The sequence below is a fragment of the Streptomyces sp. PA03-3a genome (assembly GCF_033792735.1).
Classification (GTDB): Bacteria; Actinomycetota; Actinomycetes; order Streptomycetales; family Streptomycetaceae; genus Actinacidiphila.
In genome coordinates this window covers 57,672-115,342 of record NZ_JARAVM010000017.1, presented here as the reverse complement: position 1 = coordinate 115,342, position 57,671 = coordinate 57,672, and the positions used below count along the sequence as shown (strand labels likewise).

39 protein-coding genes and 2 pseudogenes (2 of these 41 cut by a window edge) are annotated in these 57,671 nt (G+C 70.6%); 25 read left to right on the top strand and 16 right to left on the bottom strand.

Annotation, left to right across the window (positions count from 1 at the left end; translation table 11 throughout):
* On the top strand, nucleotides 1-1,777 hold the 3' end of the coding sequence (fxsT, locus tag PV342_RS21510) for an FxSxx-COOH system tetratricopeptide repeat protein (RefSeq protein ID WP_500318412.1). The gene continues 2,675 nt to the left of window position 1, outside the view; only the last 1,777 of its 4,452 coding nucleotides appear in the window; its start codon lies off the left edge, out of view; it ends in the stop codon at nucleotides 1,775-1,777.
* Here the strand turns inward: fxsT and PV342_RS21505 are convergent.
* The 3 genes from PV342_RS21505 to PV342_RS21495 form a co-directional block, all read right to left on the bottom strand.
* Nucleotides 1,737-3,350 (bottom strand): aKG-HExxH-type peptide beta-hydroxylase, encoded by a 1,614-nt coding sequence (locus tag PV342_RS21505; protein ID WP_500318411.1) that lies wholly within the window; start codon nucleotides 3,348-3,350, stop codon nucleotides 1,737-1,739. The two genes, fxsT and PV342_RS21505, sit on opposite strands and share 41 nt — an antisense overlap.
* Nucleotides 3,351-3,632: 282 nt before the next feature.
* The gene (locus PV342_RS21500; RefSeq protein ID WP_018558004.1) at nucleotides 3,633-3,824 is read right to left on the bottom strand and encodes a hypothetical protein; all 192 of its coding nucleotides are present in this window, start codon (nucleotides 3,822-3,824) and stop codon (nucleotides 3,633-3,635) included.
* Between the two features lie 168 nt (nucleotides 3,825-3,992).
* Nucleotides 3,993-4,841, bottom strand: a complete 849-nt coding sequence (locus PV342_RS21495) for an endonuclease/exonuclease/phosphatase family protein (RefSeq protein WP_500318410.1) — start codon at nucleotides 4,839-4,841, stop codon at nucleotides 3,993-3,995.
* A gap of 220 nt (nucleotides 4,842-5,061) precedes the next feature.
* Between PV342_RS21495 and PV342_RS21490 the strand changes: the two genes are divergently transcribed.
* A complete protein-coding gene (locus PV342_RS21490; RefSeq protein WP_500318409.1) occupies nucleotides 5,062-6,150 on the top strand; it encodes a DNA polymerase III subunit beta family protein in 1,089 nt (362 codons plus the stop codon).
* A gap of 306 nt (nucleotides 6,151-6,456) precedes the next feature.
* Here PV342_RS21490 and PV342_RS21485 read toward each other — a convergent pair whose 3' ends face one another.
* Nucleotides 6,457-6,951, bottom strand: coding sequence for an Imm1 family immunity protein (locus PV342_RS21485; protein WP_500318408.1), 495 nt, complete (start codon nucleotides 6,949-6,951; stop codon nucleotides 6,457-6,459).
* Nucleotides 6,948-10,874: a polymorphic toxin-type HINT domain-containing protein gene (locus tag PV342_RS21480; RefSeq protein WP_500318407.1), complete on the bottom strand. Its 3,927-nt coding sequence runs from the start codon at nucleotides 10,872-10,874 to the stop codon at nucleotides 6,948-6,950. The genes PV342_RS21485 and PV342_RS21480 overlap by 4 nt, the downstream gene beginning before the upstream one ends.
* Before the next feature lie 649 nt (nucleotides 10,875-11,523).
* Between PV342_RS21480 and PV342_RS21475 the strand changes: the two genes are divergently transcribed.
* The 6 genes from PV342_RS21475 to zwf all read left to right on the top strand — a co-directional run bounded on the left by PV342_RS21475 (nucleotide 11,524) and on the right by zwf (nucleotide 20,025).
* Nucleotides 11,524-12,033, top strand: coding sequence for a hypothetical protein (locus tag PV342_RS21475; protein WP_500318406.1), 510 nt, complete (start codon nucleotides 11,524-11,526; stop codon nucleotides 12,031-12,033).
* 95 nt (nucleotides 12,034-12,128) lie between these two features.
* The gene (locus PV342_RS21470; RefSeq protein ID WP_500318405.1) at nucleotides 12,129-14,345 is read left to right on the top strand and encodes a S1 family peptidase; all 2,217 of its coding nucleotides are present in this window, start codon (nucleotides 12,129-12,131) and stop codon (nucleotides 14,343-14,345) included.
* Between the two features lie 122 nt (nucleotides 14,346-14,467).
* Entirely contained in the window at nucleotides 14,468-16,324 is a 1,857-nt protein-coding gene (locus PV342_RS21465) for an FG-GAP-like repeat-containing protein (RefSeq protein WP_500318404.1), read from the top strand.
* A gap of 291 nt (nucleotides 16,325-16,615) precedes the next feature.
* Complete coding sequence (locus PV342_RS21460; RefSeq protein ID WP_500318403.1) at nucleotides 16,616-17,263, top strand: hypothetical protein; 648 nt, start codon at nucleotides 16,616-16,618, stop codon at nucleotides 17,261-17,263.
* A 265-nt stretch (nucleotides 17,264-17,528) separates the two neighbouring features.
* Nucleotides 17,529-18,560, top strand: a complete 1,032-nt coding sequence (gene gnd, locus PV342_RS21455; protein WP_500318402.1) for a phosphogluconate dehydrogenase (NAD(+)-dependent, decarboxylating) — start codon at nucleotides 17,529-17,531, stop codon at nucleotides 18,558-18,560.
* A 7-nt stretch (nucleotides 18,561-18,567) separates the two neighbouring features.
* Nucleotides 18,568-20,025: a glucose-6-phosphate dehydrogenase gene (gene zwf / locus PV342_RS21450; RefSeq protein WP_500318401.1), complete on the top strand. Its 1,458-nt coding sequence runs from the start codon at nucleotides 18,568-18,570 to the stop codon at nucleotides 20,023-20,025.
* A 94-nt stretch (nucleotides 20,026-20,119) separates the two neighbouring features.
* Here zwf and PV342_RS21445 read toward each other — a convergent pair whose 3' ends face one another.
* Both PV342_RS21445 and PV342_RS21440 read right to left on the bottom strand, forming a co-directional pair.
* The gene (locus PV342_RS21445) at nucleotides 20,120-21,811 is read right to left on the bottom strand and encodes a hypothetical protein (protein WP_500318400.1); all 1,692 of its coding nucleotides are present in this window, start codon (nucleotides 21,809-21,811) and stop codon (nucleotides 20,120-20,122) included.
* Nucleotides 21,808-22,533 carry an ABC transporter ATP-binding protein gene (locus PV342_RS21440; RefSeq protein WP_500318399.1) on the bottom strand — a complete coding sequence of 242 codons (726 nt, stop codon included), beginning with the start codon at nucleotides 22,531-22,533 and terminating at the stop codon, nucleotides 21,808-21,810. Before PV342_RS21440 ends, PV342_RS21445 begins: the two co-directional genes overlap by 4 nt.
* 586 nt (nucleotides 22,534-23,119) lie before the next feature.
* Here PV342_RS21440 and PV342_RS21435 point away from each other — a divergent pair.
* The gene (locus PV342_RS21435; RefSeq protein ID WP_400807213.1) at nucleotides 23,120-23,386 is read left to right on the top strand and encodes a hypothetical protein; all 267 of its coding nucleotides are present in this window, start codon (nucleotides 23,120-23,122) and stop codon (nucleotides 23,384-23,386) included.
* Here PV342_RS21435 and PV342_RS21430 read toward each other — a convergent pair.
* On the bottom strand, nucleotides 23,346-24,401 hold the full coding sequence (locus PV342_RS21430) for an NADP-dependent oxidoreductase (protein ID WP_500318398.1): 1,056 nt from the start codon (nucleotides 24,399-24,401) through the stop codon (nucleotides 23,346-23,348). The genes PV342_RS21435 and PV342_RS21430 overlap by 41 nt on opposite strands.
* A gap of 100 nt (nucleotides 24,402-24,501) precedes the next feature.
* On the opposite strand from PV342_RS21430, the gene PV342_RS21425 reads away from it, so the two are divergent.
* The gene (locus PV342_RS21425) at nucleotides 24,502-25,419 is read left to right on the top strand and encodes a LysR family transcriptional regulator (protein WP_500318397.1); all 918 of its coding nucleotides are present in this window, start codon (nucleotides 24,502-24,504) and stop codon (nucleotides 25,417-25,419) included.
* A 173-nt stretch (nucleotides 25,420-25,592) separates the two neighbouring features.
* Nucleotides 25,593-25,817: pseudogene (locus PV342_RS21420) on the top strand (Ca2+-dependent phosphoinositide-specific phospholipase C); the annotation flags it as partial.
* A gap of 111 nt (nucleotides 25,818-25,928) precedes the next feature.
* On the opposite strand, the gene PV342_RS21415 reads toward PV342_RS21420, so the two are convergent.
* The 4 genes from PV342_RS21415 to PV342_RS21400 form a co-directional block, all read right to left on the bottom strand.
* Nucleotides 25,929-27,137 carry a TIGR02679 family protein gene (locus PV342_RS21415; protein ID WP_500318396.1) on the bottom strand — a complete coding sequence of 403 codons (1,209 nt, stop codon included), beginning with the start codon at nucleotides 27,135-27,137 and terminating at the stop codon, nucleotides 25,929-25,931.
* An 80-nt stretch (nucleotides 27,138-27,217) separates the two neighbouring features.
* Entirely contained in the window at nucleotides 27,218-31,363 is a 4,146-nt protein-coding gene (locus PV342_RS21410; RefSeq protein ID WP_500318395.1) for a TIGR02680 family protein, read from the bottom strand.
* Nucleotides 31,360-32,616, bottom strand: coding sequence for a TIGR02678 family protein (locus tag PV342_RS21405; protein ID WP_500318394.1), 1,257 nt, complete (start codon nucleotides 32,614-32,616; stop codon nucleotides 31,360-31,362). Before PV342_RS21405 ends, PV342_RS21410 begins: the two co-directional genes overlap by 4 nt.
* Complete coding sequence (locus PV342_RS21400) at nucleotides 32,613-34,169, bottom strand: TIGR02677 family protein (protein ID WP_500318393.1); 1,557 nt, start codon at nucleotides 34,167-34,169, stop codon at nucleotides 32,613-32,615. The genes PV342_RS21405 and PV342_RS21400 overlap by 4 nt, the downstream gene beginning before the upstream one ends.
* A 200-nt stretch (nucleotides 34,170-34,369) precedes the next feature.
* Here PV342_RS21400 and PV342_RS21395 point away from each other — a divergent pair, with 200 nt between their 5' ends.
* Complete coding sequence (locus tag PV342_RS21395) at nucleotides 34,370-34,924, top strand: hypothetical protein (protein WP_500318392.1); 555 nt, start codon at nucleotides 34,370-34,372, stop codon at nucleotides 34,922-34,924.
* A 216-nt stretch (nucleotides 34,925-35,140) separates the two neighbouring features.
* On the opposite strand, the gene PV342_RS21390 is transcribed toward PV342_RS21395, so the two are convergent.
* On the bottom strand, nucleotides 35,141-39,427 hold the full coding sequence (locus tag PV342_RS21390; protein WP_500318391.1) for an nSTAND1 domain-containing NTPase: 4,287 nt from the start codon (nucleotides 39,425-39,427) through the stop codon (nucleotides 35,141-35,143).
* Between the two features lie 54 nt (nucleotides 39,428-39,481).
* Complete coding sequence (locus PV342_RS21385; protein ID WP_400807192.1) at nucleotides 39,482-39,883, bottom strand: CU044_2847 family protein; 402 nt, start codon at nucleotides 39,881-39,883, stop codon at nucleotides 39,482-39,484.
* Nucleotides 39,884-40,219: 336 nt separating this feature from the next.
* Between PV342_RS21385 and PV342_RS21380 the strand changes: the two genes are divergently transcribed.
* Nucleotides 40,220-42,436: a carbohydrate-binding protein gene (locus PV342_RS21380; protein ID WP_500318390.1), complete on the top strand. Its 2,217-nt coding sequence runs from the start codon at nucleotides 40,220-40,222 to the stop codon at nucleotides 42,434-42,436.
* A 305-nt stretch (nucleotides 42,437-42,741) separates the two neighbouring features.
* On the opposite strand, the gene PV342_RS21375 is transcribed toward PV342_RS21380, so the two are convergent.
* Nucleotides 42,742-43,068, bottom strand: a complete 327-nt coding sequence (locus PV342_RS21375; protein ID WP_406271182.1) for a hypothetical protein — start codon at nucleotides 43,066-43,068, stop codon at nucleotides 42,742-42,744.
* A gap of 687 nt (nucleotides 43,069-43,755) precedes the next feature.
* Here PV342_RS21375 and PV342_RS21370 point away from each other — a divergent pair.
* The gene (locus tag PV342_RS21370) at nucleotides 43,756-44,049 is read left to right on the top strand and encodes a hypothetical protein (RefSeq protein WP_500318389.1); all 294 of its coding nucleotides are present in this window, start codon (nucleotides 43,756-43,758) and stop codon (nucleotides 44,047-44,049) included.
* Nucleotides 44,050-44,186: 137 nt separating this feature from the next.
* Here PV342_RS21370 and PV342_RS21365 read toward each other — a convergent pair.
* Nucleotides 44,187-44,623, bottom strand: a pseudogene (locus tag PV342_RS21365) (helix-turn-helix domain-containing protein); the annotation flags it as partial.
* Nucleotides 44,624-46,446: 1,823 nt separating this feature from the next.
* On the opposite strand from PV342_RS21365, the gene PV342_RS21360 reads away from it, so the two are divergent.
* From PV342_RS21360 to PV342_RS21310, 11 genes are all read left to right on the top strand, one after another.
* Nucleotides 46,447-47,469, top strand: coding sequence for a lytic transglycosylase domain-containing protein (locus tag PV342_RS21360; protein WP_500318388.1), 1,023 nt, complete (start codon nucleotides 46,447-46,449; stop codon nucleotides 47,467-47,469).
* Between the two features lie 95 nt (nucleotides 47,470-47,564).
* Nucleotides 47,565-48,662, top strand: coding sequence for an RNA polymerase sigma factor (locus PV342_RS21355; RefSeq protein ID WP_500318387.1), 1,098 nt, complete (start codon nucleotides 47,565-47,567; stop codon nucleotides 48,660-48,662).
* Between the two features lie 110 nt (nucleotides 48,663-48,772).
* On the top strand, nucleotides 48,773-49,702 hold the full coding sequence (locus PV342_RS21350) for an ABC transporter ATP-binding protein (protein ID WP_500318386.1): 930 nt from the start codon (nucleotides 48,773-48,775) through the stop codon (nucleotides 49,700-49,702).
* Complete coding sequence (locus tag PV342_RS21345; protein WP_500318385.1) at nucleotides 49,699-50,469, top strand: MlaE family ABC transporter permease; 771 nt, start codon at nucleotides 49,699-49,701, stop codon at nucleotides 50,467-50,469. Before PV342_RS21350 ends, PV342_RS21345 begins: the two co-directional genes overlap by 4 nt.
* Before the next feature lie 3 nt (nucleotides 50,470-50,472).
* The gene (locus PV342_RS21340; protein ID WP_386993463.1) at nucleotides 50,473-51,297 is read left to right on the top strand and encodes an MlaE family ABC transporter permease; all 825 of its coding nucleotides are present in this window, start codon (nucleotides 50,473-50,475) and stop codon (nucleotides 51,295-51,297) included.
* Nucleotides 51,298-51,308: 11 nt separating this feature from the next.
* Nucleotides 51,309-52,565, top strand: coding sequence for an MCE family protein (locus tag PV342_RS21335; protein WP_500318449.1), 1,257 nt, complete (start codon nucleotides 51,309-51,311; stop codon nucleotides 52,563-52,565).
* The gene (locus PV342_RS21330; RefSeq protein WP_500318384.1) at nucleotides 52,562-53,602 is read left to right on the top strand and encodes an MCE family protein; all 1,041 of its coding nucleotides are present in this window, start codon (nucleotides 52,562-52,564) and stop codon (nucleotides 53,600-53,602) included. The genes PV342_RS21335 and PV342_RS21330 overlap by 4 nt, the downstream gene beginning before the upstream one ends.
* Nucleotides 53,599-54,765, top strand: coding sequence for an MCE family protein (locus PV342_RS21325; RefSeq protein ID WP_500318383.1), 1,167 nt, complete (start codon nucleotides 53,599-53,601; stop codon nucleotides 54,763-54,765). The genes PV342_RS21330 and PV342_RS21325 overlap by 4 nt, the downstream gene beginning before the upstream one ends.
* A complete protein-coding gene (locus PV342_RS21320) occupies nucleotides 54,762-55,871 on the top strand; it encodes an MCE family protein (protein ID WP_500318382.1) in 1,110 nt (369 codons plus the stop codon). The genes PV342_RS21325 and PV342_RS21320 overlap by 4 nt, the downstream gene beginning before the upstream one ends.
* A complete protein-coding gene (locus PV342_RS21315; protein ID WP_500318381.1) occupies nucleotides 55,868-57,160 on the top strand; it encodes an MCE family protein in 1,293 nt (430 codons plus the stop codon). Before PV342_RS21320 ends, PV342_RS21315 begins: the two co-directional genes overlap by 4 nt.
* Nucleotides 57,157-57,671 carry the beginning of an MCE family protein gene (locus PV342_RS21310; protein WP_500318380.1) on the top strand. Its footprint extends 760 nt past the window's final position, so 515 of the gene's 1,275 nt are visible here — the first part of the coding sequence; it begins with the start codon at nucleotides 57,157-57,159; its stop codon lies beyond the right edge, outside the window. The genes PV342_RS21315 and PV342_RS21310 overlap by 4 nt, the downstream gene beginning before the upstream one ends.

Genomic DNA, 57,671 nt, shown 5'->3' with positions numbered 1-57,671 from the left:
CGATCTGCCGGTCGCAGCGGCGTGGAACGTCTCCTTGGACCGCCTGCGCGAAGACCATCCGGCCGCTTTGCAATTGCTGCAGATCTGTGCCTTCTTCGCGCCGGAGCCCATCTCCCGGGGGTTCTTCGAGGCGGTACGGGGCGTCACCGCCCCTCCGGCGTTGCGTGCCGCTCTTGACGATCCCATCAAGCTCTCCCAGGCGGTGCGGGAAATCGGCCGGTACGCGCTCGCCCGGATCGACCACCGCAATTCGACCATTCAGGTTCACCGCCTGGTGCAGCGCGTCCTCGTCGAGCAGATGAATCCCCAAGAACGCGCTGAGATGCGCCACTACGCACACGAAATCCTCGCCAACGCCGATCCGAGGAATCCCGGACTCCCCGAGGCATGGTCACGCTACTCCGCCCTGCTGCCACATGTGCGGGCCACCAGGATGGTCGAGTGCGAGGACGGCTGGGCCCGTCAGCTCGTCCTGAACGAAGCGCGATTCCTCCAGGAACGCAGTGACTACGTCGAAGCGCTCAACGTCGCCGACGAGGCCGCGGCGATCTGGCGCCGCACCTTGGGCGAGGACCACGAGCATGTGATCGCCGTGGACCAGGTCCGCGCCCTCGCGCTGCGCTGGCAGAACCGCTACGCCGAGGCCTACGGCCTCCAGGCCGAACTGGTCGAGCGCTGCCGACGCGTGCTGGGCGAGCGCAACGAGACGACCCAGCGCGCCCTGAGCGTGCTCGCGATCCTGCTCCGCCTGCGCGGCGACTTCTACCGTGCCAGGGAGCTGGACCAGCAGGCTTACGACACCACGCACCGCGAGTTGGGCGCCGACGATCCCGGCACCCTGCAGTCGGCCCACAACTACGCGGTCAGCCTCCGTCTCGCCGGTGACTTCGCCGAGGCGTACCGGCTGGACGAGGACACCTACGAACGACGGGTCGAAGTCCTCGGGGACGATCACCTCGCGACCCTCAGCAGCAGGTACCAAATGGCACTGGACCTGCAGGAACTCGGCCGCGGGGACGAAGCGCGGACCCTGTTGTCCAACCTCAGGGACCTGGCGCTCGCACGGCTGGGTCCGGAGCACGACATGACCATCCGCGCCACCCGGGAGCTGTCGGTCACCCTGCGCAAACTGGGTGACCACCAGGCCGCCCTGGAGCTCTCCGGCATGGCGCTGAAGGTGCTCCGCGAAAAGGCCGGGGAGGACTCGCTGGAAACCGTGCGCGCGTCGCTGAACCATGCGACCGACCTGCGTCAGACGGGCAGTCTCGACAAGGCGGCGGAGCTCGGCCGGGCCGCCATGGAGAGGTGCCAGGCACTGCTCGGCGACGAGCACCCGCACACCTACGCCACCGCCACCAATCTCGCGGTCAGCCTCCGGTTGCTCGGCCAGGTCTCGGAGGCGCACGAGTTGGACCACGAGGCCGTGGACGGCCTCAGCGGGGTCCTGAGCCCGGACCACCCTCGTACGCTCCTGGCCAGGACCAATCTGGCCAGCGACCACTTCGCGGTCGGCGAGTTCGAGGAGGCGCGCACCATGGACACCGAGCTGCTGGCCCTCAGCACCCAGTCACGCGGCGCGAGCCACCCCGCGACCCTGGCCATCATGGTGAACCTGTCCTACGACCTCGACAGTCTCGGTGAGTCCCAGGAGGCCGAGGAGTTGCACGACCGCGCTGTGGCCCTGTTCCGCACCGTTCACGGGCCGGAGCACCAGGCCACGGTCGACGCGGAGAACTTCAAACGGGCCAACTGCGACATCGACCTGCTCGGCGTCTGACCGTCCGGTCGGCCGGACGGGCGCCGAGCCAGTCGGCGAGTCCCTCCGGCCCCGGAGGCATCACTTCGCGGCGCAGCAGAGCGGAGTGGAGCGCCAGAACGAGTTCGGGGCGCTCCACCAGCAGGGTGTCGTCGTGCTCCGCTGCCAGGCCGATGCCGATCCAGGCCGCGGCGGCGGGTTCGGCTTCGCGGTAGCCGGCCATCGCCTCGTCGCGGTCCTCCGCCACCAAGGCCGCGTCGGCGGCCGAGGCCCGCGGGATGCCCTGCGGATTGTGGGCGCCCGCCTCGAGTTCCGCGCGGACCTTCGAGAAGGCGTTGCGGTCGGCGAGACGCAGGCGGGCGAGCCATGTCCGCGCCCCGCCGCGTGCCCCGGGCGGCCGCACGGTCGTGATACGGGCCGCCGGCAGTTCCGTGGGCGGTGGCCGGCCGTCCAGCCAGCGCTGCGCCAGCGCGTCGGCGGCGGTCTCCGCCACCGCCAGGTTCGCCGCCCGCCACGTGGCCCGTGTGTCACGGCAGCACAAGTCCGCCAGTCGGGCGGCAGGCCCCCGCACCGGTTCGTGCCACCATGCGGCTGCCCGTTCCGTCAGCGCGGTGACGATTCTTCCGCCCGTCTCGGTCAGACCGACGGCGCTGCGCAGAGCGACGAGTGCCATCCTCAACTGCCACCGGTGAAGGGCGAACTCGAAGTCCGCCCGCGGGTCGCCGTCCCGTCGGCGCTCCCGCCAGAACGCCGTCATTCCGGCGAACGCGTGGGCGCCGAAGAGCAGTCCCCGCAGGGGGCGCGGGTCCTCCCGCCACGGGGCGAAGTACAGCGGCTCGGGCCCCTCTCGTGCCGGGACGAACAGAGGGGTGAGATCCCCGAGGGCCGTCAGCAACTGATGGCGTGCCTCATGGATGAGCGTGGCGGCCATGGAGGACGTGTCGGAACTGAACGACATGGTGATGGCGCCGTAGGCATCCGGGACGGACGCGCTGACGATGTGCAGTCCGCTCGCGGTCTCCACGGGGACGACGGAACGTACGGTCCCGGCCACCACCCTGTAGGCCGTGGTGTCGGTGAACCGCAGGAGGTCGTATGTACGGCGGAATTGGGAACGCCATTCCTCGACCTCCGGGGCGGAGAAGTCCGTGGCGTCCCGCAGCGACCGGAAGTCCCGGTAGGGGGAGAGATGGTCCAGCACGGCCGCTCGTGACGTTCCCGGCACCGCGTGCCCGACCTCCGGCAGGGGCGACCATCCCTCGGCCCGCGCCGTGAGGTCCTCGGGCATCCGCACGGATCCGCCGTCCCCGTAGACCACCGTTCCGTCGTGCCCGCTCTCCACCCCCACCACCGTCCAGTCCCCCCGCCCCACGGCGCCGGTCACCCCGAGGGACGGCAGCCACAGCCGCCCCCCTCGGGCGGGAACCCGCAGCGAGCACCGGGCACCGGCGCGGACGGCCGCGGCCGCGGCGAGGGAACCCAGCATCGTCGCGCCGGCCCATGACGGAGCGTCCGAAGGGGCGGCCACGGCGCCGTGCGCGAGCTGCCTCAGCAGCCGGAAGGCCCAGGCACCCACCGCGGGGTCCTCGAGCACGGCCTCCACCGCGCCCGGATCGCGTCGCTGTACGGCCCCGAGCACGACCCACGCGGCAGCGGGACGGGTCGGAGGAGCCCCGTGCGGCCATCCGCCGTCAACGTGCCCGGCGAGCTGGAGAATCGCCTGCAGCGCCAGGAGGAGCCGGCTTCGTTGAGCCGATCGCAGCAGGGCGAGATCCGCCTCGCCCAAGTCGCCGTTGGCGACTCCGACGAGCGTCTGCTGGTGAATCCGATAGGCCTCAGGTGTGATCAAAAGTCGCGGACGGACACAAAGGGACCGTCATCGGGCGCCGCCACACATGGCCGCCATGCTGCCCTCGCACAGTGGAGCAGCGGTACGGGCCAACTGTCCCTGCAGGACCGCGAGTGCGCTGGAGAGGCCGCGCACGTCGTCGAACTCGTCCAAGGATATGCCCGACAGGTCGATGAGCGCTGACTGCAGGCCCTCGGCACTTCCCTCCGTGTACGTCATGCCCCCATGGTGACCGAAGGCTGTCCTCTGGGGAAGACCCACTCCCCGGCGCCCGGGGTACGGCCCGCCCTCCCGGCCGGACGGCGAAGGCCCCCGCATCACCAGGGAGGCCTTCAACCGTTCGGTCTCACCGCCCAGCAGGGGGAACCGCTGGGCCCCGGCGCGTGATCAGGGGGTGACCAGGACCTTGCTGACCAGCGGCAGGTGGTCGGAGGCCGTCGGGTCGGCCTGCACCACGCGGGTGACCAGCGGCTTGACGTCGCCGGTGGTGTAGATGGCGTCGATGCGCTCGGTCGGGGCCTCGGCGGGGTAGGTCGCGCCGTCGCCACGGCCGTGCGCCGAACGGGCCCACGCGTCGGTGTAACGGGACTGCAGCGGCTGCGACTCGGGGGCGGTCGGCAGGGCGTTGAAGTCGCCGACGAGGACGGCCGGCTCCTTGTCGCCGATCAGGTCGACGATCTGCGGGGTCTGCTGGAGGCGGTCGGTCTGCGAACTGGCCGCCAGGTGCGTGCAGTAGAACTGCACAGCCTTGCCGCGCACGTTCAAGGTGGCGTGCAGCAGACCGCGCTGCTCCTGGCCGGGCGACTTGTAGAGCCAGGTGTTGTCCGACGCGGTGATCGGGTAGCGGGACAGAATGGCGGTGCCGTACTGGATCCGGTGGTCGCTGCCGGCCGGGGGCGCGTTGTCGATGTTGGCGCCGAAGACGACGTGGTAGCCGAGCAGCTTCGCGAGGTCGGCGGCCTGGTCGGCCCAGTCGCTGCGCGCGGAGTAGTGGTTGTCGACCTCCTGCAGGCCGACCACGTCGGCGCCGCTGCGGCGGACGACGTCCGCGATCCGCGGGACGTCGAGCACGTCGTCGGTGCCCTGGGCGTGGTGGATGTTGAACGTCATCACGTCCAGCACGCGGGCGCCACGGCCGTCGGCGGCGGGAGCCTTGCCCGTGGTGGCGGCGGCGGTGCCGGTGGTGGCGGCGAGGGCGAAGACGACGGCGAGGGCGGACAGGGTCCGGCGCAGCATGGTAAAGGTCCTCCAGGACGGCGACATGAACGATCACGATCGTGGTCGGGGCTCCTGGCGGACGCGTGACGGGCAGATGAAGACCGGGTCCCGTCCCCCGGTGCCGGTTGTCACGCCCCGTTCAACCCTCCGACCTGCGAGTCTGGTTGGGGTCCGGCCGGGAAGGCGAGTTGACCCTCGACCTGGTGGAGGGGGCAGAGTCCCAGGCGTGGAGAACGACATGCGCAGTATCGGTGAGCTGGCCCGGGACAGCGGACTGGGCGTGAGCGCACTGCGGTTCTACGACACCGCCGGGGTGCTCGTCCCGGCCCGGGTGGACCCGTCGAGCGGCTACCGCTGGTACGGCCCCGAGCAGTTGGAGGAGGCCCGGCTGCTGGCGCGGCTGCGCCGCACCGGTATGCCTCTGGCGGACGTCCGCCTGGTGCTGGCGGCCTGGTCCGGTGAGGACACCGGTCTCGTCCGCAAGCTGCTCGAGGCGCAACTGCGCCGTCTGGAGCGGGGGCTGTCCGAGGCACGCGCCGAGTTCTCCGCGATCCGTGCACTACTCGACCGCAAGGAGAACCTCATGTCCGCACCCGCCACCGGCGCCGTCCGCGTGACCGCTTCCGCCCCGGCTCTGGCCGCCGCGCTGGACGCGGTCCGTTTCGCCGCGGGGACCGATCCCGAGCTGCCGCTGCTCGGCGGCGTCCTGTTCGACATCGAGGGTGGGACGCTGCATGCCGTCGCCACCGACCGGTACCGGATGGCGGTGGCGCGGACCGATGTCACCGGGCACGAAGGGCCGCGCAGGCAGGTCGTCGTGCCGTCCCCGCTCGCCGACGCGATGCGGGCGCTGCTGGCCGACGCCCCGGCGTCCGTCGAGCTCACGGTGGACGGTGACCGCGTCGCCCTGGCGGCAGGCGACCGTCAGACGGCCGGTCGTTGCCCCGATCACGACTACCCCGACTACCGGCGCCTCGTGCGGCTGCCGGAGGGACGCCGCGTTTTCGTCGAGGTCCCGGCCTTGCGTGCGGCGTTGGAGACCGGCCCCGTCCGCGCCGGCGAAGCGCGGGAGCAGGACGGGATGTCCCCCGACATCAGCGTGCTCGCGGTGGCGGCCGACGGCACGGTGGGCGTGCGTGGGGACGGAGACGAGGGCCCGGACGACGTCGCGGTCAACCGCGAGTACCTGCTCCAGGCGCTCGCCGCTGGGGGCCGGGACCGGCTGGTGCTGGAGTTCGGCGTCCCTACGGCCCCCCTGGCGGTCCGCCGCCCGGACGACTCCGACGGCACGTTCTCGCTCCTGATGCCGGTGCGCCTGGACGCGTGACCGCTATCGCGAAACGGGTGCGCTCGCGGGCCGGTAGAAAACGTCACAGCAATGATGCCGAGTCGAGCCTCGATACCGACGTTGAAGCCGGCCAGTAATGCATCGCGTGCGGCAGGTCCAGAGCGGAGAACAGGTAACGAACGAGGCTCCCCGGCAGATATATTGAGACGTCAGACAACTTACTCAACCGCCGAGGAGCCTCGCCCCTGTTGCGCACAAGTCCTGGACCAGTCGGTGGTCACTCGATCAGTGAACCTCTGAAGAGGCTCAATGGTCGGGCCCCGACAGTCTAGGACGGATGAATCCCTACGAATTCAGTGGCTGGCCGTTCGCCGTACTCGGTTCCCAGCCTACGACTGTCGGCCGCTTTCCGTGATTGACGCAAAACTCTGTAAGCGCAGCTTCGATCACGTCCACGGTCACAACATTCCGCCGTTCGTACCACAAGGGGTATCCGGGATCTGCGGTAACGCGCGGATCAAACGAGGGTGGATTCTCGTTGTGTGACACCCAATAAAATTGGTCAGGAGCATCCGGATCCTCCTCGCCCCACCAAATCATCCCGCCGTAACCAGTCTGTCGATTGACCCCAAGCATGAGCGAATTTTCGGCCACGGCCGGGATTTCCGCACCTGCGGGGAGGTTAAATACGTGGAACGCTGCCACACTCCCAGCATCGAACCCCACAGCCACTTCGCGCTCAGATTCCAGCTCGTTCAATGCTCGGGAAATGGCGATCTCCACATCCCGGGGTTCAGAGACTCGACCCATCACGCCATTGATCCAAAATTCGACGATCATACCTTACCCGGCCCCTTGCCGTGGAACACTTCGGCCTCTCGCGCACCCGGGTACCACACCGTAAGCGTGGAATCGACGGGCAGGACGGCTTCTACCAGAACGCTGCAGCTGTCTCGTCCCGTGCACACGCCCTTGTTGTTGTTGATGACGATAGTCGCGTGCTGAACGTCCCCCATCAGCATTTTATAGGCAAGTTTCGTCTCGGCATGCGTGTCCCCCCAGAAGTCGGTTTGCCTGGGGTGACCATATCCTATCTTTTTCAGATAGGCCCGGACGCCTGCCGCGTCTGCATCATTCTGGCTGACAACGCGGTCGGGTAGACCGGGTATCGATCCTCCCTTGGAATCCCGGACTGCCCCAGTGGTGATCCACTCACCTCTGAGTTCGTCGAAGAGCGTCTTCACCCATACGGGGCATGACTCAGCATTGTGGACGAGGACGTCCTTGGTGCCGGTGGAGACGTAGTAGGTGTGGAGGTCGTCGACGGTGAGGTTGTAGGCGTCCTGGAGTCCCTGCCAGTCGCGGGTGCGTGCGACAACGGCCGTGGTGCCGTGCGGGGTGCGCAGGGTATCGCCGGCCTCGAGGTCGCCAGCGTACTTCCAGGTCCGGTCCCCCTCGGACCAGAAGGGATGGTGGCTGGTCGAGGTGAGCGTGGACCCGTCAGCGAGGGTGACGTCGGTGAAGTTGCGGTCGTCGGGGGTGTGGATGGTGTTCTTGACGCGCCGCGGACCAGTTACGCCGGTAATGGGGTCGGTGGCTACGACGAGGTCGCCCGTATTGACCTGCTCGATGGGGCTGCCTGCGCCATCGGCCATGAGGACCTTGGTGCCCGCTGGGAAACTGTCCGCCGCTTTGGTCAGACAGAAGGCAGTCAAACGGATAGCCCGCCCGGCTCGGAGTGCTTCGATTCCCTTGCCCAGCTTGGCAGCGTATTTCAGCTTGCCCCAGGGAACGACGCCGGCGACGGCCATCGTGCAGTCCAGCGCGGTGGGCTTGTCGATGCACCGCTGGATGTCGGCGATACCCGACAGTTCCAAACCGATCTTTACCCAGGTGTGGGGGTCCTTCGCCAGCGTATAGGCCTTGTCGATGGCCCCTTCGTCACAGATGGTCGTGTTGAACGGAAAGAACGTCTTATCGATCCCCTGCAGGTAATCGAAGCAGAACCAGTCGGGGTCGTCCGCTTCACGTTCTTCCTGCGCTTGCTGAAGGGCCTCCTCTTTCTCCTGCTCGGCGAGGTCGCGCGTTGCTGTCCAGGCTTGTTTGGCCTCCGCTTCTGCCTCGGCGGCACTCTTGCCGGCGGCGATGGCCGACGCGCGGGCCTTGCTGGCGGCCTTCTCGGCCTTCTGCGCTGACGAGCGGGCGTAGGAGGCGGAGAATTCGGCGTCGGCGGCGGAGTTCTCGGCAGCGGTGGCATCTTGTGCGGCCGCGTTTGCTGCGCTCCGCGCTGTAGCTGCTGATGCGGCCGCATTGGCGGCACTCTGGGTGGCGGCGTCCGCTGATGCCTTGGCATCGTCCGCGTACTGCTTGGCCTGATCGGCGGACTTCTTCGCCTCGGCGGAAGCGGCCGCTGCTTCCTCGGCGGCATTCTGCGCCGTCAGGGAGGCTTCGGCGGCGTACCAGGCGTTCTCTCGTGCCCGGGCGGCGACCAGGGAGCCTTCGGCAAGGAGCCGTTGGACTTGGTGGACGTGGGTGGTGGTGAGGTCGTCCTTGCGCTGGGCCGTGTACTGGCCGGTGCTGACGAACTCGTGGATCAGCTCCGGCGGGCCGGCAAGGGCGATTTTCGCGGCGGCCTGGAGTTCGGCGCCGCCGGTCTCAGCGAGGTGGGCGGTGATGACCCGTTCGTCGGAAAGTCGCTCGCCGTACTGGCCAATTTGCAGGAACTTCGCGAGGGTCGTGCCGTTTCCGTCAGCCAGTGCCGCTTTGGCGGCGTCGCTGACGCCGGGGCCGCCGGTTTCGGCGAGGCGGGCGATGTCGACCCGCATGTCGTCGCGTCCGGCCTGGTATTGGTCGGAGGTGTAGAAGGCCTGGATCTGTTCCGGGGTGCCAGTGCGCAAGGCTTCGGCGGCCGCAGTACGGACGGAGGCGTAGGGGCTCTGGTCGCTCAGGTCGACGACACGCTCGTGGACGTCGTTGTCGTTGGCTTCCTTCCAGCGGGTGCGCAGGTAGTCCAGGACGTCCTGGTCGGTGCCCGAAAGCGCTCGGGCGGCGGCTTCCTGGTGCCACGGGCCGAGCAGTTTCATCGCCTGCATGGCGAGTTGGCGGCCCTTGGCAGCGGTTGCCTGGATGTCGACGTCGGGGCGTCCGGCCTCCTCGGCAAGCGCTGTTGCGGTGTCGTTGAGGGACAGCGCCTCGACCTGGATGGTTGCGGAGGCCGAGACCAATGCCTCGGAGGTGGTCTTCATCGAGCGGGCACGCTCGATGGCCGCGTCCGTGCGGGTCGTCAGGTCGGCCGCTTCGGTTTCCCGGGCCAGGTCGAAAGCGTCCTTGGCCTTGTTCACCGCTGCGGTTGCGCTGTCGGCTGCTGCCTTGGCAGCATCGGCGTTCTTCTTGGCCACGGCGGCATAGGTCGCCGCATCCCCGGCGTGTTCGGCGGCCTCATCCGCGTAGTCTGCCGCCTTGTTGGCGTGTCCGGCAGCCGATCGTGCGGCGTCGCGGGCTCCGTAGGCGGCCGTGGCCGCACGGCGGGCCAAGTCGGCGGAGCGATCGGCGGCGGCGTCCGCGGCATTGGCATGCCGTCGTGCTTCGGCGGCTGCCACGCGGGCTTCGTTGGAGTGCACGCCGGCCGCATCCGCAGAGGCGTTGGCCTCGTCGGCGGCGTCGGCTGCCGCTCGCGCGTTGCTGGAAGCGCCCTTGGCGGCGTCGGAGGCAATTGCCGCAGCAGCAGAAGCAAGGCCCGCGTTCTCGGCTGCAACAGCCGAGGTCTCGGCGGCGTCCGCCGCAGCACGTGCCTGGCTGGCGGCCTCGTTCGCAGCGTTGGCGTCGGCCTTGTCATGGGCGGCGGCAATGGCTGCCTTGTAGGCCCTGTTGGCTGCTTCAGAGGCCGCAGCAGCCGCCGAAGCGGTTTGTGCGGCGGCCACTGCGGCCCGTCGTGCGGCACGGTTGGCGGCGTTGGCCGCCCCGATGGCCTCCTGCGCCGCGTCGGCCGCTCCACGGGCGGCGTCTGCGGCCTGCTTGGCCTTGATCGCAGCCTTTTTGGAATCGTCCTTGGCAGCCTCGGTCTCCGCGGCCGCCTTCTGCGCGGCTTCCTTGGCCAGCTTGGACGCCTCGACCGCCTTCTTCGACGACTCCTCAGCCGCCTTCCGGGAGTCCTCGGCCTGCGTGCCGGCCAACTTGGCCTGTTCGATCAGCTGAGCGATCGTGGAGTGCTCCTGGTCGCGGTCACGAGCGATGAACTGCCCGAGCTCCAGGAACTCGACCATCTCCTCGGGCGAGCCACGAAGTGCGACCCGGGCCGCGGTCTTCACGTTGGGACCGCCGACCGTGGCCAATCGGGCGACCTCGACACGGTTGTCGTCCTGACCCGCGGCATACTGGCCCGTCGTCAGGAACAGTTCACGGTCCTCGAAGGTGCCCTGCAGGGCGTCCTTGCCCGCCGCCTGCACACCTGCCCCGCCCAGAGTGATGAGGCGCGCGATCTCGACCTTGCGGTCCTCGTCCAGCGGCTCCTCATAGCCGTAGAGGAGGAAGGTCTCCAGATCGGCGGGCGACTCCAGCATCGCCTCTTTGGCGGCGAGTCGCATGCCAGGACCGCCGGTCATGACCAGTCGTGCGGTCTCGACACGGTTGTCGTCGTACTGGATGGACTCCGCTGCGTCGAGGAACTTGCGGATCTCCTCGTCACCGCCGAGCAGCGCCTGCTCGGCGGCCTCCTTAAGGCCTGCTCCGCCGGTCTCCCAGTAGCCGACGATCTCGGCCCGCACGTTCGCGGGCAGCGTTCCCGGCTCCGCCGCCGCGGCGGCGGGGGTTCCGAGAAGGCCCGACAGAAGACCCGCGGAGAGCAGTATTCGTAAAGCCTGCCTAGGGCCCGAGAATCTCAGCGCCCCTGAACCGACGGTTCGGAATGACATACGCCGCCCCACTCGACAACTCCCCTTTTTACTTGAAGAAATGTCCAGCAGGATTGTGCGCGATGTGTATACGGGTCCGCAGATCGACTCATCCACCCATTTCCAGAGTTACCAGAAATGACGACTTGTACATTCACGCACCGCTGGAGCCGCTTGATCGTACACCGAACTTGACTGCACTGTAGGAGAGTTGGCGAGTGTCCTGTTGCGTACACGTCAGGTAGATTAATGGCTTCGCGAGTGGATCATCACCTCCGTTCCCGCTGATCCGCCCATAGGGCGCTATGCCCCGTTCGAAGCAGAACACGGAATTTTGCGCAGATACGAACCGGCACTTGGGCGAGCAGCACCCGCACCCCAAGTGAACAAAGCGTGAGTAAGATCTGGATAAGCTGCGCCTGATGAATTACGCTGCAACTACTCCCGCCACGCCCTTGACTGCGATTCATTTTGGGAAAAGTTCCGCACATTCCTGTCCAGTTTATTTACCGAAGGGCCTTCCATGCTGATAACCCGTGCGCGCAAGATACTGCTGGGCGCCGTGGGCTCGGTACTCCTGACATCAGTGACGACCCTCGGTGTGGCTTACGCCGACAACGGCGACACGGCAGCGCCCGCCACTGCGGCTGACGGTGGACCGTCCTATGCCGTCGAGGACTTCAACTATCCGGGCGCGGCCAAGGTCCAGGAGGAGACGGGCGCCCTCCTCAAGCGTGGCGACGGCCATATGGTGATGACGTCCTGCGACGGCGGCGAGGACATCTCGATTATGAGCCGGGCCGGGCAGAAGGACTTCTGCTTCGACGTCACGACCAAGCCCGCCTTCCTCGCTCTCGAGATCCCGCAGGCCTACGGCATCTGGACTTCGGCCGATCCCGTGAAGACCACCATCCGCGAGGACGACGGCACCACCACCGTCATCAACGCACCCGCCAACGACTTCACCGGATACGGCGAATCCGGCGCCTCCGGCGAGCCGACGACGCTCATCGAACTGCGTGTGACCGCCTGACGGGTCCGACTCCCACCGCACCGTTCGCCCTCAGCCGCCTGGCGTCCCTCACTTGACAGCGCCAGACGCGGCGTTCACCTCTTCGGAGTTCCCCCATGCCCATAACCCGTCCTCGTGTGGCCTTGACGAGCGCTCTGCTCTCGGCCACCGCGGTCACAGGCGCCCTCACCTCCGCGCCGGCCCACGCTGTCACCGGAACCCCCGCCGCAGCCGGCAGCTACGCCTTCACCGCTCGCATCGACATCGACAACGGCGCACGGGCCTGCTCCGGTGCGCTGGTCGACGCCGACTGGATCGTCACCGCCGGCTCGTGCTTCGTGAACGACCCCGCGAGCGGGACCACGCCGCCGGCCGGCAAGCCGGCCAAGCCCGTCACCGCCACCATCGGTCGCACCGACCTGACCACCACCTCCGGCGAGGTCCGAGGCATCGTCGAGCTGGTACCCCGAAACGACCGCGACCTCGTGCTGGCCCGGCTCAGCCGTCCCGTCACCTCCGTCGCACCGGTCAAGATCTCCTCGACCGCACCGACTGTCGGCGAGCAGCTCACCGTCACCGGTTACGGACGCACCAAGACGGAATGGGCGCCGCTCAAACTGCACAGCGGAACCTTCGGTGCGGGAGCCACCCAGACCACGACCACGCAGATGACCGGGCAGAGTGAATCCGCGGTCTGCGCCGGAGACACCGGCGGTCCTGCCCTGCGGCCTTCCGGTGGCACGTACGAGCTGGTCTCGGTCAACAGCCGCTCCTGGCAGGGAGGCTGCTTCGGTCAGGACACCGCCGAGACCCGCACGGACGCGGAGAACTCCCGCGTGGACGATCTCGGTGACTGGGTGCAGACCATCGTCAGCAGGGCGAGGGTCTCGGACTTCAACTGCGACGGCATCGAGGACATCGCCGTCGCCGACCCCAAGGCGACCGTGGGCGGTGACGCCGGCGCAGGCCTGATACGCATCGTCTACGGAGGTGGAAAGGGCACAGCGGAGATCAACCAGGATCTCGACTGGGTGCCCGGAGGAGCCGAAGCCGACGACTGGTTCGGCGAGTCCATGGACGCTGTCGACTACAACCAGGACGGCTGCACCGACATCGTCGTCGGCACCCCTTCCGAGGACCTCGCCACCGCCGCCGACGCAGGCATGGCCGACATCCTCTACGGCGCCCCCAGCGGCGTCGGAACGGGCACGCTCAAGTTCACCCACTTCGAGCAGGGCCAGGGCACCGGCGTACTCGGCGCCTCCACCCCTGAGTCCGGCGACCGACTCGGCCAGGCCGTCGCCGCCGGCACCACTGCCGCGGGCGAGCCCTTCGCCGTCATCGGCATACCCGGTGAGTCCCTCGGCACCATCGCCAAGGCGGGTGACGCGCTGTACGTACACGGCAGCGGCATGGCCGTTGTCGGCATCAGCCAGGACAGCACGGGCGTGCCTGGCACGGCGGAGGCGAACGACGGGTTCGGCAGCGCCGTCGAGGCCGACGGCAACCACATCGCCATCGCCGCGTCCAACGACGCCATCGGCACCAAGGCGGGCGCCGGCACCGTCATCGTCTTCGACCACAAGCTGAACGCCGAAGGCAAGCCCACACCGCTGTTCGGTCTCGACCAGGACCTCGACACCGTCGCAGGCGCCGCCGAGGCCGGCGACCAGTTCGGCGCGTCCCTGGCCATGATCTCCTACCGGCCGACCAGTTCCTCGACGGCCACAGACTCCATCCTGGCCGTGGGTTCGCCGGGAGAGGACCTGGACATCGACGGCGCAGCCAAGGCCGACGCGGGCAACGTCATCACCTTCCGTGTGACCGCGGCCGGTACCTACAGCCAGATCACCGAGATCGACTCCGGTACGGCCACCGACGATGTGATCGGCACCTCCGAAGCCGGCGACCGCTTCGGCCAGGCGCTGGCGGCTGTGAACACCGCACCCCGCGCGGTCGGCTCGGCCGCCACGCTGAGGCTTGCCGTCGGTATCACCGGCGAAGCCATCGGCACCACCGCGAAGGCCGGTGCGATCACCACTTTCGCCCTGCTCGGCTCCCCCGGGGCCAACGACCACTGGATCGAGTCCGGTGACGCCTCCGGGATTCCGGGAGCCCCGGCCGCCAACGCACAGCTGGGCGCGAGCCTCCACTTCACCGCGACCAACCTCTACGTCGGCATGCCCTACGGCCCCAGCACCTACGGGGCCGTGCACTCACTGCCCATGAGCAACGTGACAGCGGGCGGCGTTGACGGCACCGTCACCACCTTCCAGCCGGGCAGCAACGGCCTCCCCGCAGTGGGCGGCCGCTTCGGATACAACGTCCGCTGATCGCAGCACGGACAGCCCCCCGCCCGTCCCTCGACGAAGATCACATCGAGGGGCGGGCGGGAAGCCTCCAAGCAGCTCCCAGCCCAAGCGTTGCGCTCGATCTGCCACCAAGGAACTCACACATGCCACAGGCCCAACCCGTGCGTCTCGGCGCACTGGCCACATCCCTGATCGCGGGATCTCTCGTACTGACCGTTGTGCCCGCTACCGCTGCGAACGGCACTGCGGTCGCCTCCGGTGACACCACCTACGCCTACACCGCGCAGCTCATCATCGGCGACCATGATCGCGGCTGCTCCGGTGTCCTGGTCGACCCCCAGTGGGTCGTGACGGCCGGGTCCTGTTTCGTGGACGATCCCGCGTCCGGCTCCGTACCCGCGGCGGGTCTGCCCGCCAAGTCCACCAAGGTCACCGTCGGCCGCACAGACCTCACGACCGCAGCGGGTCTGGTCACCACGGTCACCGAGCTCGTCCCGTACCAGGGGCGCGATCTGGTCATGGCACGCCTCGCGCAGCCGGCCACGGGGATCACCCCGGTCGCCCTCTCCATTGCGCCGCCTGCCGTGGGTGAGACGCTCAAGGCGGTGGGTTTCGGCCGGACCAAGACGGAGTGGTCTCCGCTCAAGCAACACACTGGCACTTTCGTCGTCGATGCCGTCGACAGCGGCAGTCTCGCGGTCACCGGCCAGAACGGCGACGCCATGTGCGCGGGCGACACAGGTGGCCCCCTCGTCATCGAAAGAAGCGGCAAGGCCGAACTCGTCGCTGTCAACAGCAGGTCGTGGCAGGGGGGCTGCTGGGGGACGGAGGGCACCGAGACGAGGACCGGCGCGGTCAGCACACGGATCGATGACCTGAGCGCGTGGATCCAGCAGGTTCGGTCCATGCCGCAACAGGCGCAGGTCACGGCCGGTGACTTCGATGGTGATGGCAAGACCGACGTGGCGGCACTGTACGACTACGGCAAGGACGCGCAGGGCCGCGGTCAGAGCAGCCTGTGGGTCTTCGACAGTGACGGCACGGCGTACCGTAGCCCGCGCGTGGTATGGGACAGCGGGGCGATCAGCTGGACCTGGACTTCAAGCAAGCTCACTTCGGGCGATTACAACGGGGACGGCAAGGACGATGTCGGCGTCCTCTACAACAACGGCCAGGCCGGCGGGAAGAACCTGAGCAAGCTGTGGACGTTCATCAGCAACGGCGACACCTTCCAGACACCCAAGGTCGCATGGGAAAGCGGGGCCAGCAGCTGGAGCTGGGACGCCAGCAAGCCGGTCTCCGGAGACTTCACAGGTGACGGCAAAGACGACGTCGGCGTCCTCTACAACTACGGTCTGATCGACGGCAAGAACCAAAGCAAGCTGTGGACGTTCACCAGCAACGGCGACACCTTCCAGACACCCAAGGTCGCATGGGAAAGCGGCGCCACCAGCTGGAGCTGGGACGCCAGCAAGCCCATCTCCGGAGACTTCACAGGTGACGGCAAGGACGACGTCGGCATCCTCTACAACTACGGTCAGACCGGCGGCGACTACCGCAGCAAGCTGTGGACGTTCACCAGCAACGGCGACACCTTCCAGACGCCGAAGGTCGTCTGGGACGGCACGCCCTGGAGCTGGGACGCCAGCAAGCCTGTGACCGGCGACTACAACGGCGACGGCAAAACCGACATAGGCATCCTCTACAACTACGGTCTGATCAACGGCAAATACAACAGCAAGCTGTGGACGTTCACCAGCAACGGCGACACCCTCCAGACACCCAGGACCGCCTGGGACAGCGGCGCCACCAGCTGGAACTGGAATGCCAGCCAGCCCGTCTCCGGCGACGCCAACGGTGACGACAAGGACGACTTGGCCGTTTGGTATGACTACGGCACCACCGCCGACGGCCGCACCCGCCAGGGTCTCTGGAACTTCACCAGCACTGGCACCACCATGACGACCCCCCACCGAGACTGGGACAGCGCCCTGCAGTAGCGACGGCGTGAGCCCGCGAAGCCCTCTGCCAGACGCCCCCGGCGTCTCGCAGAGGGCTTCTGCGGCTTCCGCAGGGCGCCGGCGGATCGTGTCTCCTTGGACCCGCAGGGTCCGTCACCCGAACCCGATATGTGGGCGCGCGGTGTGCGCGTATGCGGAATCGCAATCGTTGATGCGGCTTCCTGTGCAACCCGTCGGGGCCGCGGCGTAGTAGTGAGTGGCGAGCGAGTCACCGCCGCCGTCGGCCGAGGCCGCACGCATGAAATTCATCAACCAGCAGGGAGCGTCACGTTGTCCGGATCCAAAGATGTGTCCATAGCCGCTGCGTTGCTGGGCGGTCTCCTGTTGCTGACGGGGTGCACCGGTTCCTCCGGCTCCGACTCCGCCGCTGTCACGTCCACTTCGCCTTCGGCGGAGGCGTCCGCCTCGGCGAGTGGCTCCGCCTCGGCGAGTGGCTCCGCCTCGGCTAGCGCCTCCGCCTCCGCGTCGGCGAGCACCTCCACCTCGGCGGCGCCGTCGTCCCGCTCCACCACCCCCAAGGCCACCGCCGCCACCCGGCAGGCGCCGGCCTCCGTCCCCGGCTGCCGCAACCTGGCCGCCGGCGGGGAGGCCAAGGCCGCGGTGACGCGGGCGTACCAGCGCGGTTTCCCGCGCTTCGTGCACATCGCGCCGGCGCCGGGGCGGTTCTTCTACGGCCAGTGCGGCACGGTCCGCTATGCCGCCGCCCAGTTCCAGCCCACCGGGGGCGCGACCGAGGGCGAGCTGGTGGGCCTGCAGGACGAGGGCAGTGCCATGAAGTACTTCCGCGCCTCCTCCGGGAGCGACTGGAGTTACGTCGCCACCGACGGCTTCCCCGCGAGCGAGGGCGGTTGCCGCGCCATCACGCAGATCCCCCGGGCCCTGGCCACGGCGTGGCGGAACTGCCGCGTCGCGGGCTGAGGTAGGCCGCCGAGCGGGGCGGCACAACGGTTGCGTCACCGGGACGGCGCAGTGCGGCAGGGGCTCTCCCGCCGCGGCGCCGCCCCTGCCGCGAAGGGGAATCACAGGTCAGGGCGCCCTCGTCCGTCGCGCCCCGGTCGACGGACGATATTCCTCTCATCGCACCAAATGTCGTGAATATGTAGATTTCCAAGGAGTCGCCCTGAGGCGTGGGACAACAGGACTCCGGCCCGCCGGAGTCCGCCGAGGAACGGGGTAACCGACGATGGCCACTGACTCACCCGTGCAACTCGGCATGATCGGCCTCGGCCGCATGGGCGCCAATCTCGTGCGCCGGCTGATGCGCGACGGCCATCCGTGCGTCGTCCACGACCTCAACCGGGACGCCATGCTGGAACTGGAGAAGGAGGGCGCGACGGCCGCCGCCTCCCTCCAGGACTTCGTGCAGAAGCTGGCACCGCCCCGGAACGTGTGGCTGATGGTCCCGGCGGGGGCGGTGCAGTCGACGCTCGACGAGCTGACCGCGCTGCTGCAGCCCGACGACACCGTCATCGACGGCGGCAACTCCTACTACCGCGACGACATGGCCCGCGCCCGGCAGCTCGCCCCGCAGGGGATCCACTACGTCGACTGCGGCACGTCCGGCGGTGTCTGGGGGCTCGACCGCGGCTACTGCCTGATGATCGGCGGCGAGGACGAGCCCGTGGCGCGGCTGGACCCGATCTTCCGCACCATCGCGCCCGGCCGCGGGGACGCCGAGCCCACGCCCGGCAGGACCCGGACGGACGGGACGGCGCCGGAGGGCTATCTCCACTGCGGGCCGAGCGGCGCCGGCCACTTCGTGAAGATGGTCCACAACGGGGTGGAGTACGGGATGATGGCGGCCATCGCCGAGGGCCTCAGCATCATCCGGCACGCGGACGCGGGGCTCGGCCGCAGGGACGTCGACGCCGAGACGGCGCCGCTGCGCGAGCCCGAGGCGTACCAGTACGAGATCGACGTGGCCGAGGTCGCCGAGGTCTGGCGGCGCGGCTCCGTGATCGGCTCCTGGCTGGTCGACCTCGTCGCCGACGCGCTGGCCCGCTCACCGCAGCTCGACCAGTTCACCGGCCGGGTCTCGGACTCCGGCGAGGGCCGCTGGACCATCCAGGCGGCGATCGACGAGAGCGTGCCCGCCCCCGTCATCAGCGCCTCGCTGGCCGAACGGTACGCGTCGCGCGGACTGGGCGAGTTCGGCGACAAGGTGCTGTCCGCGATGCGCGGCGAGTTCGGCGGCCACGCCGAGAAGACCGGGTGAGGCCGCCATGTCCCAGGCTTCCTCCTCCCCCACTCACGGCCCGGTCCCCGAGGACCACGTCGTGGTGCTGTTCGGCGCGACCGGCGACCTCGCCCGGCGCAAGCTGCTGCCGGGGTTGTTCCACCTCGCCAAGGCGGGGCTGCTCCCGGCCCGCTACCGCATCGTCGGCTCGGCGCCCGCCCAGAGCGCGCTGAGCGACGAGGAGTTCCGCAAGCACGCGCGGGACGCGGTCGCGGAGTTCGGCCGGTCGAAGCCCCAGGGCCGGGCGTGGGAGGAGTTCGAGGCCGCGCTGTCGTTCGGCGCGTGCGACGCCGGCGCCGCCGGCCCGCTGATCGCGGCCGTACAGGAGGGCGAGCGGGCCGTCGGAGGCAAGCCGCGGCGGCTGTTCCACCTGGCGGTGCCGCCGAGCGCCTTCACGTCCGTGGTGGAGACGCTCGGGGCGAGCCGGCTCTCCGAGAACGCCCGGGTGATCGTGGAGAAGCCCTTCGGCACGGACCTCGCCTCGGCACGGGCGCTCAACGCGTCGATCCACGCCGTCTTCGACGAGTCCCGGGTCTTCCGCATCGACCACTTCCTCGGCAAGGAGTCGGTCGACAACATCCTCGCCCTGCGCTTCGCGAACGGCCTCTTCGAGCCGGTCTGGAACCGCGACCACATCAGCCATGTGCAGATCGACGTGCCGGAGAGCATCAGCATCGAGGGCCGTGCGCAGTTCTTCGAAGGCACCGGCACGTTCCGCGACATGATCGTCACCCATCTCTTCCAGCTGCTGGGATTCATCGCCATGGAGCCGCCCACGGCGCTCCAGGCGCAGTCCCTGCGGGACGAGAAGGAGAAGGTCTTCGAGTCGCTGCAGCCCGTGGACCCGGCGCATGTCGTCCGCGGGCAGTACGAGGGGTACCGGTCCGAGCCGGGCGTGGACCCGAAGTCGGACACCGAGACGTTCGTCGCGCTGCGGGTGGGGATCGACAACTGGCGCTGGGCGGGGGTGCCGTTCTACCTGCGCTCGGGCAAGTCCCTGGCCGAGGCGCGGCATGTCGTGACCCTGGGCTTCCGGGAACCGGCGCTGCGGATGTTCCCGCTGGCCGCGCGCGGCCACGCCGGGGACCGGAGCAACGCGCTGGTGATCGACTTCGACGACCCGGGCCGGATCACGGCCTCGTTCCTGGTGAAGGACCCGGGCCCCGCCATGCGCCTGAGCAGGGCGGAGATGGTCTTCAGCTACGCGGAGTCCTTCAACTCCATGCACGCGTTGGAGGGCTACGAACGCCTGCTCCTGGACGCGATGCTGGGCGACCAGTCGCTGTTCACCCGCTCGGACGGCATCGAGCGCCTGTGGGAGGCGTCGACCCCGCTGCTGGAGAACCCGCCCCCGGTCGAGCCGTACGCTCCGGGCTCCTGGGGCCCGGACAGCGTCCGGCATCTCATCGCGCCGCACCACTGGAGCCTTCCGCACCGGAAGTGAGCGTTCCTCTGGAGGGGCCGGGCCTCGACGGACGGCCGCGGCGGGCGTCGCCGGCTCACCGCCTGAGGCGGGGGGCCCGGCGGCACCCCACCCGTCAGTCCGCCAGGGGAGCCGTCAGGTTCCCGATCCGCGTGACCGCCCAGCGCACCATGATCACCGTCACCATGGCGCTGGCCACGACAGCGGTGACGATCGAGGCGGCCGAGCCGGAATGCAGCGCGGTCAGGAACGGGACGACCAGCGTGACCACCGCCGCCAGCGCCCCGGCGCCGTACCAGCCCAGGAACAGCACCGGGCCCATGCTGCCGGCCGGAGACTGGGCCGACGACATCAGCAGATGGTGCTTGGTCGCCCCCCGGCAGGCGTTGACCAGCGAAGCGCCCACCAGCGGCGGCACCAGGGCCGGTGCCAGCCACGCGCGGGCCCCCGCGCCTTCCCCGGCCAGCACCGCCGCCGCCACCAGGGCGACCACCAGCCCCAACACGACGGGCACCGCCGTGTGCCGCAGCATCAGGCCCCGGTAGGGATACGGCGCCCACGACGCGCGACGGGTGTCGTCGGTCTCCACCCGGGCCGGCTCCATCAGCTGGGTCAGCGACCAGTAGCCGAAGACCAGTGCGGCCAGCGCCGCCGTCACGCCCGTCCCGCCGTGCGCCGAGGCCGCCAGAACCGCGCCCAGTACGGCCAGGACCCCCAGCACCACTGCCCGGCCCAGCCGGCCCGGGGTCCGCAGCAGCGCGAGTGTGTCCCGCCACGGCACCGCCAGTTCGGCCCGGCGGGGCGCCGGCAACCTCCATCGCACCGACCGGCCCCCGCCGGTGACCCCGGCCACCGCCTGCCGCGCGGTACGGAACTCCACCGTGCGCAGCGCGGCCATCACGCCGGTCGCGGTCCGCGATCGCCGCCGTACCGCGGACAGCGCCAGCGACCCGGTGAAGCGGTGTGCCGCGGCCAAAGCGCCGGCCACCACGCCCGTCAGCAGGACGCCCGCGGCCCAGCCGCCCGGCAGCGCGGCCGGTGTGGGGGCCAGCGCGGCCAGCCCTGCCCAGCCCCAGGGCCCGGACCACAGCTCCACCCGCTCCAGCCCGGGCAGCCGGTCGCCCCTGACCGCCAGCACGGTCTGCGCCACCAGCGCCAGCACCGCCATGGCGACGTACGGAGTGGCCAGCCGGGCCCAGCGGGCCACCCGTTCGCTGCCCTCCACCGCGGTGGCCAGTGCGGTCGCCAGCAGCGGCAGACCGCTGCCGCCCAGCAGGCACCAGCCGAACGCGGCGGGCAGCCCGACACCGACCGTCAGGCCCAGCGCGATCATGCCGATCACCGAGACCAGCAGCCCGGCGCCGCCCGCGATGGCGGCCGACCCCCAGAACCACGGCCGCAGCACCCGGGCGACGTTCACCGGCTGGGCCAGCAGCCAGTCCACGGTCTCGCGCGGCGGCACCACCGGCCCGCGCCACTGGGCGTCCCAGGAGGCGACCAGCAGCCATCCCAGCCCCAGCGCGCAGGACCCGGCCGGCAGCGCGGCCAGGATCGCCGGTCCGTGACCGGAGTAGTCGGCGCCCATCGACTTCTCGAGGAACAGCCCCAGGCTCGGCAGCCCTCCCCACACCGCGAGGAGCAGAGCCACGCAGTACACGGCGTAGGCGATCTGGCTGGTCCTCTTGCGGCGGTGCGGGGTGCGCAGGTCGCGGATCAGCCGCAGCGTCTCGCGCGTCCAGTCGTCCTCGTCGGACCAGGCCGCGGAGTGCTCGCCCGTCTCCTCGGCCCCTTCGGCAAGGGTGGTCACCGGGCACCGTCCGGGCTCTCGGCCAGCCAGGTCAGTCCGTCGGTCCCGGTGGCGAGCACCTCGTCCGGGTGGCCGTCGGCCACCACCTTGCCGTCGGCGAGGACCAGCACCTGGTCGGCGACCGCCTGGGCCAGTTCCGCGTGGTGTGTCACCAGCAGCACCCCCACGCCGTCCGCGGTCTCCTTCTTGATCAGGTCCGCCAGCCGCCGCCGCGCGCCCGGGTCGAGTCGCTGTTCCGGCTCGTCCAGCAGGAGCAGGTCGCGCGGCCGGACCATCGCGGAGGCCAGCAGCAGGGACTGGAGCTGCCCGGAGGACAGTGCCCCCGGCAGGGCGTCGGCGTGGTCGGTCAGCGTCCGCTCGGCCAGTACGTGGCCGATCCAGTCGCCGGCGTCCTCCACCCCGTGGGCCACCGCCACCAGCTGCAGATGCTCGCGCACGGTGAGGTCGGGGTAACAGGCCGCGGTGTCGCCGACCACCGCCACCCGGGCCCGGACCGCGGGGTCGTTCTCGTTCATCGGCTCGCCGTCGAACGTCACCGTGCCGGTGCTCGGCTTGTCGCGGCCGGCCGCTATGCGCAGCAGTGTCGACTTGCCGGAGCCGTTGTGGCCGAGCAGCGCCACGCACTTCCCGGACCGCAGTCGCAGGTTCATGGTGGCCAGCGCGGTGCGCTTGCCGTAGACCCGGCTGACGCCGCTGAGCTCTAGCAATGGTGGTGCACCCATGTCGCCGGGCCTCTCGTCTACCGCGAACGCTGTCCCCGCTTCGGCCTCGGGGTGACGGCCCGGAGCGGCCCGGCCATTGTCCACGCTCCGCCCGGCCGGGGGAGCGCTGGGTGTCCTTGGTCACTCCGGGTGCAGGGCGCCTGCGAGTCCGTTGGTGAGAGGTCGCGGTCCCTGAAGACCTGGTGATCGGCTTGCCACTGCGCGGTCAGCCGGTCGACGGTGGCCGACGACGGTCCGGTGGCGGAACTGCGGACCTCTCCGGCGCGGGCACGAAGTTCCGGGTGGAGAGTCCGTGCGGGTAGAGCAGCGGCAGCACCTCGCGGCCTTCGGGGACTTTGGGGCACCACAGCGGCAGGGTCGCCGAGGAGAGCCGCCCGGGGTGCCCCTCTCTCTGCGTTCGGGCAAGTCCCTCGGTGAGGCGCGGCACGTCGGACGCTCGGCTTCCGGGAACCGGCCCTGCGCATGTTCCCGCCGACCGCGCGGGGCCGCTCCGAGGCCCGCAGCGACGCCCTGGTGATCGACTTCGACGACCCGAGCCGGATCACCGCCTCCTTCCCGGTGAAGGAACCAGGCCCCGTCATGCCCCTTGAGCACGGCGGAGATGGTCCTCGGCTGCGCCGACTCCTTCAACACCATGCACGCGCTCGAGGGCTACGAGCGCCTCCTCCTGGACGGGATGCTGGGCGACCAGTCCCTGTTGACCCGCTCCGACGGCGTCGAGCGCCTCTGTGAGGCGTCCACCCCGCTGCTGGAGACCGCCCCGGTCGATCTCTACGCGCCGGGCTCCTTGGGCCCGGACAGCGTCCGGCGGCTCATCGCACCGCACCACTGGAGCCTTCCCCACCGCAGGTGAGCCGCGGGGCTTGCGTGCGGTCCCGGACGATGATCTTGCCGGTGTTCTCGCCGCGCAGCATTCCCAGGAACGCGTCCACGATGTGCTCGAAACCGTCGACCACCGTCTCGTCCGAGGCGAGCCGGCCGCTTTGCAGATGCGGCACCGCGAACTCGTACAACTCATCCTGCAGGTCGCGGTAGTTGCGGACCAGGAAGCCTTCCATACGGATGCTCTTCTCCACGATGTCCGCGTGGTTGAAGCGCGGCGGCGGCGCGTCGGGGGTGTTGTACTGGCTGATCGTGCCGATGCGGACGACGCGCCCGAACTCGCGCAGGGATCCCACCGCCGCGGCCAGTTGCTCGCCGCCGACGTTGTCGACGAACACATCGATGCCGTCAGGCGCGGCCTTGCCGAGGAGGTCGGCGGCCGGCCCGTCGTGGTAGTCGAAGACGGCGTCGTAGCCCACCTCCCGCATGAGGTGTCCGGCCTTCGCCGACGAGCCCGCGCTGCCCACGAGCCGTCCTGCGCCGAGCAGCCTGGCGAACCGCCCGGTCGCCGTGCCGACGCCGCCCGCGGCGGCCGACACGAACAGGTCCTCGCCCTCCTGGAGCCGGGCGATCCGGGTCAGGCCCACATAAGCGGTCAGGCCGGTGCCGCCGAGGGTGCTCAAGTACGCGGTGAGGGGGACTCCGTCGAAACGGGGCAGCCGCCGGATCTCCTCGGGCGTGACCACCGCGTGCGTGCGCCAGCCCTGCCGGTGGAACACGATCTCGCCCTCGGCCAGCGCAGGCGTGCGCGAGGCGGTCACCCGCCCGATGGTGCGGCCTTCCAGTGGTGCGTGGAGCGTGAAGCCGCCGGGCATGTCGTCCATCATCTCGCGGTGGTAAGGGTCGACGGACCAGTAGAGGTTCTCCACGAGCGCGCTGCCGGCCGCGGGCTTGGGAAGCGTGGACTCGACGACGGCGAAGTGCCCGGCGGTGGGGAAGCCGTGTGGGCGGGCGGTCTGGTGCACGGTGAGCGCGGTCTCGTTCATGACCGGACGGTAGGGCGGGAATGCGCCGCCTGGGCAGCCGGTTGGGCTCATGCGACGCACCGTTCCATGAGCAGCTCTCATACGCTGAGGTGAACGCCCCGTGGCCCGTACGACCGACTCCGATCTCGCCCCGCACGAACTGCGCGTCCTGGTGGCGGTCGCGGACACCGGCGGCTTCTCGGCCGCGGCCGGCACTCTCGGGCTGACCCAGTCCGCGGTCTCCCACTCGGTGCGCGGCAGCGAGCGCAAGATCGGGGCCGTCCTCTTCGAACGCGGTCGTACCGGCGCCCGCCCCACTCCTGCCGGGGAGAAGGCCGTCGCGCACGCCCGCCGCGTCCTCCGCCTGCTGGACGTCCTGACCGCCGAGGCGCGCGGCGCGGGCCGGCCCGATGCCGTGGAGGGGCCGCTGCGGATCGCGGCCTTCCGCAGCGCGGCTCTCCACCTGCTGCCGCCCGTGCTGCGGCGGCTGCGCGCCCGGCACCCCGGGATCGAGCCGCGGGTTCGGATCGTACGCGAGGTGGGGCGCGGCACCGCGGGCGAAGTGGCCGACGGGAGGGCCGACATTGCCCTTGCCACCCTGGGCGGCTCCGTACCGCTCCCACCAGGTCTGGTCGCAGGCGGACTCCTTGAGGAGCCGTACGCCCTGGTGCACGCGACGGGTCACGCCGCCCCCCGCTCGCTTCCGCTGGTCGACTGGGCCGAGAACTGCGGCTCGTACACCCGCGAGTGGTGGGCCGCGCAGGACTGGATCCCGAAGGCGACCGTCGAGGCCGAGGACGACGGCGCGGTGCTGTCCTTGGTGAGCGGAGGCCACGGGATGGCGATCATGCCGGCGCTCTCCCTGGTCGGGGCACCGGACTCCGTCGAGATCTCCGACCTCGGCCCGGCACGCCCGACCCGCCGGGTTGGCTACGTCACCACCTCCGAACTGGCCGGATCCGCCGTCGTGCGCGCCTTGGTGCGGGAACTGCGGGCGGCGGTCCCGCAGGGTGAGGGCCTTGTCAGCGGCGAGGCTTGATCCGGTCGAATGCGTGACCCGGGAGTGACCGGTACTGGTCGGTCGACGGCTGCGGCCAGACTGGCTCAGCCGGTTGGGGTGGCCAGGCCGATCGCGAGGTTGCGGAAGGTGGCGGCCGCGGCCCGGCTGCACAACGACGCCATCGCGGTCGCCGACGGGCAGGTCTCCCGCCGATGACCGACCCCGACCTCGCAGGCCCCTGCATGAAGGTCGTGCACCGGGCCGACCACGATGACGACACGACGTGCTCGACGCCGGCGCAATGCCTACCCCGGGTGAGGACCCGGTCGGGCGCGAACCCAGAACACGTGACGGTACCGGTCCTCCTGGAAGTCAAGGCGCCTGACGCGAACTTGAAGAGCAGTGCGGCCCCAAGCGCCCGCCGTTGGGACGCCCAGCAGTTCGACCGCCTGGACGCCGAGATCCGCTCCGTGTTGGGCGCCGTCGATCTCATCACGCACGGCACCTGGGCGCGCACCGAGTGGTGGCGAGGCGCGGCGAATCCAAGCTCACCTTGCCGACGCCAGGTCGTCCAGCAAGACGTCCAGCACCGCCTCTTCCTCGACGCGGACCCCGAGCTCGGCAAGGGCCTCGGAGAGTGTCGGGTCCCACGGGGAGGCGGCAGGTGTACCCGTGAGGGGAACACCGCGGTCGTCGGCGGCAGCTCTGTAGTCGGCAGCCCTGTAGCGCCAGGGAGTCCAAGGGACCCGGGCCAGGAGGGCGGCGGCGATGCGCAGTCCGCCCCAGTCGAAGTCACCGTGGTAGCGCAGGCTCGCACCTTGGTCCGCCATCCGGCGCAGAAGCGTGAGGGCGGCGGCGGAGGGCTGGCCCTGCAGGCACACCAGGGGTGGGCAGTGCGCCCCGTACGCGTCGGCGGCGGCCGCCACGATCGCGGGGTTCTCGCAGACGTGCACCGCCTCCCCCGGTGTCAGCAGCGGTGCACCCGCGGTGAGTTGACGGAGGGTGAGCACGGCTGGCTCGCCGTTCGCGGTGAGCCAGTCCAGGGCGGGGGTGCCGCGCAGGCCGAGGGTGAGGACCGTGGAGGACAGCTCGTCGCGCAGCAGTCCCGCCGAGGCCCATGCCGCGCGTCGCCACTCGGTCCCGGAGCCGTCGGGGAATCCGGTCAGCGCGCGGATTCCGGACAGGGTGAGGGTGGCCAGTGGTGTTCCGTCGTCGAGGGCGTGCGCGGAGCCGAGGACCCGGGCGGCGAAGGCGGGCAGCGAGACCGCGGGGTCCGCGGGGAGTTCGCTCAGGACCCTGACGGTGGCCGCCAGCAGGTCGCCGGCCGTCTCGGGTGTGCGGGCGAGGCGCCGTACGAGACCGTCGGCGCGCAGCCGCGCAGCCCAGGCGGCGAGCCCGGGTAGCTGGTCCAGCCGCGCGTACGCCGCCTGCCACGCGCGGTCCTCGTCGGCGCGCGTATCGCGCAGGGGGACCACGGGTCCGGTGAGGGCCGTGACGGCGGCGGCGAGGCCGTCCGGGCTGATGCCGGAGCGGCGCAGCACGGCGTCAACGGAGTCCAGCCGGATCGTCAGTGAGCGGCCGCCGCCGGGCGCCCGGCCCAGCAGGCTTTCGGCCGCCCGGCGCTGGGCCTCGGTGGGTGCGCTGAGGGACACGCTGCCGGTGAGCGGTTCCTCGCGTTCCATCCGGCGGCGGGCCCGTTCGACGAGCCAGGTGAGGTCGGGGCCGCCGAGCAGGCGCGTGAGGCGGACGGTGTCCACGCGCGCCGGTTCCGCCTGCAGAGCGTCGCTGGGGCGCTGCTGGGGAGGCGGTGTCGTGCGGCCTGCTTCCGGCTGCACGTTCACAGGCCCTTCAGCTCCCCGAACTCCTGCTCCCCAGGGGCGTGTTCTGTGCCCGGCCGCGCCGGGTCCACCGCCCGTGCCCTCGTCATGCCGTCCCATTCCCAGCGGGTGACGAGCACCGCGGCGACCTCGTCGATGCGCGAGAGCTGGGCGATGGCGATGCCGGGCACCTGCGGGTAGCAGGCCCATTCGCGTTCGCTGGTCATCACGACGTCCAGGTCGAAGGCGTGGAGCAGGCCGAGGCACTTGGCGCGGGAGTCGTCGTCGACGCCGGCGAACGCCTCGTCGAGGGTGACCAGGCGCGGGGCGTACGGGTTGCCGGCGGTGGCGTAGTGGGAGGAGGCCGCGGCGAACAGGGGGACGCAGACGGCGAGGACGCGCTCGCCTCCGGAGGCGGGGCCGGTGGCGGGGACCCATCGGCCCTGCTGGTGGCGTTCGATGCCGAACTCGTGCCAGGTGCGGTAGTCCAGGGCGGCGGTCAGGTGTTCCAGCCAGCTGCCGGAGGCGTCCTCGCTCTGCCGTGCGGTGATCTGCGCTTCGAGGAACTCGCCGACGGCGGCCCGGTCCTCGGGTGTCCAGGCGTCGGCCGACTGGCGCAGTCGGGCGCGGGCCTGGGCGAGTCCGGCGGGGGCTTTGCGGGAGGGCCGCCAGACCAGGCGCAGTTTCATGCCGGTGGAGGTGGGCCGCTGCTCCAGTTCGTCGTTCATGGCGGCGACCTGGCGCTCTGCCGCGCCGATCAGTTCCTGGAGGGTGCCGGCGACCTCGGTGATGAGGTGGGTCTCCAGGATCTCGCGTTCGTGGGAGGACAGGATGCGGGTCAGTTCGCCGACCTCGACGGCGAGGGCGTCGGCGAGTTCGGGGACGGCGCGGGCACGGCCCTGGTAGACGATGTCCACGACCATGCCGTCCTCGACCATGCGGGCGGCGGCGGAGTGCCCGTGCCGGGACAGGGCGTCCTGGAGGGTCTTCAGCTCTTCTCCGAGTCGCTTCTGCACGCGCTCCCAGGCGGCCTCGGAGTCGTCGGTGGCCGCGAGTTCCGCCTCGACGGCGCGGGCGAGTGCGATGGCGGCGGTGGCGCTCCAGGGCCCGGCGTCGTTCGGGGGCGCGTCGGTTCCGGGCAGTGCGACGGTGAGCAGTCCGGTGCCGGTGAACCGCTGGAGGGCGGCGATCGCGGTGGCGCGGGCGGCGACGGACTCGGCGAGGTCCCGGTCCAGTTGCTCGATGCGTCCTCCTGCCTTGCCCCCGCGTTCGACCGCCTCGGTGTGGGCCTGCTGGGTGCTCTTTCGGCCCGTGGCGTTTGCGGCGAGGGCGGCGGCGGTCTCGGCGAGGCGGCGTTCCAGCTCGGCGACGGCCGCCCCGACGGTGGAGCGCAGGGTGGTGTGGCGTTCGTCGGCCGCTGCGGCGTCGTGTCCGGCCTCCTCGGCGCGCAGGGCGAGTTCTGCGGCGCGCTCGGCCGCCTGGGCGGCGTCGCCGCGTTCCTGTTCGACGGTGCGGGCGGCCTCGGTGCGTTCGCGCAGTGCGGGCCAGAGGACTGCCAGGGCGACGTCGAGTGCGGACAGGGCCTGGCGTACGGCGGCGAGTCCGGGGCGGTCGGCGGGCAGGCCGAGATCGGCCGTGGTCCGGGCGAGTTCGGCGGTGGCCTGTTCTGCCCGCCCGGTCGCCTCGGTGAGGTCGGTGGCCCGTTCGTTCCTGCGTCGTGTGGCCCGGCCGGTCTGCTGGGCGGCGGATTCCAGCCGGGCGTGGGCCTGTCGCAGCGGCGCGTCGTCGGGTACGGCGGCGAGTTCGGCGTCGAGCGTGCGGCGGCGGGCCGCCACGGTCTGCGCCTCGGCGGTGGCCGCCGCCTCCTCGCCGGCGAGAGCGGCGAGTTCCGCTCGTAGTACGGCGATGCGGGCGCGCCGGGCCTCTTCGCGGGCTCCCTCGCCGATGTATTCGGCGGCGGGCTTGGCCCAGCGGCCGGTGAGGGCGCCGGTCCGGAAGCGGCCGTCGGCGTGAACCCAGGTGTCGGTGTGCGGGGCGGTGTCGTGGGGCCCGTAGCCGATGGCGGCGAGCAGCCGGGCCACCGTCTCCTCCCCCACGGCGGCGGCTGCCGCGTCGCCTCCGTCGACGGCCGGCCGGAGCACTTCGGCAAGGGCGCCGGTGGGGACGGGGCCGCGCGGCGGGTCGAGCAGGATGTCGTGACCGTCCGCGCCCAGGGCGGTGCCATCCGGGCGCACCCAGGCGTCCAGCAGCCCGGACGCTTCCAGTGCCGCCTCGATGCCGGCGCGGTCCTGCTCGGGGACCGTTTCACGGAAGTCCACCAGCCGCCACAGGGGCGCTCCGGGCGCCCCGTCGCGTACACCGGGGGTGCGGGTGTACGGAGGCCGCGGGCCGCGTCGGCCGCCGGACTCCAGGATGCCGAGTTCCGCTTCGGCGGTACGGCGCCTGCCGCTCAACTCGCCCTGCCGCTGGGTCACTTCGGCGGACCGGGCGGCCAGTTCCCCGGAGCGCCCGCGGTGGGCCAGGACCGCCGCTTCCCGGGCCGGGTACGGCCCGTTCAGGTGCTCCGTCCACTCCTGGAGCTCGTCCAGCAGGCCGACGGGATCGGGGTACGCCAGTTCCGTCCATCCGGCGGCTCGCTCGCGCACGGCGCCGAGCAGGTCCCGACCCGCTGCCTGGACGGCGCCGTGGGCGAGGGAGTGGTCCTCGTGGGTGTGGGCGAGGTCGGACTCGGCCTCGTCGAGACGGCGGGAGGCGGCCAGGCGGTCGGCCGCGGCGCGGTCCGCCGCGTCGGCGAGTTCCTGCACGTGGTCGAGGGTTCGGCGCCTGCGGTCCGCCGCCGCCGCGACGGCGTCGCGGTCCGGTTCCCGGTCCTCGGGCAGTTCCACCCGGGCGTCCGTCGCGGCGTCGCGTACTGCGGCAAGCGCCTGCGCGGCCTGGCTGCCGGCCGCGTTGAGCCGGTTCTCGGCGGCGGTCAGGCGGGCCCGCGCCCGCGCGAGCACCTGCTCGGCCTGCAGCCGGTCGTCCTCTGCGCGGTCGCGGGCGTCGGCGGTGTTCCGGGCGTGCCGGGCGGCCTGCTCCAGTTCGCGGGCGCTGCGCATCTCCGGGCCCTCGCGCAGGGCCGCGTCCTGGGCCTTGAGCCGGGCCTCGGCCTCCTCCAGGGCGGCAAGGCGCTCCTCGGCCTCGGCGCGCTCCTCTTCCGCCCTGGTCCTGTCGGTCCGCGCTTCGGACAGTTCGCGTTGCAGGGATTCGTACCGTGCGTGTTCGGTGCGCGGCAGCCGGGCCCGGCGGCGGGAGGCGATGCGGGCGTAGCGGCGGTAGTGGTCGAGGAAGGCGGAGGCGGCCTTCTCGGCCTCGGCGGCGGAGCGCAGCTCCTCCTTCTCCTCGTCCAGGGAGCGGAAGGCCTCCGCGACGTCGGCGATGACGGCCTGGTCCATGGGCGGCAGGGCCTCGGTCAGTGCCTTGGACAGGGCGGCTTCGTTGGGGCGCTTGGACAGCTGCGGCTGGCGGAGCTGGATGAGGAGGTCCACCAGGGCGGCGTAGCGCTGTTCGCCGAGGCCGAACAGGGCCTCGTCCACGGCCCTGCGGTAGGCGCCCGCCTGGTCGTAGACCATGCCGTGGCCGGTGACGGCCTCGGCGATCCGGTCGCGGGACAGGGGGGTTCCGGTGGCGTCGAGGAAGGCGAGCCCCTGTCCGGCGCGCTGGTCGGTGACGACGAACCAGTGGCGGACGATGCCGCGCCCGGAGACGGCCTTGAGGCCGCAGGCGAGGGTGCGGAAGTGCTCCTCGCCGGTGGTCTCGTCGCGCCGTCCGAACTCGATCCAAGTGTAGCCCAGGCGCTCGGGGTGCGGGTGCTCGCCGCCGAGCAGCAGGTTCCACTCCATGCGCTTGCCGGGGTCGGCGTCGGGTTCGACGCGGCGCGCGGACAGGTCGCCGTCGAGGAGGAAGGGCAGGGTGAGGGCGAGGACCTTGGACTTGCCGGTGCCGTTGTTGCCGCGCAGCAGCAGGCGGCCGTCCTTGAAGTGGAACTCCTCGGTGTCGTAGAGGAAGAGGTCCACCAGTCCGGTGCGCAGCGGCTGCCAGCGGGACCGGCCGGGGCGGGGCAGACCGGGCCCGGCGCCGACGGCGGCCGGCGACGGATGGCGGGGGGCGGGGAGAGCGGCGGTCATCGCTGCGTGGTCCTTGGCTGGGTGGTTCTGGGCTGGGCGGTCCTTGGCCGGGCGGTCTTTCCGGGTTCGAGCACGACGGTCTCGCCGACGGCGTAGCGCGCGAGGGCGGGGCGGGGCGCGACCCCGTCCGGGGTGCGGACGGCGAGGGAGAGGGCGGTGAGTTTGGTGAGGGCCTGCTCGACGAGTTCGCCTTCTGCGCCCGGCTCGCGGGCGGTCCTGGCCCAGAACCCGCCGTGCTCGTCGGCGAGTTCGCGCACCTTGCGCTTCAGCTCCTCGGTGGTGACCGGCCCCCGGCGGGCGGCGAGGTGTTCGGCGAGGAGGAGCGTGACGTGGCCGTGTGTGCCCTGTTCGGGCATGCGGACGTCGGTGAGGTCGTCGTCGGGGTCGATCATGGCGATGCCTTCGGCCCGGACTTCGGGGACGAGGCCGGTGAGTTCGGTGATGCGGGCGGTGAGGAAGCCGCGCTGGCGTGTGAGGTAGGCGAGTTCGGTGTCGGTGAGGGTGTCGTAGTAGAGGACGGGGTCGTCCAGCAGGCGGCGGGTGAGGGAGCGGCGCAGGGCGCGGAAGCGCAGTTCGTCGCTGTCGAGCGCGGTCTCGGCGGTCAGCGCGGCGAGCCGCTGCTCGAAGCCGTGCTCCTGGATCAGGGACGGTCCGTGCCGGGCGGCGAGCAGCCCGGCCAGCACGCGCCGCTCGACGTCGTAGAGCGCGTCGCCCGCTCCGCTGACGTACGCGTCCTCGTCGCCCGCGACGCGGCGCAGCACGCCGAGGGCGAGGAGCAGCCGGACGACGGCGGCGAGGTCGAGGCGTTCGTCGCGCCGGTCGAGGGTGAACTCGATCCCTGCGGCGCTTAGTTGGGGGTCGGCGGCGTCGAGGACGACCTGTTCGGCGAGGCGGCCGAGCGCGATCTGCTTCTCGCCGCGCTCCAGCGCCGCGAGCGCCAGGCACAGCAGGACGTAGCGGCGGCGGGTGAAGGGGGCGCCGGCGCGGCTCGCCTCGCGTGCGGGGTGGGTGGGGTCGGTGAGGGCACCGGGGGCTTTGCGCAGCCGGGCGGCCTCCGCGTCGATGACGAGGGCCCAGCCCGTGTTGCGCTCGAACCAGTCCCGCAGTTCGGACGCGTGCTGCCGGACCAGCCGGAAGGCGTCGGCGTGCGGTCCGTGGGCGAGGAGCAGCGGGTGGGCGAGCAGGGCTCGGGCGGCCTTGCGGAGTTCGGCGGCGCGCTGCCCGTCCAGGACCTCGGCGAGAGGGGTGCTCACGGCGTCTCCTGGGTGAGGTCGACGATGTGGATCAGGTGGTCGGGGCCGCGGAAGACCCCGCCGGGGGTGCGGATCTCGGCGGTCGTGCCGTCGCCGAGGGCACTGAGGCGGATCTCCATCGAGCCGTCGTTGCTGGTGGCGGTGGTGCGGGTCATGCCGGGCCGCCAGGTGGCGAGGGCGTCGCCGAGCAGTTGGAGGAAGAGGCCGAAGGCGAGCGGGTCGAGTTCGCCGAGCGCGGAGAGCCGGGTGGTGCCGTCGGTGGTGAGCCGGGCGCGGGCCGCGGCGGTCTCGGCGGTCTGCTTGGCCGCGATCTCCGCGAGGCGGCGCCGGGCCTGGGAACGGTCCTCGACCTTGCGGGGTTTGCCGCGCCGCTCGTAGCTGCCGGTGCGGCGCAGTTGGGGGCTGATCCGCAGGGGCTCGGCCTCGGCCCAGGGGGTGGCGGCGGGCAGCGGCCGGGCGGTGCGGGCGGCGAGGGTGTCCGCGTCGACGGTGAGATGGCGGGCGGGATAGAGGCCGAAGGCGGAGCGCCACAGCCGGTGCCGGGCGTCGTCGTCGGGGGCCTGCGCGAACCATCGGGCGAGGGTGCGGAAGTCCGCGGAGCGGTCGGAGCGTCCGGCGCGCCGTTCGTTCAGCGCGCGGACGACGGCCAGGAGCTGGGGAATCGCTCCGAGTGCCCGCCCGCGCAGCAGCCGGGCCTGCGAGTCGCGTCCGTCGCGGCTGATGAACCACGCGCCGAGTCCGCTCCACCGTGCCTGCCAGCGCTCGTACGCCTCGTGCTGGGCGCTCTCGGCGGCCTCGGGGGAGGCGTCGGCGGCCTCGCGGGCGGCGGCGGTGACCAGGAGGGCGTCGATGCGGTCCTCGAGTTCGAGGATGAGCTGGGCGATGCGGCCGCCGAGCGTGATCAGGTCCTGGATGAACCGCTCCAGGTACTGGATGAGCTGGTCCTTGTAGGCGAGGAACGCCTCCTGTGAGACGTCGTGGAGGTCGATGGTGCGCTGCAGCGAGCCCATGAAGGCGCGGGCGTTGTCGGCGAGGGCGGCGAAGCGGCTGGCGAGCCCGTCCAGGGCGAGGTGGGTCTTGGCGGGGTCGGGCGTGTCCTCGGCGGCGAGCACGAGCAGGGCCCGCAGCTGGGTCACGATGTCGTGCAGGGCCACGGCCTGCAGTGAGCCGCGCCGCCCGAGCGCCTGGTCGTACGCGGCCAGTGCCTCCTCCGCAGCTTCGCCGGCCTGGGTGAGCTGGTACACGTACCGCTTGCGGTAGAAGTCCTCGACCGCGGTGACGCGGGCGGTGTCGGGATCGGCCCGCAGATTGCCCCAGGCCTGCTGGCTCAGGCTGTCCAGCGCCTTCGCCACGGTCTCCGCCTCGGCGGGCCGCACGGCGACGGGCAGCGCCGCGTGCACGTCCTCGGGGCGGAGGTGGACCGCGTACCGCTCCTTGGCCTGCAGGAACACCCGCATGATCTCCCGGTAGAGGGCGGCGGTGGGGGTGCTGAGGTGCGCGAAGGGGCCGTAGGCGGGGGCTGGGTGTGGCTGGGGCGGCGGCGAATGGGTCATCGCAGGTCATTGTGGCCGACGAACCTCGGGGGGTGCACACGTTGACCGGGATTGATCAACGTGGGACCGGCGCGGCCCGTGCGGAGCGTCGGTAAGCGCGGGCCCTGCCGCCGTTGCCGCTCGAAGGGCGGCGGCAGTCCGGTCCTCGGAATGGGGTCGGAACCCTGGCCGAAAGGCCAGTCGCTTGCCATGATCCGGTCATGAGCGACAGTGAGGACGCCGTCTACGAAGCACGCCACGGATTCGACCGCCGCACCTCGGGGGTCCTGGCCCTGGCGGTGCTGTTCAGCGCGGTGCTGCTGATGCCCGGGACCGGCACTCCCCTGGTCCTGCGCATCGCCGGCACGGTCCTGTTCGCGGGAGGAGGTCTGGTGATGGCCGCGGGCGCTCTGACGCGCAAAGTGGCGTTCCGCGTCGACGGAACGGGCGTACTTCTCGGTGGATCCCCCCTCCGCTACCGGGCCACCACCGTCCACATCCCGTGGGAGGACATCACGGAGGTGGTGCTGTGGCGGCAGCGCGTGCCGAACGCCTCGATCCCCTGGGTCGGCGTCCGCCGCCGTGACGGCGCGCCGTCGCTGCCCGGACCCGGTCGGGGCGCCGTCTCCCGGGCCGTGGGCGGAGCGCTGGTGCCCGTACCGGTCGAGGTCCTTATGACCTCCCGTGCGGTCAGCGGCTGGCGGCTCGACAAGCGGCGCCTCGCGGAGGCTGTCGCGCACTTCGCGCCAGGGGTGCCGATTCGCGACGGCCATTGAGTCAACGACTGTTTCCGGGCGGTGCTCGGGCCTCATGGGCGAGGTCCCGCGCACCGATGGCCGCCGCGGTCCTGGTGGCGGCGGTCTCATGGCCCGGGCCCGCGAGCGGGGCGCCGTCGCGCAACGTCGGGTGGCCGCCGACGTGCGGACCCGCGGACGGGGGTGGCGTAACAAGGAGGTCGCCGGTCCTCCGACGGCACCCTCGCGCCTACCCGCTCAGTCGCAGACGGGGTCCGTCCGGCTGCCCGGCGGGGTCAGGGCCTTCTCCCCCGCCGTGAGGCCGCGTCCCGCCACCGCGCACAGCTTCTCCAGCCAGCGCTCCGGATCGAGTGCCAGGACGAAGCCGTCGGAGCCGTCGACGAGGCCCATGGACGTGCCGTCCTCGGTGAGGTCGGCGGTCGCGCCGTACCCGGGTGTGAAGTGGTAGCGCTCCGTGCCGCTGCCCAGGTCCCAGGTCGTGTACTCGTTCAGCGTGCTCTGGGTGCTCAGAGTGGACTCCGAGGAGAAGGCACCGAGCCATTGGACACCCCGGTACGTCAGCGGCTCGCGCCACTTCTGCTTGCCTTTCCGGTCCATGTCCCACACCCGTACGGCGCCGTCGTAGGTCAGCACCGCCAGGAACCGTCCGGTCGGGTCGAAGGCCACCTGCTTGACGACGGCCGCCTCCTCGATGTCGATCGACTCGATCTCGCGGCCCTCCTCGAAGTCCCAGATCACGATGTCGATGTCCCCGGAGGGTGTGCGCACCGCCGCCTGCCCGTGTCCCGGGCGGGCCACCGCCCAGGTGCCGGCGGCCGCGATCGACACCTCGACCGGCTCCTGGGCCCTGGGCCGGTAGGGCGTGCCCACCGCCCGGCCGCGCGCCAGGTCCCAGCGCACGACGTACGAAAGCGCCGAGATCACCACATGGTCCGGGTCGTCGAAGGTCAGGGTGATCCACGCCGGTGTGCGCCCCGAGCGCGGGTCCGCGCTCGTGGGGTCGATGCCGGGCGGTCGCGGCAGATCGATCGGGTCCTGTTCTCTCAGTGTGTTCCCGCTGACCTCCCAGACCAGGACCGTGCGGCCGTCGGCCGTCGGCGTGAGGACCCGTGTGCCGTCGGGGCTGAACGTCCCGTACAGGGCGGCCAGCGGACGGGACGGCCGCACCGCCGCCAGCGCGCGGTGCGTCCGCAGGTCCCACAGGCGCAGCCCGTTGCCGTCGGCGTCGACGCTGACGACGCGGTCGTGGTCGGCGTCCACGGTCCTGATCCGGGCGGTGAGCATCGCGCTGTCGAACGCGGACGGCACCGGAACCCGCGCCACCATCACCGTCGCCCCGATACCGACCGCGGCCCTGAGCTTGCCGGGCGGTCCGGTGAGCGCCACGGCGAGCGGCTGGGAGCTGCCGGTGAACGAATCGTCCTCTTGCGCGGGCGCGGGCAGGTCGAGGGTCGCGGGGCGCCCTTGCGCCAGGTCGAGGACGAGAAAGCGGAACCTGCCGAGAGTGGCGCCGTAACGCTGCACCGGGTTGAGGAGGAAGCGGCCGGTCCGGTCCAGGCGCGGCGTGTACAGCGGGCAGACGAGGCCCAGTTGTCGCGTGCTGTACTGGTGGCGGACCTTCGGCGTACCGGTGAGGTCCCAGGACTGCAGGATCCCGTCGGGGGTGCACCGCACGAGCGTCCGGCCGTCGCCGCTCACCGTGACGGTGCCGGTCAGGTCCGTTCCCCAGGTCTCCGCGTCCAGGCGGCCGGTGCCGAGGTTCCAGCGGACCAGGCGGCCCTGGGCTCCTTCGGCCGCGCCTTCCTGGGTGATCCGGCCGATCACGGTCCCCTCCGAGCCGAACCACGCCTGGCCGGTCTGCCAGCCCTTCGGCGGGCGCAGCGTCTCGCCCACACGCCGGCCGCTCTCGGACTCCCAGACGAGGACGCCTTCGCCGGGCTGGGCGGCGAGCACCCTGCCCCCAGTGGCGTCGAAGCGGAGATCGGTGGCGGCGCGGGCGTTAGCCCGTACGGCGTCGCCGTCCCGCAGGACGACCGTGCGCCACTCGTCGCCCGCGTCCGGTCGGATTCCCAGGGACACCTTCCCGCTGACGGACGCCCGCGCGGAGATCCGCCCGTCGGGCGAGAGCGCGACGATCTTCGATCCCGTCGGCAGGCCCCGATCGCGTACCTCGTCCGTGCCGAGCGTCAGGCCGACGGCGTCACCGGAGGTCATGCCCACGTTGATCCGCCGGCCGTCCTCGCTCATCGCGACGTCGCGGACCGGGGCGTGGTCGTCCCACACCACGCGCTCCACGTGGCGGAGCCGTAGATACTGCCTGATCAGCGCGGTGCGCGCCGCCGGATCCTGAGCCGTCCGGTACGCCGCCGCCGAGAACAGGGCAGACGTCGCCACCGACACGTCGTCGAGCTGCTCGGCCTTCACGGCCAGTTGCTCGGACGCCGACCGCCGGAGCTGTCCGTCGAGCTGCGCGTTGCGCCGAAGGAACAGCCCGGAGGCGACCAGCGCGAGCACCGTCAGAAGAGCGAGCCCGCCGATGAACCAGCGCTTCTGCCGTTGTCGCCGCCGCGCGAGTTCCTCCCGTGCCGAACGCCGATCAGCGGAGCGCTTGATGAACCGGCGTTCCGCGTCGGTCAGTGCGGGACCGCGCTGCGCCACCCACTGCTCCGCCTCCGCCAGCGGCTCGTCCTCCAGCAGATGTCCGCGCTCCACGTCGTGCCGCAGCTCCGCCCGCCAGGCCAGGAACCTGCGTTCTTCGCGCACCCGTTCCTCGAGCCGCTTCCAGGCGCCGATCAGCGCCTCGTGGGCGAGTTCGGCGGTGACCGCCTCACCGCCTCCGCCGCGCAGGACGAGGAGGCGCCGCTCGGCGAGTGCGGTCGCGATCCGCCAGCGCTCCTCGCCCGCGTCCTCCTGCCGCAGGGCGTTGCGTATCGGGGCGTCGCCGCCCGGCAGGAACCGGACGAGGTCGGTGAGCAGCCGCATGGCCGCGGCTTCGTTGTCCTCGCGGACGCAACCGCGCCAGGCGGTCTCGGCGTACTGGCCCAACGCTCCCCGTACGCCTCCCACTTCGCGGTAGGTGTCGAACCTGAGCCGGCCGCCGGCCTGTCCGTCCCACAGCTGAGCCATGACGAACCCCAGCAGCGGCAGCGCGCCGGGGCCGTCGCCCGCGTCGTCCAGCATCCGCTCCACGAGCCCGTCTTCGTAGGTGACGGCGGGAGTCACTTCGAGGGGGCTGCGGATCACCTGCTCCAGCTGCGCGCGGGACATGGGGGCGAGCAGCCGCACGCTGCCGCGGCCGAGAGCGGGGCCGAGGTGCGGATGGTTGAGGGCGGCGTCCGTGAGGTCGGACCTGAGGGTGACCAGCACCCGCAGCCCCTCCGGCCGGTGCTCGGGGAACAGCAGCCGGACGGCCTCCTCGACCGCACCATCCGGCTCCACGAGGAGTTCCTCGCCCTGGTCGAGCACGACGAGCAGCCGCTGCTCCGCTTCCCCGCTGGTGGTGCGCAGGACGTCCACGAGGCCGCGCTCCGCGAGGAGGTCCTCGACCTGCCGCGCCTCCTGCCCCCTCGCGGCCCCGCGCAGGTCGGGACGGACGGCCGTCACGAGCTCCGAGGCGAGTGCCGCCCGCAGAGAGGAGTCCTCGCCGGCGCGCACCACGAGGACGGCGTGGCCCCGCTCACGCATTCGCGGCACCACACCGGCGCGGGCGAGCGAGGACTTGCCGCAGCCGGAGGGGCCGACGAGGGTGACGCACGGCTCCGGCCCGGCGAGGAGCGCGGTGACGTCGGCGATGTCGTCGCGGCGGCCGAAGAGGACCTCGGAGTCGGCCTCCTGGAAGGTCGACAGGCCGCGGTACGGAGAGGCGGGGCGCACCACGGGCGCGAGGTCGGGCAGTTCGGCGACGAGTGTGCGGGTGGGCACCAGGAAGCTCTGCTGGACTCCACCGGGCTGGATCACGACGACCATCCCGGCGACGGCCCGCAGTTGCTCGTCCCAGACCGGGCTGCCGCTGAAGCCCTCCTCGACGGGCACGCCGTGTGGATCCGCCTGCGAGAGCTGCACCCAGCCCTCGGCGGTGACGCCGCGGAGCCGTCCGTAGTGCCAGACGCCTCCCGGGGAGCGCCGGGGGAACCCCGGTACGCGTACGTCGTGTCCCCACACCCGTTCGGTGTCGGCCATGTGCACCGGGTGGGCGCCGGGGATGGCCGTGCGCAGGCGGAGGACCGCGATGTCGCCGGTCTGGTCGTCCCGTACGGGAACCCAGCGCTCGACGTCGGCCGCGCCACCGCCCGAGGCGAAGGGAAGGTCGATGTAGACCTCGGTGCCGGCCTCGACCTCGTCCTCGCGGGGCCGTCCGAGGGCGTCGCTGACGACATGCGCGCAGGTCAGCACGAGGTCGGGGGCGACGAGGAAGCCGGCGCCGGCGAGTTCGCCGCCGGGGCCCTTGACGCGAACGACGGCAGCGGCCAGTGCCTCTTCGGGGCTGCGGGACGCGGCACCGGCGCTCGCTTGCGTCCCCGCCATCGCAGCCGTCACCGCAACCTCCGGGCCCCCGTGGCCCCCGTTGGGCCAACTCCGTTACGGAGTATCCCCGTTGAGGGCGGTCCGGTCACCCGGGTTCTCGTCCCGGTTCTCACTCCGCTTCTCACCCCGGTGCCAGGTCAGGGTGACCGCGAAGTTGGCGGCCGTGGCGGTGCTGGCGATCACGACGTCCGCCTCCGCGGACAGGGAGACGCCGAACTCGAGGGTGACCTCGTCCGGGGCGTTGACCATGCCGCGGAAGCGGCCCACGAAGCTGTCCGCGACGGGCCGGACGGTGTCCAGCATCTGCCCGAGGGAGCGTTCGGCCCTCGCCACCGCGCGGCCACCGCGTCCGACCCGGACGAGGCTCTCGTCCACCTCGCGGATCTGGACCCGCACGACGTCATCGCTGCCGTCGCCCAACGGCACTTCCACCGTGTGCACAGACCGGTCGGCCATGGCGGTCCTCCTTCACTCCGGGGCAGAGTGCCGCGATCTTAACGGTCCTCAACGCGCCGCAGGGCGGGTGGGGTTGCGCACTGCGCGGAGCGCTGCGGAGATTCCGGCGGCCTCAGCGCGAGTCGAAGTCACGGCACCCGCGGGTCGGCCGGCGCGCCGCTGGAGCCCGCCGAGGAAGCGCCGAGGAACTTACTTCACGCCTTTTTTCACGTCTTGACAGAACACCGACAACGCTGTTTCGATCTGCTCGCGTCCCGAGGAGGGAGAGGGGGCGGAACCGTCCGAGGGATCGGGACCACGTACCACCCGCGCATCCCACCAGAAAGGAAGGACATCGTGAGACGTTCCCTCATCGGGGCAGCCGCAGCTCTCACCATGGTCGTTCTCGTCGGCACGGAGTCGGCGGCCCCGGCCGCCGTACCGCACCACGGCCCCTCCGTGACGGGCACCTACTCCACGGGGGCCAGCCACGCGTGGCAGCCATCGCCGACCGTGAGCCAGGGCGCCCCCACCGACGCGACCGTCGTCGTCGACCCGAGCAGCCCACGTCAGAAGTACTCGGGCATCGGGTTCTCCATCGACGAGACCAGCGTCTCCAATCTGTGGAAGCTCACCCCCGCCAAGCGTGAGGAAGCCGTCCGGCTGCTCGTCGACCCGAAGACCGGGGCGGGCCTGAACAGGTTCCGCCTCACGATCGGCAGCCCCGACCTCATCGAGCACCTGCCCTTCTGGTCGGAGGACGACCTTCCGGCCGGCGTGACCGACGACTTCCAGCTGAAGCACTTCTCCATCCAGCGGGACATCGACCTGCACATCGTCGACACCATCAAGCTGATCCAGCGCTACAACCCGAAGGCCACGTTCTTCGCGTCCGCGTGGAGCGCCCCGGCGTGGATGAAGACCAACAACCGGTTCACGGGCGAGGTCGCGCTCAAGCCGGGCAGCACGACGGACTACTACCAGGTCGGCAAGCTCCGGGACGACTGCATCGACGTCTTCGCCCGCTACTACGTCAAGTTCGTCCAGGCGTACGCCAAGCACGGCATCCGCGTCGACGCGCTGACCCTGCTGAACGAGCCCGGCATGGACGTGGTCTACCCGGCGATGGACATCGATGTCGCCCAGCAGCAGAAGCTCGCCCTCGCGATCAAGCAGGCCCTGCACAAGGCGGACCTGAAGACGGGACTGTACGTCCACGACTTCAACTTCTGGGACTGGCGCGACCCGAACAGCACCGCGACGAAAAACTACTACCGCATCTTCAACGACGCCCCCGATGGGTCCGTGACCGGCCGGCAGGTCCTGAACGCGACGGACGCCGTGGCCTTCCACCCTTACTGGGGCGACCCGAAGGTCATGCGCGACGCGTTCGAGCAGACCGGCAAGCCGGTCCACATGACCGAGACCAGCGACCTGTCCGCGGCGACCATCCTGAACTACTTCCGCCTCGACGCGAGCTCCTACGTCCTGTGGGCGCAGGCCACCGACCAGGACGGCGGAACGCTCCACTGGACGCCCGCACGGGACAACAACGTCGACTGGGACGAGGTCGCCGCGACCACGAAGTGGCCCGACCGCTTGGTCAAGGTGAACACCACGAGCAGGGACTTCTCCGTCCGCGACGAGCTCTACACGATGGGGCAGTTCGCCAAGTACCTGACGCCCGGCGACGTACGGCTGGAGTCGAGCGCCACGGAGGGCGGCGTGAGCAACGTCGTGTACCGACACGGCGCCGACAGCTTCGTCGCGGTCCTGGGCAACGCCAACAACACCGACACCACGGTGCGGGTCGTCCTCGCCGGCAGGTCGTTCGTGGTGAAGGTCCCGGCGAACTCCTACGCCACCTACCGCTGGCAGCAGCGCATACCCCGGCCCCCGCACAACAGGACTCCCGTGGTGGACCCGGTGCCCGACGTGGTGGCCGACCAGTACGGCACGGTGCAGGTCCCGCTCAAGGCGACCGACCGCGACGGTGACCGGCTCGCCTTCTACGCGACCGACCTCCCGGACGGCGTCACCGTCGACCCCACCACGGGAACGGTGACGCTCAAGCCGACGGTGGCCGGCGAGCAGGACGTGACGGTGGTCGTCACCGACGGCGCCGCGCACGTGGAGGTGACCCTGCACGTGACGGTGCGCCCGCACAGCGCACCGGTCGGGGTGCGGGTGGAGGCGGAGTCGTACGCAGCCCAGCACGGCTGGACGGCGGGCGGGGCCAACTTCATCGAGTCCAACCCCGCCGCCAGCGGCGGTGCGAACGTGGGCTGGACGGCGGCAGGCAACTGGCTGGACTACGCCGTCGAGGTGCCGAAGGGCGGAACGTACGACCTGGAGCTCCGCGTCGCCACCGGGACGGGCGCGCCCGTCCCGGACGCCCTGACCTTCCGCGATGCGAGCGGCACGACACTGGCCACGGCGTCCGTCCCGGACACGGGCGGCTGGGCCACCTACCAGTCCGTCCACGTCCCGGTCACCCTCGCGGCGGGCGACCAGGTGGTCAGGCTCTTCTGCGAGACGGGCGGCTTCAACATCGACTACCTGCGGCTGTCGTAACGCTCCCGGCGGCCCGCCGTCACTCCCCGGCGACGGGCGGGGAGTGACGGCAGGCCACCGCCGGACCACGCAGCACCGGCGGGGCGTGGCTACGCCTGACAGTCGAGGAAGGGCCCAGGTCGGGGATGGATTCCCGACCTGGGCCTTGTGCCGTCCAGAGCAGTACAGCAGTCCGTACCCGTCCGCAGCGTCCTCGTCGTCCTTCGCGGTCAGCCGGTTACGGCGCTGGGGGCTGCTCGGCCTTCCCGTTCACCGCGTCTGGCGGTGCGGGGAACGGGCCGACCTGCCCTGGCTGGTACTCGCCATCAGGCCATGCAGCGGACGAACGCCTGCACAGTGCCTGAAGTCTTCGCCTCGTTTTGGAATGAGATCTGCCACTGCGTGGCGCTCATCGGACGGTTGTCCGTCACGTCGATGCTGGCGGAGGACACCTTCCAGCCACCGCTGATGGCATTGGTGCCCGCAGGGCAGGTGACAGTGACGATCTTGCTTTGGTTGGCCTCGATCGACCCGACCGGACTGTTCACGGTGTCGGGGGACGAGGCGGTCACTTCCACAGCCAGCGCAGGGGACGCCAGGCTAAGAGCCAGCGCGGGGGCGGCGGCCAGGGCGAGGAGCTTGGTGCGGGTCATGGTTCGACCTCCCTTGAGTGGCTCGCGCATTCGGACGAATCGAATGCACCAGCCCAGACTGGGCGGGGCGGAAGGGAACCGCCATTCGGTACCCCCATAGGAGTGACGGAATGCGTACCGTTGTTTATTGATCGTGGCGGAGTGGGCGACCGCCGAAGGCCCCGCACATCGGCGCAGGCCGCGAAGCCCGCGGCTTCGGCAACGCCCCCGGGAGGGGGATCGAAGTGGCCGTCCACGAGAACCCGCGGTTCGACCTCCTGGCACCCCTCGTGCCGTACAGCACCACCCAGAGGGATGGAGCCGAGGCGCCTCGGCGTACAGCACCGAGCCTCTGGGGCGAAGTACCCCAAGGTCGCCAGGGTGGCCGTTGGCTGTGTTGGCTGCGGTACGCCCAGTTCGAAGGAAAAGCACTGGCGGGCGCTGGATCACGCGTGGGACGACGTGTACGCAGGGGTGCGCTGCCCGGAATGCGGCTGGGAAGTGGGTGGCGGGATCCCGTGCTAGGCGAGTCTCACTGTCAGTCGCCGGGCGGTCACGTCCGGCGCCGAGCCGCTCCCCGATGACGAGGAATTCGCCGTCGTCCAGTTCCAGGACGTCGGGGCAGTTGTTGGAGGCGGTCGACCCGCGCTCGGCGGGCGTCGATCCGATACGGCGCAGGGGACTCCTTGCAGTGACAGCATCGGTGCTATGGGCACCGAGACGGATTGGGTGTACCGGGTCTTCGAGCCGCACGGCTCGGAGGGGTGGCGCCCTTATGGCAGGGATTCCGAGCGGTGGCGGGGCACGATCACCGCCGACGATTCGAGCGAGGGCCCCCGATACGCCATCGCCCTCGTCGTCGCCGACCTGATGACCGAGTGGAAGGTTCGCGGCCTTTCCAGGGCGAGGCACGTGCGCGTCCTCCTCTGGCGCGACGAGGAGGGCGACCAGGCGGACGCGGACATCATCGTGGAGGTCCGGCCGGACATCCACGATGGGTGACCGGCGGGTGCCCGATTCACCGCGTGTGGACCGATCAAGGCCCAGGGCGAACCTGCCCCCGAGACCGCGTCGGCGCGGCCAGGTCGACCGACTGGTTGTTGAGGGACATCGCGAGGTCGGAAGGGGGGGAAGGCATCGCCGACGCCCAGGTAGGCCAAATCTGTCGAGGCGGGGGATGCCGAGGCGGACGCAGGCGGTCACGATGCGCTGGGTGCGGGCCGCGATCAGATCATAGGTGCGTCCGGGCAGAGCGCGAGAGATCCACACGATCTCCCCTTACGGGTCGGTGATGACCTGGAGATTCACGGCGTGGCGGCGGTGCTTGCCGGAGTAGTCAGCGCGGCCGTCACCGGCCCGGTCGCACTCGGCGAGGATGCCGCCACCAGCACATACTCCGCATCGGCTGCGCGCAGGGCATGGGCCAGGCCGGGAGCACGGCGGGCGAGGAGACTGGTGACGGTTCGGACGTAGGCGTGGGCGGTGCTGACGCTGATCCGGAAGCCGGCAGCGATCTGCGCGAGGGTTCGTGCTTGCGCAGGTACACCACCACGACCAGGGCCGCCGTGAGGGCCGGAGCTTGCCGCGGTGCCGTAGGGCGAGCCGGATGTCGCAGTCGAAGGTGATCGCGTGGAGCTTCCTGCAGAATTTACCGAAAACCTATTGACTCGCGACATATGTTGTGCATCGTGGTTTATAGGCCATAACACCGAAAGAGTTGCAAAGTCGATGAGGACGTCTAGTCGGCGGAGCGACTTGGACAGGATGTGGTTCAGGCCCCCGGCAAGCCGGCGCGATACCGAGGCGACAGTGACGACTGAAGCTTCAGGACACGCGCAGATCTACCGGGGACTGTTTTGCCCTCGGAGCCTTCGCACGGGCCGAGCGCCAGTGCGAAGGCTCTGGCACGTCCACTCTCCCAGCGGAATCGAAGAGCAGCAGACGTAGCCCTTGCACTCGTTGCAAACGATCTGTCCGTCGGCGGTGCCCGGCAGGACCAGCTGCCGTAGCTGCGCGGCCGTGGCGACTTTCACCACTCCCAGAGCCAGCAGCACCAGACTCCGCGTCCGCGCCGTCGACCCGAACCGCCACCGCTTCGCGCCCGTCATCACCCTCGCCCTCCCCACTACTCCCGGGGCCGCACCACCGCACCCGCGACCCACCGTCCACGCCGCCACGGCGGGAGCCGGAGGTCCGGGGCTGGGGCGGGCACCCGAGGCCCCACCTCACAGCCCCTGCACGACCACTCCACCGCCCCCCACTGACACCCAAGACCAGGAACAGTAGGAGCAAAGGCGTTGTCGACGCACCCACGGCCAGCCAATGCGCGGGCTGACCTGCAGCAACACTGAGCACAACGCGGAAAGTCACCGTAGGACGCGGCACAGGGAGGACTGTAGGGACCTCCGTATGCCCGGAAGGCAACCCCCGTCACTTACCCGGCGGACCTTTCAAAGGCCTGGCACCACACTTCGGACGCCCTGCCGTTCACCGCCCAACTCCCAGACAGCTCAGTCCCCATGGGCTGCCCACGCCGGTAGTGCGCACCAGGTTGAGGCACGACAGCAAGTTACCGACCGGAAGGGGAACCCACCGGCCTCTACGACCGCGGTCACCGCCGGATCCGTGGCGGTGAGTAGCGTGCGTCCAATGCGGTGAGGGCACCGCCGATTCGCAGCCCTCGGTGAGGAATGGACCATCGCCGCAAAACGACGCCGTGACCGGCCTGCGCCTGCTGCCCTGGGACGGTCCAAAGGGAAAGCCCGCGTACACCCCCGACGACAATTCCGGGGGCTATAGTCGCGCGACTCGCCGACCGTATGGAACGCGAACAACTTACGGCAGCGTCGCACCTGCTTGAGCTCGCGCGTCAGATGCTCGGCACTGGTGAGCCTGGCCATGTCGCAGAGCCGTGCCACGAGGAAGCGCGATTGCTCCGACTGTCGAACGCGCCGCGGGTCGCTGAGTCGCGCGGCATGCGTCTGACAACCGGAGACGCCGACGAGTAGGCGCGAAACTCCGCTGATGACCCTGCGCGTATCGCGCGACGGCGGGCAGGCGTGGGGGCGCCCCCCACGCTTCCACAGCAGCGACAATCTGAAGCCCTTTCAGTCTTCCGTGTGGCCACCGTGCGAGTGCCGCCGATGCATGCCGGGGCTGCGCCGCTCATAGCGATTTGCCCGGACGTAGTGGGGGCCCGTAGCGGCCTGCGGATTCCTCAATACAGCTAGCGGCTCGGACAGGGCTGCGGGGCCGGTCCGCCTCACATCGTCCACACGTCTGGCCCGCCGCCACGCCCTCTGAAGGGGCGCCCGCCCGATCCCCGAATTTTTGCGCGACGGACCTGCCCTCCGGCCGCGTAGAGCAGACAACGGATTCATGCACGGAGGGGACTGCACGATGACAGTGCGTGCGCTCATTGGAACACTGAGGGGTGCCAGGGGTACGGCGATCGCGGCGGCGGCGATTGCCGTGCTGACCGCGTCACAAGCGCCAAGGGCGGTCACGGCCGAAGCCGAAGAGCCCGCACGGAAGGCGGCACCCGCCGAGCACGGCCTCAGCGTTTCCGGCGACACCCCGTACCGCACCGAACTTCCACCGCTGCGGACACGGAAGAAGGGCACGGCACAGGGAGTGACTGGCGGCAATGTGCCTGCGAGTGTGTTCGCCGCGTACCGGCGTACCGAGGAGGATCTGGCGCGTACCGCGCCGCGCTGCCACCTGCGTTGGCAGTTGTTGGCCGCGATTGGCCAGGTGGAGTCAGGGCAGGCACGGGGCGGCTGGGTGACTCGGGACGGTACCACCGTGACACCCATCCTCGGCCCGCGGCTGACCGGCGGCGCCTTCGCTGTCGTGGCGGATACCGACGGCGGCGCGTACGACGGGGACGCGGTGTACGACCGCGCGGTCGGTCCGATGCAGTTCATCCCGTCCACCTGGGCCCGCTGGGGAGCGGACGGTAACGGCGACGGACGGACGGATCCGAACAATGTTTACGACGCGGCGCTCGCAGCCGGCCGCTACCTGTGCGCGGGCGACCGGGACCTGTCGAACCCGGCCGACCTGGACCGGGCGATACTGGGCTACAACCACTCGGACGCCTATCTGCGCGCCGTCAAGGCGTGGTACGTGTACTACCTGACCGGACACCGCGTGGTGCCGGACGCATCCGCCGGATCCCGGCCGGTCCGGCCGAAGCCGTCCGGCCCGAAGAGGCAGAAGCTTTCGCCGCCGAAGCCGTCGGACGACCGGAAGCCGAGCACTGGTCCTTCGCGCATGCCGTCGACGTCGCCCACCGCACCCTCCCCCAGGCCGTCCCTCGCGACCGGGGACCCGAAGGCGTCCGCGACGCCGCTGGTTCCCGTCCCCGAACTGACCCTCTCACTGCCCGGGGGCGGCGTGCTGCCTGAGGTTGGCCGCTGACCACTGGCTAGGGCCGGAACGCGATGGGTGTCCGCCTCTCCACAACTGCCACTACTCGGCGGTAATCTCGCCACGTCGGAAGCATGTACCGGCGGGTGAGTGCGAAGGGGCGGGCCCTCATGGCGACGGATATGCCTGCGGACACAGCGGCCGCCGACGAGCGCTGGCAGCGCCTGTGGAGCCATCGTGAGCAGTTGCTCAAGGTGGCCCGGCGGCGATCGGTGAGCCGGGAGGACGCCGAGGACGCCGTTCACGAAGCGATGTTGCGAGCCGCGGAGCGCCCGGACCTCGACGACGAGCGGCTCGGCGCCTGGTTGACGACGGTAACGATGCGGCTGTGCGTTGACCGGCACCGGCAGGTCAACCGCGAGGCCGAGGTGGGCAGCCGCCCCGCACTCATGACACCGGGCCCGGTACCCGTCGAGGAGGCGGTGTGCGACCGGGCCGAGGCGAAGTGGCTGGCGGTGCGCAGCGGTGAATTGCCCGCCCGGCAGGCGGAGGCGCTTCGGCTGAGGTCCGAGGACCTGGACGTGAACCAGGTCGCGGTGCGGATGGGGCTCAGCTACCGGACCGTCGAGTCGCTGTTGGCCCGGGCCCGCCGGACTTTGCGTGCCTCGTTGGCCGGAACGCTCGGGCTGGTGCTGTTCCTGGTCGGGCGCGGACGGTTGCGCGGGGGCGGCAATGCGCAGGCGGTCGCGTTCACTACGACGGCGGCAACCCTGGTGGTGGCGGGGTTCGTGCTGCCGTACGCGCTCGACGCGGGCGGAAACGGCACTGGTCTGGCGCCGCGGCCGGCCGTGTCCAGCGACCCGCGGCTCCTGCACGGCGAGGTCACGGGCCGGGGGCGCGCCCCCGCAACACCCACCCCGTTGTCGCCGGCGCACGGGCCTTGGGGCCGGACGCCCTCACCCACCGGGGGACCGTTTCTGCCGGTGCCGGTGCCATCCCTGGCGGACGTGTCCGCGTTTCCGCCCTCGGCGCCGCAGGTCCCTCAGGTGCCCGAGGTTCCGAAGGTGCCGGGGCTGCCGACGGCCGTGACGGGCCTGCCGACCGTCGTGCCGGGTCTGCCGACGGGGTCGGTCGCCTCGTCACTCCCGTCGCTCCCGTCGCTTCCCCCGACCTCGGTCGTACCTCCGCTGTCTGTCTCCAGCCCGGGGACGCCTTCGCTCACGTTGTCGCCGAAGCTGCCGTAGCGCCCCGCACACCCGTCCGCAAAAAAATTCTTGGTTCGCCGCGACGGACGCACCTCTCTTCCCCGTAGAGCAGTTGTCGGGACTGCTCCACGGCCGAAGGATGGAACCGGATGGGTGTCGAGATCTGTGTGGAAGGGCTGACCAAGTCCTTCGGCCACCAGGTCATCTGGCAGGACGTCTCGCTGACGCTGCCTGCCGGGGAGGTCTCGGTGATGCTCGGCCCCTCGGGGACGGGCAAGTCGGTGTTCCTCAAGACGCTCGTGGGGCTGCTGAAGCCGGAGCGGGGATCGGTGAAGGTCGCGGGCCGGGACATCACCCGCCTGCGCGAGCGCGACCTGTACGAGGTGCGGAAGCTGTTCGGCGTGCTGTTCCAGGACGGCGCGCTGTTCGGCTCGATGAACCTCTACGACAACATCGCCTTTCCCCTGCGCGAGCACACCCGCACGTCCGAGAGCGAGATCAAGCGGATCGTTCTCGAAAAGATGGACATGGTCGGGTTGATCGGCGCTGAGGGGAAGCTGCCCGGCGAGATCTCCGGCGGCATGCGCAAGCGGGCCGGGCTCGCCCGTGCGCTGGTCCTCGACCCGGAGATCATCCTGTTCGACGAACCGGACTCGGGCCTGGACCCGGTCCGCGTGGCTTACCTCAATCAGCTCATCGTCGACCTCAACGCACAGATCGACGCGACCTTCCTCATCGTCACCCACGACATCGCCTCGGCCCGTCAGGTGCCGGACAACATCGGGCTGCTGTTCCGGCGCGAGCTGGTGATGTTCGGGCCGCGCGAGGAGCTGCTGGCCAGTGACGAGCCCGTCGTACGGCAGTTCCTGAACGGCCGGATGCAGGGGCCGATCGGCATGGCGGAAGAGAAGGACGCGGCCCAGGTCGAACAGGAGCTGGCCCAGATCGACGAGGGTGTTCGGGCCGATGTGCTGACCCCGCGCCTGCTGCCCAGCCCCGGCCTCACCCGCTCGCCCCGCTGGGATGCGATCGCGAGGCGCGAGGCCAAGCTGCACGGGAGGGGGGTGAGGGGCACATGAGACTCTCCCCGACGGGTGCGCTGCGGCACTCGGGCAGCCTCTTCGCGATGGCGCTGGACGTCGTCCGGTCCCTGCCCCGACGGCCCTTCCAGGCGAGGGAGTTCATTCAGCAGGCTTGGTTCGTCGCGAGCGTCACGATCCTGCCGACGGCTTTGGTTTCGATTCCGTTCGGGGCGGTCATCGCGCTGCAGATCGGGAGTCTGACCCGGCAGTTGGGCGCGCAGTCCTTCGCTGGAGCTGCGTCCGTGCTCGCCGTGCTGCGGGAGGCATCGCCGATCGTCACCGCGCTGCTGATCGCGGGCGCGGGCGGCACGGCGATCTGCGCGGACCTCGGGGCGCGCAAGATCCGGGACGAGATCGACGCGATGCAGGTGCTCGGCATCGACCCGATCCACCGGCTCGTCGTACCGCGGGTGCTGGCGTCGATGGTGGTAGCCGTACTGCTCAACGGCCTCGTCTCGGTGGTTGGTGTTGCGGGCGGCTACTTCTTCAACGTCGTTCTCCAGCACGGCACGCCCGGCGCATACCTGGCGTCCTTCACCACCCTCGCTCAGCTACCTGACCTGTGGGCGGCGGAGATCAAGGCGCTGGTGTTCGGGGCCATCGCTGCGATCGTCGCCTCGTACAAGGGGCTGACGGCGCAGGGCGGGCCGAAGGGCGTGGGCGATGCCGTGAACCAGTCCGTGGTGATCACTTTCATGTTGCTGTTCGTGACCAACTTCGTGATGACGGCCGTGTACTTCCAAATCGTCCCGCAGAGGGGTTAGCCGATGAGACCGCAAAACCTCCTCGATCGCCCCTTGCGCTCGCTCGAAGAGCTGGGTGCCCAGCTGTCCTTTTACGGGCGCTCCTTGGCTTGGACGGGCCGCACCCTGCGACGCTACAAGAAGGAGGTCCTGCGGCTCCTTGCCGAGGTGAGCTTCGGGCGCGGCGCGCTCGCCGTCGTCGGCGGCACGGTCGGTGTGATCGCGTTCCTTTCCTTCTTCACCGGCACCGAGGTCGGCCTTCAGGGCTATGCGGCCCTCAACCAGCTCGGCACTTCGAACTTCGTGGCGTTCTTGTCGGCGTACTTCAACACTCGGGAGATCGCCCCGCTGGTGGCCGGACTCGCCCTGTCCGCGACGGTCGGGGCGGGGTTCACCGCGCAGCTGGGTGCGATGCGGATCAGCGAGGAGACCGACGCGCTGGAGGTGATGGGCGTGCCGTCGCTGCCGTTCCTTGTGACGACGCGGATGATCGCCGGCTTCGTCGCGGTGATCCCGCTGTACGTGATCGGGCTGCTGTCCTCGTACCTGGCCGCCCGCACCATCACCACTGGCTACTACGGGCAGTCGACCGGCACGTATGACCACTACTTCCACCAGTACCTGCCGCCCGTCGATGTGTTCTGGTCCTTCGGCAAGGTGATCGTCTTTGCTCTGCTGATCATCCTGGTGCACTGCTACTACGGCTACCACGCGAGTGGCGGACCGGCCGGTGTCGGCGTCGCGGTGGGCCGGGCGGTGCGGACCTCGATCGTCGCCATCAACGTCCTGGACTTCTTCCTGAGCCTGGCGATCTGGGGCGCCAACACGACGGTACGGGTGGCGGGGTGAGAGCGGTGCGCATGCAGAGAATGCGGTTCAGGCTCTACGGCATTGCCTTCCTCGCCGTGCTCGCGCTGCTGCTGTCGCTCGCGGTGGCCGTCTACCAGCAGGCGTTCACCTCGGTGGTGCCCATCACCCTGGAGGCCGACACCCTCGGCAACCAGCTCGATGCACGCGCCGACGTCAAGCTGCGCGGGCTGCTGGTCGGCGAGGTGCGCGAGGTGCATGCCGACGGCACCAGGGCGACCCTGGACATCGCGCTGAAGCCGCAGTACGTGTCGTACATCCCCTCGAACGTGCGCGCGCGGCTGCTGCCCAAGACGCTGTTCGGCGAGAAGTACGTCGACCTGGTCGCTCCTGCCGGCGCTGCGCGCGCGTCGGCTCGGCCTATCCGTGCGGGTGACGTCATCACCCAGGACCGAACGAAGGTCGGCATCGAGGTGCAGCAGTTGATGAACGACCTGCTGCCGCTGCTGCGCACGGTCCGGCCGGGTGAGCTCAACGCCACGCTGTCGGCGTTCGCCACTGCGCTGGAGGGCCGCGGCGACCGGATCGGAGGCAATCTCACCCAGGTCGAGGGCTATCTGCGCCGCCTCAACCCGCACATGCCCTCCCTGAAGGAGGACATCACACGGTTCGCGGACGTCGCCGAGGTGTACGGCGACGCCGCGCCCGACCTGATGCGGATCCTGCGCAACACCGTCACCACCAGCCGGACGATCGTCGAGAAGAGGGAGCAGTTGGTGTCGGCTCTGCGCGCGACCGCCTCCGTGGCGGGCACAGCGAACGACTTCCTGTCCGAGAACGGCGACCGGCTGATCACCCTGGGCCGGGTCTCCCGCCCCACACTGGAGCTGTTCGCCCGGTACTCCCCCGAGTACCCGTGCGTGTTCCAGGGCCTGGTCCGGCAGGAGAAGGCCTCCGAGGAGGCGTTCCGGGGCGGCGAGATGCGGATCACCCTTGAGGTCGTCCGGCCGCAGGAGGCGTACCGGCCCGGCGAGGAGCCGGCGTACGGCGCCCGGTCCGGCCCGAACTGCCGCGGTCTGCCGCATCCGCAGGTGCCCGGGCCGAAGCCCCATCTCGACGACGGTACGTCGGCCGGAGGTTCCGGCGGCGCACTCCCCGGAGGTGCCGACGTGTCCGCCACCCATGCCGAGCAGCGGGCCGTGGGCTCGCTCGTGGCCCCCGTCATGGGCGTCCCCGCGGACGAGGTGCCGCCCGTGGCGACCCTACTGTTCGGGCCGCTGGCGCGCGGAACGGCGGTGAGTGTCGCATGAGCGGGTCCGGAGCGCGGCAGACCGCCGCCCCGCTGATCAAGTTCAGCCTCTTCGCGCTGGTAACGATCGCGGCGACGGCGCTCCTCGCCGCCACCATCGTCAACGTCTCCTTCACCCCCAAGGACACCTATCACGCCGTGTTCACCGACGTCACCGGACTGGAGAACGGCGACGACATCCGGGTGGCCGGAGTGCGGGTAGGAGAGGTCGAGGGCATCCGGATCAAGGACCGGACGCTGGCGGAGATCACGTTCACCGTCAGCGCGGACCGGCCGCTGCTCGCCGGGACCCACGCAGTCGTCCGCTACCGCAACCTGGTCGGGCAGCGGTACGTCGCACTCACCGAGGGCACCGGCGACGGAACCGCCCGGCTGCGGCCGGGCGGCACCATCCCGCTGTCCCGGACCGAGCCGGCGCTGGACCTCAACGCCCTGCTGAACGGCTTCAAGCCGCTGTTCGCGGCGCTCAGCCCGAACGATGTCAACCAGTTGGCCACCGAGATCGTCCAGACCCTCCAGGGCGAGGGCGGCACGGTGAACAGTCTGCTCTCGCACACGGCCTCGCTCACCAGCACCCTCGCCGACCGCGACAAGCTGATCGGATCGGTGATCGACAACCTCAACAGCGTCCTGGCGACGCTCGACGAGCGCGGCTCCCGCTTCTCCGGACTGCTGACGCAGCTGCGCCGAGTGGTTGCAGGGCTGTCCGCCGACCGCAAGCCCATCGGGGAGTCGCTGGTGAGCATCGGCGACCTCACGGACGTCACGTCGGAGCTGCTCAAGGACGCGCGTCCACCGCTGAAGGACGACATCGCCCGGCTCGGCGATCTCACCGGAACGCTGAACAAGAACGAGCACACCGTCGAGGGCGTCCTGAAACGGCTGCCGAACAAGCTCGAGAAGCTGACGGGGACCGCCTCGTACGGCTCGTGGTTCAACTTCTACCTCTGCGACTTCGACGGCCGGATCGTGCTGCCGAAGACCAAGCAGGTGATCACCCCGGAGCTGCACGTGGCACGGGCGAGGTGTGGCGGATGAGCCTCCGCATCAGGCGGCGCGATGGCCGCCGCCCCGAGCCGCTGGTGAGGTTCCCGGTCCTGCCACCGAAGCTGCCGAAGCTGCCCAGGCTGCTGCCGAAGCCCAAACCACGACCAGGACCCCTCGTGAAGGTGCGCGTCCTACCGCCGAAGCTGCCCAGGATCCGACTCACACGCCCACGCCTGAAACCCTTCCGCGAGCACAACCCGGTCGTCGTCGGCGCCGCAGGCCTCACCGTCCTCGCGCTGCTCACCGTCGCCGCCTTCAACGCCGACAGCCTGCCGCTGATCGGCGGCGGCGACACCTACAGCGCGGCCTTCTCCGAGGCCGGCGGGCTCAAGCCGGACGACGAGGTACGGATCGCCGGGGTCAAGGTCGGCAAGGTCGAGGACGTCGACCTGGACGGCGACCACGTCAAGGTGACCTTCAAAGTGAAGGGCCGGCCGGCGTTCGGCACCGACACGGGGGCGTCGATCCGTGTCAAGACGATCCTCGGCGCGAAGTACCTGGCCCTCTACCCAAAGGGGCCCGGCCAGTTGAAGCCGGGCAGCGAGATCCCGCTTCGGCGGACCGTGTCGGCGTACGACGTCGTCCAGGCCTTCAGCGACCTGACGACCACCGCCGAGGAGGTCGACACGGGCCGGCTCGCGATGGCACTGGACACGATCGCCGACACCTTCCAGGACTCCCCCGAGGAAGTGCGGGCGTCGATCAAGGGACTGTCGCGGATATCCCGGACCGTCGCCGCCCGTGACAAGGCGATGCGCCAGCTGCTCGACCACGCGAACGGAGTCACCGAGGTGCTGGCCGATCACACGAAGGACGTCTCCGCACTGGTGAAGAACGGCGACGCCCTGTTCAAGGAGATCGACAAGCGGCGCGGGGCGATCCACAAGCTGCTCAAGAGCTCCGCGCTGCTGGGCATCGAGCTGTCCGGCCTGGTCGACGACAACAGCAAGGAGATCGGACCCGCTCTGAAGAACCTCAACACCTTCCTGAGGATGCTCGAACGCAACCAGGCGAGCCTCGACCGCAGCGTCCGGCTGCTCGCCCCCTACGTCCGGCTCTTCACCAACACCCTCGGCAACGGCCGCTGGTTCGACTCCTATATCCAGAACATGGTCGCCGCCCCGGTCACGCCACGTACGGGAGGCACCCGATGACCCGCAGACTCCTGGCCCTGTTCACCGCGCTCGCGATCGTCGTCGGCCTCGCCGTCGTCCTCTGGCCGGGCCCCGGCCCCGTCCGCGTCACGGCGTACTTCCCACGGACCGTCGGCATCTACCCCGGCTCCGACGTCCGCGTCCTCGGTGTCCGCATCGGCAAGGTCAGGAAGATCACGCCGGAGGGCGGCCGGGTACGGGTCGAGCTGGAATACGACAGGGGCCGCAAGGTCCCCGCCAACGCACAGGCCGCCATCGTCAACTCCTCCGTGGTCAGCGACCGTTACGTGCAGCTGCTGCCGGTGTACCGCAAGGGCGCGGCGCTGCGGGACGGAGCCGTCATCCCCGAGTCCCGTACAGCTGTTCCCGTCGAGCTGGACCGGATCTTCGACAGCCTGCACACCACCGCCGAGGCGCTCGGCCCGAACGGTGCCAACAACAAGGGTTCGCTGTCCCGGCTGCTCGGGGTGAGCGCGGACAACCTCCAGGGGCAGGGCGCAAGCCTCAACCAGACGGTGCAGGACCTGTCCCAGGCGGTCACCACGCTGTCCGACGGGCGCGGCGACCTGTTCGGGACCGTGCGGAACCTTCAGGTGTTCACGGCCGCGCTGGCGGCGGACGACACCAGCGTGCGGTCGTTCAACACCGACCTCGCCGACGTGGCCGGGCAGCTCGCCGGGGAGCGTAAGGACCTCGCGGCCGCGCTGAAGTACCTGGCTGCCGCACTCGGCGACGTGTCCGGCTTCGTGAAGGGAAACAAGAAGGCGCTGACCTCGGACGTGCAGGGCCTGGCCGAGGTCACCAAGGTCCTCGTCACCCAACGAGACGCTTTGGAGGAGCTTTTGACCGTCGCGCCCACGGGCCTGTCGAACCTGGAGAACGCCTACAACCCCTCCGCCGGCACTCTCGACACCCGCAACAACGCGCAAACCTCCCAGGACCCGTCGTCCCTTCTCTGCTCGATCCTGAAGACGACCGGCGACGACCATGACAACTGCGAGGGGCTGAAGAAGCTCTTCGCCTCCTTGCCCGAGGTTCCGCAGGTCCCGGCGTCGACGGGCTCGGTCGACAAGACCCTCGGCGGCATTCTGGGGGCACCTGCATGAGCGTGCGGCGCAAGGGGCGGGTGGCCGCCTGGACGGCGGTCTGCTCGCTGCTGCTGACCGGCTGCGAGTTCAACGGCTGGTATGACGTCCCGCTGCCCGGCGGTGCGGCCTCGGACGGTCACGCCTACCACGTCACCGTCGAGTTCCGGGACGTCCTGGACCTCGTGCCGCAGTCGTCGGTCAAGGTCAACAACGTCACCGTCGGCACGGTCGAGAAGGTGGAACTGGACGGCTGGCACGCCCGCGTACGGCTCAGGATCGCCGACTCGGTGAAGCTGCCTGGCAACGCGGTCGCCGATCTGAGGCAGACCAGCATGCTCGGCGAGAAGTACGTCGCCCTGTCCGCACCGGCCGGCACACGCCCCGTCGGACTTCTCGGCGACGGCGACCGCATCCCGCTGTCCCGCAGCGGCCGCAACCCGGAGGTCGAGGAGGTGCTGTCGGCGCTGTCCGCGCTGCTCAACGGCGGCGGGGTGGCGCAGCTCAAGACGATCACCATCGAGTTGAATCAAGCCCTCGGCGGCCGCGAGGACCGGGTCCGGTCCCTGCTGAAGCAGCTCGACATCTTCCTCTCTGGCCTCGACGGTCAGCGGGCGGACATCGTGCGCGCGCTGAAGGGCGTCGACCGGCTCGCGCAGCGCCTGAAGAGGGAGAAGAAGACGATCGCCTTGGCCGTCGACACCATGCCGCCCGCCCTGAAGGCCCTCGCCGACCAGCACGAGGACCTGACGAAGATGCTCACCGCCTTGTCCAGGCTCGGCAAGACCGGCACCAGGGTGGTGAACGCCTCCCACGACGACACCGTCGCCAACCTGAAGAAGCTCCAGCCCATTCTGCAGGAGCTGAACAAAGCAGGCGACGACCTGCCCAACTCCCTCGAGCTCCTCACCACGTACCCGTTCCCGCGCAACGCGACGGACGCCGTCAAGGGCGATTACGTCAACCTGAAGATCACCGCCGACCTCGACCTGGCGGACCTCTACGGCAACGTCACCGGTAAGCCGGGCAAGGGCCGGAAGTCCCCGGCCCCCGGGACACCGCATCTTCCCGGCCACCCCACTCCCATCCCTCTCCCGTCCGTCCCTTCCCTGCCGGGCATCCCGTCCGTGCCCCCTGTGCCCTCTGTTCCCTCCGCGCCCGCCGTGCCGTCGACGCCCTCCCACGGCAGCACCCTGCTGTGCCCGCCAGTGTGCACCGCCGCCTACGGCACCGGGGACGGCGCGCGTCGCTTCCCGCCCGGGGTCGATCCCGCGCTCGCCGAGCTGATGCTGAAGGGGATACTGCCGTGATCACACGTACGGTCAAGGCCCAGTTGCTGGCCTTCGCGACCATCACCGCTCTGGGGGTGGCGTACGTCGGCGCCCAGTACACGGGCCTGGTGGACGACGTCTTGCACCGCGGGTACACCGTGCGCGCCGACTTCGCCGAGTCAGGGGGCGTCTTCCCGGGTGCCGAGGTCACCTACCGGGGAGTGCCGGTGGGCCGCGTGGGCGATCTGCAGCTGACCGGATCCGGGGTCTCGGTGGCGCTGAGGATCGAGGACGGCGCCCCGAGGATCCCGGCCGACACGCTCGCAGTGGTCGCCGCCCGATCGGCGGTGGGTGAGCAGTACGTCGACCTCCAGCCGCGGCGGTCGGGCGGCCCGTACCTCAGGGACGGCAGCCCGATCCCGCGCAGCCGCACCCGGACCCCACTGCCGGTCACCGACCTGGTCCTCAGCCTCGACCGGCTGGTCAACTCGGTCGGCAAGGACGATCTGCGGGTCACCGTCGACGAGCTGGGAAAGGCGTTCTCCGGCAC

What these genes read in the sequence shown, in the direction of transcription:
- PV342_RS21475 (WP_500318406.1), top strand. Translation starts at nt 11,524, where the DNA reads ATGCTGATAACCCGTGCGCGCAAGATACTGCTGGGCGCCGTGGGCTCG.
- PV342_RS21410 (WP_500318395.1), bottom strand. Translation starts at nt 31,363, where the DNA reads ATGACCGCCGCTCTCCCCGCCCCCCGCCATCCGTCGCCGGCCGCCGTC.
- PV342_RS21395 (WP_500318392.1), top strand. Translation starts at nt 34,370, where the DNA reads ATGAGCGACAGTGAGGACGCCGTCTACGAAGCACGCCACGGATTCGAC.
- PV342_RS21370 (WP_500318389.1), top strand. Translation starts at nt 43,756, where the DNA reads ATGGGCACCGAGACGGATTGGGTGTACCGGGTCTTCGAGCCGCACGGC.
- PV342_RS21385 (WP_400807192.1), bottom strand. Translation starts at nt 39,883, where the DNA reads ATGGCCGACCGGTCTGTGCACACGGTGGAAGTGCCGTTGGGCGACGGC.
- PV342_RS21440 (WP_500318399.1), bottom strand. Translation starts at nt 22,533, where the DNA reads ATGGGTGCACCACCATTGCTAGAGCTCAGCGGCGTCAGCCGGGTCTAC.
- PV342_RS21315 (WP_500318381.1), top strand. Translation starts at nt 55,868, where the DNA reads ATGAGCGTGCGGCGCAAGGGGCGGGTGGCCGCCTGGACGGCGGTCTGC.
- PV342_RS21335 (WP_500318449.1), top strand. Translation starts at nt 51,309, where the DNA reads ATGCAGAGAATGCGGTTCAGGCTCTACGGCATTGCCTTCCTCGCCGTG.
- PV342_RS21500 (WP_018558004.1), bottom strand. Translation starts at nt 3,824, where the DNA reads ATGACGTACACGGAGGGAAGTGCCGAGGGCCTGCAGTCAGCGCTCATC.
- PV342_RS21390 (WP_500318391.1), bottom strand. Translation starts at nt 39,427, where the DNA reads ATGGCGGGGACGCAAGCGAGCGCCGGTGCCGCGTCCCGCAGCCCCGAA.
- PV342_RS21345 (WP_500318385.1), top strand. Translation starts at nt 49,699, where the DNA reads ATGAGACTCTCCCCGACGGGTGCGCTGCGGCACTCGGGCAGCCTCTTC.
- PV342_RS21470 (WP_500318405.1), top strand. Translation starts at nt 12,129, where the DNA reads ATGCCCATAACCCGTCCTCGTGTGGCCTTGACGAGCGCTCTGCTCTCG.
- PV342_RS21430 (WP_500318398.1), bottom strand. Translation starts at nt 24,401, where the DNA reads ATGAACGAGACCGCGCTCACCGTGCACCAGACCGCCCGCCCACACGGC.
- PV342_RS21340 (WP_386993463.1), top strand. Translation starts at nt 50,473, where the DNA reads ATGAGACCGCAAAACCTCCTCGATCGCCCCTTGCGCTCGCTCGAAGAG.
- gnd (WP_500318402.1), top strand. Translation starts at nt 17,529, where the DNA reads ATGGCCACTGACTCACCCGTGCAACTCGGCATGATCGGCCTCGGCCGC.
- PV342_RS21490 (WP_500318409.1), top strand. Translation starts at nt 5,062, where the DNA reads ATGCGCAGTATCGGTGAGCTGGCCCGGGACAGCGGACTGGGCGTGAGC.
- PV342_RS21485 (WP_500318408.1), bottom strand. Translation starts at nt 6,951, where the DNA reads ATGATCGTCGAATTTTGGATCAATGGCGTGATGGGTCGAGTCTCTGAA.
- PV342_RS21320 (WP_500318382.1), top strand. Translation starts at nt 54,762, where the DNA reads ATGACCCGCAGACTCCTGGCCCTGTTCACCGCGCTCGCGATCGTCGTC.
- PV342_RS21375 (WP_406271182.1), bottom strand. Translation starts at nt 43,068, where the DNA reads ATGACCCGCACCAAGCTCCTCGCCCTGGCCGCCGCCCCCGCGCTGGCT.
- PV342_RS21465 (WP_500318404.1), top strand. Translation starts at nt 14,468, where the DNA reads ATGCCACAGGCCCAACCCGTGCGTCTCGGCGCACTGGCCACATCCCTG.
- PV342_RS21325 (WP_500318383.1), top strand. Translation starts at nt 53,599, where the DNA reads ATGAGCCTCCGCATCAGGCGGCGCGATGGCCGCCGCCCCGAGCCGCTG.
- PV342_RS21360 (WP_500318388.1), top strand. Translation starts at nt 46,447, where the DNA reads ATGACAGTGCGTGCGCTCATTGGAACACTGAGGGGTGCCAGGGGTACG.
- PV342_RS21330 (WP_500318384.1), top strand. Translation starts at nt 52,562, where the DNA reads ATGAGCGGGTCCGGAGCGCGGCAGACCGCCGCCCCGCTGATCAAGTTC.
- PV342_RS21495 (WP_500318410.1), bottom strand. Translation starts at nt 4,841, where the DNA reads ATGCTGCGCCGGACCCTGTCCGCCCTCGCCGTCGTCTTCGCCCTCGCC.
- PV342_RS21350 (WP_500318386.1), top strand. Translation starts at nt 48,773, where the DNA reads ATGGGTGTCGAGATCTGTGTGGAAGGGCTGACCAAGTCCTTCGGCCAC.
- PV342_RS21400 (WP_500318393.1), bottom strand. Translation starts at nt 34,169, where the DNA reads ATGACCCATTCGCCGCCGCCCCAGCCACACCCAGCCCCCGCCTACGGC.
- zwf (WP_500318401.1), top strand. Translation starts at nt 18,568, where the DNA reads ATGTCCCAGGCTTCCTCCTCCCCCACTCACGGCCCGGTCCCCGAGGAC.